General features: G+C 67.0%; 48 protein-coding genes and 1 pseudogene (2 of these 49 running past the window's edge). 22 read left to right on the top strand and 27 right to left on the bottom strand.

The window, feature by feature from the left end; all coding sequences use genetic code 11:
• The 3 genes from AC1DT6_RS04915 to AC1DT6_RS04925 form a co-directional block, all read right to left on the bottom strand.
• A protein-coding gene (locus AC1DT6_RS04915) for a tripartite tricarboxylate transporter substrate binding protein (protein WP_441628033.1) crosses the window boundary here: on the bottom strand, positions 1-241 show its 5' portion. The gene continues 743 nt to the left of window position 1, outside the view; the window shows 241 of its 984 coding nt (coding positions 1-241); it begins with the start codon at positions 239-241; its stop codon lies beyond the left edge, outside the window.
• A 228-nt stretch (positions 242-469) separates the two neighbouring features.
• Complete coding sequence (locus tag AC1DT6_RS04920) at positions 470-1,093, bottom strand: response regulator transcription factor (protein ID WP_441627978.1); 624 nt, start codon at positions 1,091-1,093, stop codon at positions 470-472.
• Entirely contained in the window at positions 1,090-2,505 is a 1,416-nt protein-coding gene (locus AC1DT6_RS04925) for a sensor histidine kinase (RefSeq protein ID WP_441627980.1), read from the bottom strand. Before AC1DT6_RS04925 ends, AC1DT6_RS04920 begins: the two co-directional genes overlap by 4 nt.
• Before the next feature lie 168 nt (positions 2,506-2,673).
• On the opposite strand from AC1DT6_RS04925, the gene AC1DT6_RS04930 reads away from it, so the two are divergent.
• On the top strand, positions 2,674-5,127 hold the full coding sequence (locus tag AC1DT6_RS04930; protein ID WP_477114530.1) for a TonB-dependent receptor: 2,454 nt from the start codon (positions 2,674-2,676) through the stop codon (positions 5,125-5,127).
• Positions 5,128-5,879: 752 nt separating this feature from the next.
• Here AC1DT6_RS04930 and AC1DT6_RS04935 read toward each other — a convergent pair.
• Positions 5,880-6,731 (bottom strand): LysR substrate-binding domain-containing protein, encoded by an 852-nt coding sequence (locus AC1DT6_RS04935; RefSeq protein ID WP_441627984.1) that lies wholly within the window; start codon positions 6,729-6,731, stop codon positions 5,880-5,882.
• 237 nt (positions 6,732-6,968) lie between these two features.
• Here AC1DT6_RS04935 and AC1DT6_RS04940 point away from each other — a divergent pair, with 237 nt between their 5' ends.
• Both AC1DT6_RS04940 and AC1DT6_RS04945 read left to right on the top strand, forming a co-directional pair.
• Positions 6,969-8,267: a DUF3422 family protein gene (locus AC1DT6_RS04940; protein ID WP_441628035.1), complete on the top strand. Its 1,299-nt coding sequence runs from the start codon at positions 6,969-6,971 to the stop codon at positions 8,265-8,267.
• A gap of 71 nt (positions 8,268-8,338) precedes the next feature.
• Complete coding sequence (locus AC1DT6_RS04945) at positions 8,339-8,953, top strand: DUF1294 domain-containing protein (RefSeq protein WP_441627986.1); 615 nt, start codon at positions 8,339-8,341, stop codon at positions 8,951-8,953.
• Positions 8,954-9,054: 101 nt separating this feature from the next.
• Here AC1DT6_RS04945 and rpoD read toward each other — a convergent pair whose 3' ends face one another.
• The 3 genes from rpoD to AC1DT6_RS04960 form a co-directional block, all read right to left on the bottom strand.
• A complete protein-coding gene (gene rpoD, locus AC1DT6_RS04950; RefSeq protein WP_441627988.1) occupies positions 9,055-11,013 on the bottom strand; it encodes an RNA polymerase sigma factor RpoD in 1,959 nt (652 codons plus the stop codon).
• A 341-nt stretch (positions 11,014-11,354) separates the two neighbouring features.
• Complete coding sequence (locus AC1DT6_RS04955; protein ID WP_477111162.1) at positions 11,355-12,668, bottom strand: type II toxin-antitoxin system HipA family toxin; 1,314 nt, start codon at positions 12,666-12,668, stop codon at positions 11,355-11,357.
• An 11-nt stretch (positions 12,669-12,679) separates the two neighbouring features.
• The gene (locus tag AC1DT6_RS04960; protein WP_441627992.1) at positions 12,680-13,060 is read right to left on the bottom strand and encodes a helix-turn-helix domain-containing protein; all 381 of its coding nucleotides are present in this window, start codon (positions 13,058-13,060) and stop codon (positions 12,680-12,682) included.
• Positions 13,061-13,270: 210 nt separating this feature from the next.
• On the opposite strand from AC1DT6_RS04960, the gene AC1DT6_RS04965 reads away from it, so the two are divergent.
• Positions 13,271-14,056 carry a TatD family hydrolase gene (locus tag AC1DT6_RS04965; RefSeq protein ID WP_477114531.1) on the top strand — a complete coding sequence of 262 codons (786 nt, stop codon included), beginning with the start codon at positions 13,271-13,273 and terminating at the stop codon, positions 14,054-14,056.
• A 178-nt stretch (positions 14,057-14,234) separates the two neighbouring features.
• On the top strand, positions 14,235-14,777 hold the full coding sequence (gene speG, locus AC1DT6_RS04970; protein ID WP_441627996.1) for a spermidine N1-acetyltransferase: 543 nt from the start codon (positions 14,235-14,237) through the stop codon (positions 14,775-14,777).
• 21 nt (positions 14,778-14,798) lie between these two features.
• Here speG and AC1DT6_RS04975 read toward each other — a convergent pair whose 3' ends face one another.
• The 3 genes from AC1DT6_RS04975 to AC1DT6_RS04985 form a co-directional block, all read right to left on the bottom strand.
• On the bottom strand, positions 14,799-16,634 hold the full coding sequence (locus AC1DT6_RS04975) for a flavin monoamine oxidase family protein (protein ID WP_441627998.1): 1,836 nt from the start codon (positions 16,632-16,634) through the stop codon (positions 14,799-14,801).
• Positions 16,635-16,669: 35 nt separating this feature from the next.
• Positions 16,670-18,031 carry a cytochrome c gene (locus tag AC1DT6_RS04980; RefSeq protein WP_441628000.1) on the bottom strand — a complete coding sequence of 454 codons (1,362 nt, stop codon included), beginning with the start codon at positions 18,029-18,031 and terminating at the stop codon, positions 16,670-16,672.
• Positions 18,032-18,168: 137 nt separating this feature from the next.
• On the bottom strand, positions 18,169-18,354 hold the full coding sequence (locus tag AC1DT6_RS04985; protein ID WP_441628002.1) for a DUF2970 domain-containing protein: 186 nt from the start codon (positions 18,352-18,354) through the stop codon (positions 18,169-18,171).
• Positions 18,355-18,550: 196 nt separating this feature from the next.
• Between AC1DT6_RS04985 and AC1DT6_RS04990 the strand changes: the two genes are divergently transcribed.
• The gene (locus tag AC1DT6_RS04990; protein WP_441628004.1) at positions 18,551-19,963 is read left to right on the top strand and encodes an aminotransferase-like domain-containing protein; all 1,413 of its coding nucleotides are present in this window, start codon (positions 18,551-18,553) and stop codon (positions 19,961-19,963) included.
• A gap of 20 nt (positions 19,964-19,983) precedes the next feature.
• Here the strand turns inward: AC1DT6_RS04990 and AC1DT6_RS04995 are convergent, their stop codons facing one another.
• On the bottom strand, positions 19,984-21,510 hold the full coding sequence (locus tag AC1DT6_RS04995) for an ABC transporter permease/substrate-binding protein (RefSeq protein ID WP_441628037.1): 1,527 nt from the start codon (positions 21,508-21,510) through the stop codon (positions 19,984-19,986).
• 348 nt (positions 21,511-21,858) lie between these two features.
• Between AC1DT6_RS04995 and AC1DT6_RS05000 the strand changes: the two genes are divergently transcribed.
• The 9 genes and pseudogenes from AC1DT6_RS05000 to AC1DT6_RS05040 all read left to right on the top strand — a co-directional run bounded on the left by AC1DT6_RS05000 (position 21,859) and on the right by AC1DT6_RS05040 (position 32,472).
• On the top strand, positions 21,859-22,884 hold the full coding sequence (locus AC1DT6_RS05000) for a LysR family transcriptional regulator (protein ID WP_441628006.1): 1,026 nt from the start codon (positions 21,859-21,861) through the stop codon (positions 22,882-22,884).
• Positions 22,881-24,392, top strand: a complete 1,512-nt coding sequence (locus AC1DT6_RS05005) for an NAD(P)-binding domain-containing protein (RefSeq protein ID WP_441628008.1) — start codon at positions 22,881-22,883, stop codon at positions 24,390-24,392. Before AC1DT6_RS05000 ends, AC1DT6_RS05005 begins: the two co-directional genes overlap by 4 nt.
• The gene (locus AC1DT6_RS05010) at positions 24,389-25,375 is read left to right on the top strand and encodes an ABC transporter permease (RefSeq protein WP_441628010.1); all 987 of its coding nucleotides are present in this window, start codon (positions 24,389-24,391) and stop codon (positions 25,373-25,375) included. The genes AC1DT6_RS05005 and AC1DT6_RS05010 overlap by 4 nt, the downstream gene beginning before the upstream one ends.
• Positions 25,372-26,304 (top strand): ABC transporter permease, encoded by a 933-nt coding sequence (locus tag AC1DT6_RS05015; protein WP_441628012.1) that lies wholly within the window; start codon positions 25,372-25,374, stop codon positions 26,302-26,304. Before AC1DT6_RS05010 ends, AC1DT6_RS05015 begins: the two co-directional genes overlap by 4 nt.
• A complete protein-coding gene (locus tag AC1DT6_RS05020) occupies positions 26,301-27,311 on the top strand; it encodes an ABC transporter ATP-binding protein (protein ID WP_477114532.1) in 1,011 nt (336 codons plus the stop codon). Before AC1DT6_RS05015 ends, AC1DT6_RS05020 begins: the two co-directional genes overlap by 4 nt.
• The gene (locus tag AC1DT6_RS05025; protein ID WP_477114533.1) at positions 27,308-28,354 is read left to right on the top strand and encodes an ABC transporter ATP-binding protein; all 1,047 of its coding nucleotides are present in this window, start codon (positions 27,308-27,310) and stop codon (positions 28,352-28,354) included. The genes AC1DT6_RS05020 and AC1DT6_RS05025 overlap by 4 nt, the downstream gene beginning before the upstream one ends.
• 58 nt (positions 28,355-28,412) lie before the next feature.
• On the top strand, positions 28,413-29,987 hold the full coding sequence (locus tag AC1DT6_RS05030) for an ABC transporter substrate-binding protein (RefSeq protein WP_477114534.1): 1,575 nt from the start codon (positions 28,413-28,415) through the stop codon (positions 29,985-29,987).
• 12 nt (positions 29,988-29,999) lie between these two features.
• Positions 30,000-31,331, top strand: a complete 1,332-nt coding sequence (locus AC1DT6_RS05035) for an acyl-CoA thioester hydrolase/BAAT C-terminal domain-containing protein (RefSeq protein ID WP_441628020.1) — start codon at positions 30,000-30,002, stop codon at positions 31,329-31,331.
• Positions 31,332-31,351: 20 nt separating this feature from the next.
• Positions 31,352-32,472: pseudogene (locus AC1DT6_RS05040) on the top strand (CMD domain protein).
• Positions 32,473-32,567: 95 nt separating this feature from the next.
• Here the strand turns inward: AC1DT6_RS05040 and AC1DT6_RS05045 are convergent.
• Together AC1DT6_RS05045 and AC1DT6_RS05050 are read right to left on the bottom strand one after the other, a co-directional pair.
• Positions 32,568-32,933, bottom strand: a complete 366-nt coding sequence (locus tag AC1DT6_RS05045; protein ID WP_441628022.1) for a cupin domain-containing protein — start codon at positions 32,931-32,933, stop codon at positions 32,568-32,570.
• A gap of 36 nt (positions 32,934-32,969) precedes the next feature.
• Positions 32,970-36,881, bottom strand: a complete 3,912-nt coding sequence (locus AC1DT6_RS05050) for a DNA translocase FtsK (protein ID WP_477114535.1) — start codon at positions 36,879-36,881, stop codon at positions 32,970-32,972.
• Positions 36,882-37,169: 288 nt separating this feature from the next.
• Between AC1DT6_RS05050 and AC1DT6_RS05055 the strand changes: the two genes are divergently transcribed.
• The gene (locus AC1DT6_RS05055) at positions 37,170-38,384 is read left to right on the top strand and encodes an EAL domain-containing response regulator (protein WP_441628565.1); all 1,215 of its coding nucleotides are present in this window, start codon (positions 37,170-37,172) and stop codon (positions 38,382-38,384) included.
• Between the two features lie 43 nt (positions 38,385-38,427).
• On the opposite strand, the gene AC1DT6_RS05060 is transcribed toward AC1DT6_RS05055, so the two are convergent.
• Together AC1DT6_RS05060 and AC1DT6_RS05065 are read right to left on the bottom strand one after the other, a co-directional pair.
• Entirely contained in the window at positions 38,428-38,841 is a 414-nt protein-coding gene (locus tag AC1DT6_RS05060) for a DoxX family protein (protein WP_045236369.1), read from the bottom strand.
• 177 nt (positions 38,842-39,018) lie between these two features.
• Positions 39,019-39,975, bottom strand: coding sequence for a LysR family transcriptional regulator (locus tag AC1DT6_RS05065; RefSeq protein WP_441628568.1), 957 nt, complete (start codon positions 39,973-39,975; stop codon positions 39,019-39,021).
• A 148-nt stretch (positions 39,976-40,123) separates the two neighbouring features.
• Between AC1DT6_RS05065 and AC1DT6_RS05070 the strand changes: the two genes are divergently transcribed.
• Together AC1DT6_RS05070 and egtB are read left to right on the top strand one after the other, a co-directional pair.
• Positions 40,124-40,726, top strand: coding sequence for an FMN-dependent NADH-azoreductase (locus AC1DT6_RS05070; RefSeq protein ID WP_441628569.1), 603 nt, complete (start codon positions 40,124-40,126; stop codon positions 40,724-40,726).
• Between the two features lie 365 nt (positions 40,727-41,091).
• Positions 41,092-42,381, top strand: a complete 1,290-nt coding sequence (egtB, locus tag AC1DT6_RS05075; protein WP_441628571.1) for an ergothioneine biosynthesis protein EgtB — start codon at positions 41,092-41,094, stop codon at positions 42,379-42,381.
• Positions 42,382-42,427: 46 nt separating this feature from the next.
• Here the strand turns inward: egtB and AC1DT6_RS05080 are convergent, their stop codons facing one another.
• The 5 genes from AC1DT6_RS05080 to AC1DT6_RS05100 all read right to left on the bottom strand — a co-directional run bounded on the left by AC1DT6_RS05080 (position 42,428) and on the right by AC1DT6_RS05100 (position 48,164).
• Positions 42,428-43,117, bottom strand: coding sequence for an ankyrin repeat domain-containing protein (locus AC1DT6_RS05080; protein ID WP_441628700.1), 690 nt, complete (start codon positions 43,115-43,117; stop codon positions 42,428-42,430).
• A 1-nt stretch (position 43,118) separates the two neighbouring features.
• Positions 43,119-43,913, bottom strand: a complete 795-nt coding sequence (locus tag AC1DT6_RS05085; protein WP_276288844.1) for a TatD family hydrolase — start codon at positions 43,911-43,913, stop codon at positions 43,119-43,121.
• A gap of 135 nt (positions 43,914-44,048) precedes the next feature.
• A complete protein-coding gene (locus AC1DT6_RS05090; RefSeq protein ID WP_441628573.1) occupies positions 44,049-45,869 on the bottom strand; it encodes an acyl-CoA dehydrogenase family protein in 1,821 nt (606 codons plus the stop codon).
• Positions 45,870-45,911: 42 nt separating this feature from the next.
• Entirely contained in the window at positions 45,912-47,147 is a 1,236-nt protein-coding gene (locus AC1DT6_RS05095; RefSeq protein ID WP_441628575.1) for a CaiB/BaiF CoA transferase family protein, read from the bottom strand.
• A 39-nt stretch (positions 47,148-47,186) separates the two neighbouring features.
• Complete coding sequence (locus AC1DT6_RS05100) at positions 47,187-48,164, bottom strand: Bug family tripartite tricarboxylate transporter substrate binding protein (protein ID WP_477111164.1); 978 nt, start codon at positions 48,162-48,164, stop codon at positions 47,187-47,189.
• Between the two features lie 156 nt (positions 48,165-48,320).
• Here AC1DT6_RS05100 and AC1DT6_RS05105 point away from each other — a divergent pair, with 156 nt between their 5' ends.
• Positions 48,321-49,217 carry a LysR family transcriptional regulator gene (locus AC1DT6_RS05105; RefSeq protein ID WP_441628579.1) on the top strand — a complete coding sequence of 299 codons (897 nt, stop codon included), beginning with the start codon at positions 48,321-48,323 and terminating at the stop codon, positions 49,215-49,217.
• A gap of 15 nt (positions 49,218-49,232) precedes the next feature.
• Here AC1DT6_RS05105 and AC1DT6_RS05110 read toward each other — a convergent pair whose 3' ends face one another.
• The 5 genes from AC1DT6_RS05110 to mltG form a co-directional block, all read right to left on the bottom strand.
• Positions 49,233-49,754, bottom strand: a complete 522-nt coding sequence (locus AC1DT6_RS05110) for a GNAT family N-acetyltransferase (RefSeq protein WP_441628581.1) — start codon at positions 49,752-49,754, stop codon at positions 49,233-49,235.
• 48 nt (positions 49,755-49,802) lie between these two features.
• Positions 49,803-50,225, bottom strand: a complete 423-nt coding sequence (locus AC1DT6_RS05115; protein WP_441628583.1) for a PilZ domain-containing protein — start codon at positions 50,223-50,225, stop codon at positions 49,803-49,805.
• Between the two features lie 84 nt (positions 50,226-50,309).
• On the bottom strand, positions 50,310-51,317 hold the full coding sequence (locus AC1DT6_RS05120) for a DNA polymerase III subunit delta' (RefSeq protein WP_441628585.1): 1,008 nt from the start codon (positions 51,315-51,317) through the stop codon (positions 50,310-50,312).
• Positions 51,318-51,434: 117 nt separating this feature from the next.
• Positions 51,435-52,049, bottom strand: a complete 615-nt coding sequence (tmk, locus tag AC1DT6_RS05125; protein ID WP_477101693.1) for a dTMP kinase — start codon at positions 52,047-52,049, stop codon at positions 51,435-51,437.
• Between the two features lie 8 nt (positions 52,050-52,057).
• The gene (mltG, locus tag AC1DT6_RS05130) at positions 52,058-53,053 is read right to left on the bottom strand and encodes an endolytic transglycosylase MltG (protein WP_441628702.1); all 996 of its coding nucleotides are present in this window, start codon (positions 53,051-53,053) and stop codon (positions 52,058-52,060) included.
• Positions 53,054-53,405: 352 nt separating this feature from the next.
• On the opposite strand from mltG, the gene ygfZ reads away from it, so the two are divergent.
• The 3 genes from ygfZ (at position 53,406) to AC1DT6_RS05145 (ending at position 55,656) form a co-directional block, all read left to right on the top strand.
• Complete coding sequence (ygfZ, locus tag AC1DT6_RS05135) at positions 53,406-54,401, top strand: CAF17-like 4Fe-4S cluster assembly/insertion protein YgfZ (protein WP_441628589.1); 996 nt, start codon at positions 53,406-53,408, stop codon at positions 54,399-54,401.
• Positions 54,402-54,428: 27 nt separating this feature from the next.
• Entirely contained in the window at positions 54,429-54,719 is a 291-nt protein-coding gene (locus AC1DT6_RS05140) for a DUF4936 family protein (RefSeq protein ID WP_035867655.1), read from the top strand.
• Positions 54,720-54,828: 109 nt separating this feature from the next.
• Positions 54,829-55,656, top strand: coding sequence for an NRDE family protein (locus AC1DT6_RS05145; RefSeq protein ID WP_441628596.1), 828 nt, complete (start codon positions 54,829-54,831; stop codon positions 55,654-55,656).
• A 31-nt stretch (positions 55,657-55,687) separates the two neighbouring features.
• On the opposite strand, the gene AC1DT6_RS05150 is transcribed toward AC1DT6_RS05145, so the two are convergent.
• Together AC1DT6_RS05150 and AC1DT6_RS05155 are read right to left on the bottom strand one after the other, a co-directional pair.
• Positions 55,688-56,170, bottom strand: a complete 483-nt coding sequence (locus AC1DT6_RS05150) for a hypothetical protein (protein WP_441628598.1) — start codon at positions 56,168-56,170, stop codon at positions 55,688-55,690.
• 86 nt (positions 56,171-56,256) lie between these two features.
• On the bottom strand, positions 56,257-57,019 hold the 3' portion of the coding sequence (locus tag AC1DT6_RS05155) for a LysR substrate-binding domain-containing protein (RefSeq protein WP_441628599.1). 137 nt of this gene lie beyond the right edge of the window; 763 of the gene's 900 nt are visible here — the last part of the coding sequence; its start codon lies beyond the right edge, outside the window; its stop codon occupies positions 56,257-56,259.

Consider the following 57,019-nt stretch of genomic DNA (forward strand, 5'->3'; position numbering starts at 1 on the left):
CGCCGCCCACCAGCGTGCCGCCGGCGCCCGGCCTGTTCTCCACCACGATGGGCTGACCGAGCTCCCGCCCGGCCAGTTCCGCCAGCACGCGCATCGAGATATCGGTGGCACCGCCCGCCGGCCACGGCACGATCAACGTGATCGGGCGCACCGGAAAGCGCGGCGCCCCCTCCGCTGGCGCGGCCAGCGCATGCGCCAGGCCAAAGCCGAGCAGCAGCGCGAAAGCGAGGCGACGAAGCATGGCATGGCAGAAGGTGGAAGTGTTCATGCTGATTAGAAGAGCAAGGCCGATACCATGTGCGGCGCAACATGCGGGCTGTCGGGCGCCTGGCCTTCTCCGGCGTCATCCTGGAGGCCGCCAGGCATCGCTGTAAGGCTGCGCGTTGTGCAGTGCGCTATTGATGGTTGTCCCGCCGTGGAACACGCCACCAGCGCCCGGGCCAGACCTGTCCCGTTTTGAAACAGAGGCTCAGCCGAAGCCGTGCTCCACCGCATAGCGATGCATTTCCACCCGGTTGGCCAGGCCCATCTTCTTGCGGATCAGCGTCTGGTAGTTCGCCACGGTCTTGGTACTGAGATAGAGCTGCGCTGCCACTTCCTCGATCGCCGTGCCGCGCGCGAACAGGCGGAACAGGTCGAACTCGCGCGGCGACAAGGCCAGGTGCGGCAGCGGCCTGCTGCCGGCATCGACCAGGCCCGCGACATCGTCGGACAGCGCCTGCCCCCCGTTGGCCACCTTGCGCACGGCGTCCACCAGTGCCTCCGGCGCACTGCTCTTGGTCAGGTAGCCGGCGGCGCCGGCCCGCATGGCCTGGCTCACGATGGCGGCGCTGTCGTGCATGCTGAACACCAGGATCCGCAATGCGGGGACCCGCGCGCCCAGCCGCTGCAGCACCTCCATGCCGCCGCGTCCGGGCATCGACAGGTCCAGGATCAGTACGTCGGCCGGATGCTGCGTCAGCCAGGCGTAGGCGGCATCGCTATCGCCGAACTCGGCCACCACGCGCACCCCCTCCTCCAGTTCCAGCAGCCGCCGGTACCCGGTGCGCACTACCGCGTGATCATCGGCAATGACTACGTCGATCGTTTTCATTTGCTCTGGCTCCCATGCGGTTGAACCGGCTCGGCGAACGCCTGCTGCGCAAGCGGAAAGCTGGCGCTCAGGCGGCAGCCGGGCGTGGCAAGGACCGCAGCAGAGGCGGGTTCGATGTGCAGCGTGCCCAGATGGGCCCACGCGCGCTCCTGCATCCCTCGCAGGCCATGACTGCGCTGCAGGGCCGCGGCGACGTCGGCAATGCCCTGGCCGTCGTCCTCCACGCTCCAGCGCACCGCCTCCCCTGCGGCCGTGGCGGCGATGCGGATCGCCACGCGGCGCGCGCCGGCATGGCGCATCACGTTGGTCAGCGCCTCCTGCGTCATCCGGTACAGCGTCAGGACCAGGTCCGCGCCCGGCGCCACACCACCAAGCGCCACCTCATAGTCCACCTGCGTCTGCTGGCCCGGCTGGTCGCGCCAGGCTCGCACCAGGTCTTGCAGCAGACGCTCCACCGAGGCGAGGCGGCCGTCGGGCTGCACGCCGTGCGGCCGAAGCCGGTGCAGCAAATGACGTACCTCGTGCTGAATCCTGGCGCAATGCCCGGCCAGGTCGTTGGCCACGAGTTGCAGCACGGGCTCATGGACACTCTTGCGAACCAGATAGGCGGCATCGGCGCGCATTGCGGTGAGCACCTGGCCGAACTCGTCGTGCAGCTCCCGCGCCAGGCGCGCGCGCTCGCTTTCCTGGGCAGTCAGCAGCTTGCGGCTCAGGGCGCGTCGCTCCGCCTGGGCATCGTCCAGCGCACCAGCCAGGTGGTTGAGCGCACGGCCGACCTGGTCCATCTCGCGCGTGCGCATGGGCGGCAGGCGCACGCTGTAGTCCTTGTCTTCGTAGCGCCGGATCGCCTCCAGGATCTGTTGCAGGGGAGCTAGCGCCCGTCCCAGGGCCCAGTGGATGCCAAACAGTAGCAGCGCGCCATAGACGGCTAGCACGGCGAGGTTGCCGGCCATGTCGTCGCTGGCTTCCTGGATTTCGCTCTCCGGATTCCAGCGCAAGGCGGCGCGGTAGGTAGCGCCGTCGCGGGTGTGGATCTCCCAGCGGCTTTCCAGCCGCGCCGCATTGGCGCTCAGGCCCGGCAGGGCTAGCAGGCCGCCCCAGGCGGAGCTGTCCCGTGGCTGCGGCGCGCTTACCAGCACCTGGCCCGCGGCATCCTCCAGATGCAGCCACAAGTGGCGCATTTGCGCCGATGCATTGATGGCGCGCAGGGCGGCAAGATGCGCCTCGCGTTCGGCCGGCGCCGCCATTTGCAATGCCGAGAGGCGCGGAATCAGTTGCGCCATGGCGTCCGCGCCATGGCGCTCGTCGCCGATGGCGCGCACCGCGAGCCATAGCGCGACCACCAGCGCGCAGCACAGGCAGGCCGCGGAGATCCAGATGGCACGGCTTAACAGATAGCGAGACATCGTCATGGCAATGACGCCCCCCGGAAGGTTGCGGTGGCCGGTGGAATTCGCCCGCGGATCGGGAGGTTTTCCCGAAGCCCGAGGTATGGAACCTGCTCCCTGTCCCTCGAGTTGTTTCCGCCAGGCCGGCACCCAACGCAGGTGCCCCGGCCAATCATTCCGAGGAGATGCAAGATGCCAGCCAACCTACCCCCGCCCAGACGCAGAGCCAAGCCGGGAGGCGCCGCCCTGCGCCCGGCGCCCCGCCTCGGCGCGCCACGGCGCGGCGCGGTCACCGCCATCGCACTGGCCGTGGCACTGCTGGCCGCCCTGCCCGCTGTTGCACAACAGGACAATGGTGTGCAAATCGGGGACAGTGCCACGCTGCCCGAGGTCCTGGTGGTGGCGGCGGCTCCGCTGCCCGGCATCGGCGTGGACCGCGATGTCGTGCCCTACACGGTGCAGACGGTCAGCGGCGACAAGCTGAACGGCACGCGCACCGGCACCCTCGCCGAATACCTGGCGCGTAACTTCACCGGCGTCAACGTCAACGACATCCAGGGCAGCCCCTTCCAGACCGACCTCACCTACCGCGGCTTTCGCGCCTCGTCGATCCCGGGCGTGTCGCAAGGGCTGTCTGTCTACCTGGACGGCATCCGCGTCAACGAGCCCTTCGGCGATGTGGTTAGCTGGGACATGATTCCCGAGTCCGCCCTGGAAAGCGTCTCGCTGGTCTCCAGCGCCAACCCCGCTTATGGCCTCAACACGCTCGGCGGCGCGCTTGCCATGACCACCCGCTCGGGCCTGACCTCACCTGGCTTCACCGCCGATCTCTCTTATGGCAGCGGCAACCGCAAGCGCGCCGACCTGTCGGGCGGCATCCGCAGCGACAGCGGCTGGCACGCCTTCGCCGCCGGCACCCTGTTCCAGGAGCACGGCTGGCGCGATCATTCCGAGGGCCGGYTCGGCAACCTGTTCATCAAGGCCGGGCACGAGGGCGAGACCGACAGCTGGGATGTGTCCGTGCTGCATGGGCGCAGCACCCTGATCGGCAACGGCCTGGTGCCCAGCTACCGCGCTAGCGGCAATGCCATGCTGCCCGGGCTCTACGAGAGCAATCGCGGTGCCGTCTATACCTATCCCGACAAAACCGAGAACATGGTCACCCAGGCCGCCCTCAACGGCCGGCACTGGTTCGACGAGAAGACCAGCGCCGCCATGCTCGCCTATGTGCGCACCAGCCGCCGCGACACCACCAACGGAGATGTGAACCCGGTCTACGCTGCTTATACGGAAGACTGCGAAGATGGCTTCAATGCCGCCGGCAGCCCGCGCAAGTCCCGCTGCGGCTACACCCGGGACGACGGCGCGGCGCTGGATCCGGCGGTGCTGAACACGACGCACATGTGGCAGCAGTCCATCGGCATGGCGTTCAGCTTCGCCAAGGAGACGGAAAAGCACCTGATCAACGCCGGGCTGACGTTCGACCGCAGCCGCCTCACCTATTCGCAGTACGAGCAGCTAGGCACCTTTACCGACGACCGCGGCGTGATCGCGGACCCGGATGCGCCGAACGAACTGTTCTCCGGCGTCAGCGGCACCTCGCGCGCGATTGGCCTGTACCTGTCGGACACCTGGGCCGTGACGCCCAGCACCTTCGTGACTGGTTCGGCCCGGTGGAACCACGTGACCGTGAGCAACACGCTGCGCAACAGCGACGGCAGCGAGCAGCCGAACGAGAGCTTCACCTACCGCAGGCTCAACCCCGCGCTTGGCATTACGCAGAAGCTGGGCGCCGGGGTCTCGGTATTTGGCGGCTACGCCCAGAACAACCGCGTGCCGACGGCGCTCGAACTGGGCTGCGCCGATCCGGCCCAGCCCTGCCGCCTGCCTGCCGGCCTGCAGGCCGACCCTTACCTCAAGCAGGTCGTCTCGCACTCCTATGAAGTGGGCGCGCGCTGGCGGCCCTCGAAGGACACGGAAGTGTCCGGCTCACTCTACCGCGTTGATAACCACGACGACATCCTCTTCCTGCGCGCCCCCAACACGCAGCAGGGCTACTTCGCCAATTTCGACCGGACCCGCAACCAGGGCTTCGACCTGTCCGCCCGGCAGCGCTTGGGCAACGTCACCCTGCGCCTCGGCTACAGCTATCTCGACGCCACCTATCAGGCCACCGGTCAGCTCGCGGTGGGCGAACGCACCATCGACGTCAAGCCGGGCATGCGCCTGGCCGGCCTGCCGCGCCACACCATCAAGCTGGGTGTGGACTGGCAGGCGCTGCCCGAACTGACCCTGGGCGCCGACCTGGTTGGCGTGTCCAGCAGCGTCACCAGTGGCAACGAAGAYGGCCTGCGCGCCGACCCGCAGCCCGGCAAGGCGCCGAAGTCCGTGAACTGGAGTACGCCGGGGTATGCCACGGTCAACCTGCGCGCCTCGTATCGCGTGAGCAAAGGCTTCGAAGTCTACTTGCGTGTGGCCAACCTGTTCGACCGCCGCTACGAGACCTACGGGCAGATCGCCAATGACGTCTTTCCCAACGGCAATCTGCTACGTCCGCAGAATACGCCGGGAGACAACGCCAGCGCGCTGTTTGTCGCCCCTGGCGCTCCCCGCAGCGTCTGGGCCGGCGTGATTTACCGCATGTGATCCGACAATGGGAGCGCGCCTGGCTACGAGCGCTTGCGAGGCATGGCAAGCATGGCGATCGCTATCTGCGCACTTTGCTGATTCAGCAATGCGATTCTCCCTACTGCACCAACGGTGTGTCCGAACCGAGCAGCCCGGCGCGCTGGGCCGCCTGACGCAAGGCGCGCAGGCATGATCTCGCTTTCCGAAGGCTTCAACGTGTCGTACCGGAGGGGAATAGAGCGTCAACGCCGGGAGTGTCCCCTGCAGAAATGCCGCCTATGGCAAATGCCTGCCAGGAAGTAAAGGCACCTTTGCACGCGTACCGGCGGCGTGCACTGCCTGTCGGCCACCGGCTCGCGTGCGTGCCCCGTTCCGGCCGGCCGTATCGAGCCCATGCTTGTCGGGCAGGACGCGGCCGCCCAAGCGATTGTCCGCGTGGCCACCAAAGGCGCCGATCCTGACATCCTCGCCCATCCCCCCGACAACATGCTGCGCCCGGGCGGCTCCCGCGGTGGCCGCCAACATGGCAATGGCCACCAGGGGAATCGAACAGATCTTGATCATGCGACGCTTCTTCCATGTAGCACGGCATGCCACTGTACCTGGCTACCGCAGTTTTTGAGCACGGGGGAGCATAGTTCGGCCCGACCACCCCGGTTGTAATCAATTGTTAGCGCCCGTCAGGCGTGAGGGCGAAATGCAACAGTGCGCGCGCCATGAGCGCGAATGGAAGGCGGCTGGTTGAACCGCTGTGACGTCGCATGACTGCCCTATCGCCGCAACTCGGAAACGATCTGTTCGGCAAGGAAATCGCACGGCGGTCGCCTGGAACCTGCACTTCGCGCCAGGATGACTTCCAGCGCTGCAATCTCCGGAAGGCCCTGAGCCTGGCCAAGCAAGGTGAAGTGAGGCGGAACCGCGCAGCGCGCAAGGGGAGCCACGGCGAGGCCGGCTTCGACCATGCTGAGCAGGCCGAGCAAACTGGGGCTCTCGTACGAGGTCCGATAGGTAATCTTCGCGCGCTCAAGGCTGCGAATAGCGTTTTCCCGCGCGACGCTGCCCGGCAGGAACACAGCGATCGGAAGCGGTCTCTCGCGCCATATCCCATCGGCGCTTGGCGCAGCCGCCCAGACCATCGGCTCGTGTCGGATGAACTCGCCGGACAACCCCTTTACGCGTGTTGCGCATACGAGGTCGACCGATCCATCCCTGACCATCGGCGCCAGCGCCACGCTCGGCAGTCCGATGACCTGGATCTCGACCTTAGGGTAAGTCGCCGAAAACTTCTTGAGGATCGCGGGCAACAGCGAAGAAGCATAGTCGTCGGGCACGCCAATGACGACCCTGCCCGTCACGTCCGGGCGAACCACCGCCGCCCAGGCCTCGTCACGCAGGGCAAGCATGCGCCGCGCAAACCCCAACAGGACTTCGCCATCCTGCGTCGGGGCAACGCTTCTTGCTCTTCGCACGAACAGGGGCTTGCCGAGCGCCAGCTCCAGCGCTTTGATCTGCATGCTGACCGCAGACTGGGAACGATGCACCACCTGCGCCGCACGGCTGAAGCTGCTGGTATCGGCAACAGCCACAAGCATCGTCAGCACGTCGAGGTCAAGCGCTTTCATAAATATCAGAAAATCTGATGCGAACGATCAATTTTACCCGTTTTTCTTAATCATGCGCCAAGGGCATACTCACACGCAAGCAACGCTGAAGCGCAGGCCGCGCGGGTGTGCGGCGGGTCGCGCCGACGAAAGGCGGATTGAAGGTGCCCTCGGTTGCAACCCGACACGCCGCGATCGGAGTCAATGCGGTTAATTAGTTAATTAGCGGATTAACAAACAGGCATCAAGCTATGGACCCTGCGCGCCAGCCTTTCGCGCGAATTGCATGCACGGCCGTTTCTCAGGATTGGCGGCTCGGTGTCACTGGTGCACTTTGCCATCTATGCCGATGACGACACGGCAATTCACCAGACGCTCCTGAGAGCGCTGTGCCGTCTCACTGGCCTGGACGCCCCCGCCGACGGCACAAAGCACTATTCGGCGCGGTGGGGAGCGGAAAAAGAGTTGAAGTGGGAACGGCACACGGAGTTTTCGACCTTCACGTTCGTCGCAAAACGCCATGACACGGACTACTTCTCCGATCTGGCTACGGCGCACGTGCCATCTGAATGGTTCCATGCGTTTGAAGGCAAGCGGTTTGTCGCGGCCCGAATGGAGCTCGTGTCGGGCGAAGGCGCAAACCGGGCGCGCCGGGACCTGCGGGAGTGGATCGATGGTCCGATTCTTGTCGGCAGCCATGTACTGGGAGGTGGGCAGGTATTCTGCGACTGGACCATCCAGCCGGACGGCTTCTCGCGATTTCTCGTGATCGACGATGGCTTTCGTGAAGAGCAAGGTGGCCGCCTCCTGCAGCGTCTCTACGAGATCGAGACATACAGAATGATGGCATTGCTGGCATTGCCGGTCGCTCGCGACCTGGGCGGAAGCCTGGACGAACTGCAGCGGGCGCTCGGGCCATTGATGCACAGCATGGATGCAAGTCCCGGACCGCAACATGATGCCGAATTGCTGGTCCGGCTGACCCATCTGGCGGTGCGGATCGAGGCGCTGGCCGAATCCGGTGGGCGCTTCAGTGCATCTCGCGCCTATGAAAAGCTCGTGCTCGCACGGATTCATGAACTGCGGGAAGAGCGCATCGAAGGCGTGCCAACGATCGCCGAATTCATGGAGCGTCGATTTGCCCCCGCAATGGAAACGTGCAAGGCGGTCTGGGCGCGCCACGAACAATTTGCGGGACGTGTGGCAAGAGCTGTCGACCTGCTGCGTACGCGCGTCAACCTTGCGCAGGAGCAGGACACCACTCGCCTGCTGGAGGGAATGGACCAAACGGCCCGCAGCCAGCTGGGACTTCAGCACGCAGTCGAGGGCTTATCCGTTGCGGCCATCTCGTATTACGTGCTGTCCCTGACCGGCGCCGGACTCAAAGCCCTCCACGCGGTGCATCTTCCGCTCGATCCCGAACTGCTTGAGGGGATATTGATCATCCCGGTTGTCCTRCTGGTATTGCGCGCTACCAGGCGCAGCAAGCGGACCGGACCGAAGCGGAACATGGTCGTCTCCAAGCAAGCCGTTCCGGGCGGAGAGAGGACAGTCTGAGGCCAGCTTAAGACGCGCCACCCTTCCCCTTCCTCAGGCTTCGGCTGCCGCTCGTTGTGCGAAAGGGGGATTTGTGCGACGCTCCCGGTCTATTTCCACGCCGAACAAAAATGAAAAAAGCAGGCCGCGTAACATCCTGGAATGCCGACAAGGGCTATGGCTTTATCGATGTACATGCCGACGTGAAGGACATTTTCTTTCACATCACCGCGCTGCAGAACCGTTCAGTCCGGCCGAAGCCTGGCGACCGCGTCATGTTTGAACTGGGCAAGGGCAAGGACGGCCGCATGCAAGCCAGCAACGTCTCGATGCTGGGCGCACCGAAACCGCAAAACCAGGCAAGCGTGCTGCCGGTTTTCCTGGCCGCGATCGCCCTGGCGGCGATTTTCGCCGGCGCCCTCGGTGGGTTTCTCCCGCGGCTTGCCGGCGCGATCAGTCTAGTGATGAGTATCGTTGCATTCCTTGCGTACAACGCCGACAAGGCCCGCGCCAACCGCAAGGAATGGCGCACGCCCGAGGCCCACCTGCACTTCCTCGCCCTGTGTGGTGGCTGGCCGGGCGCACTTGCCGCGCAACATCTGCTGCGCCACAAAAACCGGAAGCAGGCGTTTCAGGCGGCTTTCTGGGGCACCGTGGTCCTGAACATCGGCGCCATGGTGCTCTGGAAGACCCTTGTGCCGGCCTGAAACGAAGAAGGGGGTCACGGCCTCAACCTGGCCGCAACCCCCTTCGTCGCTGCATCGCTTCGTCGCGCGTTGGCGCCAGGACTTGCCCCGGCGCCCCGCTATCAGCCTTCCTTCAGGAACGCCTTCAGATGGTCCGCGCGGCTCGGATGCCGCATCTTCTTCATCGCCTTGCTTTCGATCTGGCGAATCCGTTCGCGGGTCACATCGAACTGCTTGCCGACTTCTTCCAGCGTGTAGTCGGTGGACATGTCGATACCGAAACGCATCCGCAGCACCTTGGCCTCGCGGGGCGTCAGGTCGTCCAGCATTTCCCGCACGGTCGCCCGCAGGCTCGCATGCAGTGCGGCTTCCGCCGGGGACGCGGTATCCGAGTCGGCAATCATGTCGCCCAGGCTCGTATCGCCGTCCTCGCCAACCGGCGTTTCCATGGAGACGGGCTCCTTGGCGATCTTCATGATCGAGCGGACCTTCTCTTCAGGCATCTCCATGCGCTCGGCAAGCGCCGCGGGATCCGCGGCCTTGCCGGTGCGCTGCATGATTTCGCGCGAGATGCGGTTGAGCTTGTTGATCGTCTCGATCATATGCACCGGCACCCGGATGGTCCGGGCCTGGTCGGCGATCGCCCGCGTCACTGCCTGGCGGACCCACCACGTTGCATAGGTGGAGAATTTCCAGCCGCGGCGGTACTCGAACTTGTCGACCGCCTTCATCAGGCCGATATTGCCTTCCTGGATCAGGTCCAGGAACTGCATGCCGCGATTCACGTACTTCTTGGCGATCGAGATCACCAGACGCAGGTTGGCTTGCGTCATCTCGTGCTTGGCCTGGCGCATCTGGCGCTCGGCGGTCAGCATCTGGCGGTTCACCAGCTTCAGCTCCGACAGCGGCAACACCGCGCGTGCGTGAATATCAACCAGCTTTTGCTGATGCGATTCGAGGTCCGGCAGGCTACGGCCGACCGAGTCGCTGTACGAGCGCGATTCGGCAGCAAGCGAGCGGCCCCAGGCAAGATTGGTCTCGTTGCCGGGGAAGCGTTCGATGAACTCTTCCCTGGGCATGCCGCACCGCTCCACCATCAGCTGCAGGATCTGGCGCTCGACGACACGCACTTCTTCCACCACGGCCTGGACATCGGCGCACAGGCGCTCAATGGTCTTGGCGGTAAAGCGGATCGAACTCAGCTCTTCGCGGACCGCGAGCTGAGCCATGAGGAATCCTTCCGACTCCACGCCATGCGCGGTGTAGGCCTTGCGCATGGCCTCGAAATGATCGGCCACGCGGGCGAACCGCGTCAGGCAATCGTCCCGCAGCTTGGAAAGCGCGGCGGATTCGTTGGCTTGCGCGCTCGCACCTTCGTCGCTGTCGTCGTCGCTCTCGTCATCGGCGGCGACTTCATCGCGGCTGGTGTCGTCGTCGGCTTCGGCGGCCACCTCGGCTTCCCCTTCGATCAGCCCGTCGACCAGTTCATCGATGCGGATTTCATCGCGCTCCACGCGCTGCGAGAGTTCGAGGATCGTCGCAATGGTGGACGGGCAGGCAGCGATGGCGTGAACCATGCGGTTCAGGCCGTCTTCGATGCGCTTGGCGATCTCCACTTCCTGCTTGCGGGTCAGCAAGGTTGCCGAGCTCATTTCCCGCATGTACATCCGCACCGGGTCGGTGGTCCGGCCGAACTCGGAGTCGACGGTCGACAGCGCGACTTCCGCCTCTTCGTCGGCCTGGTCGTCCGAGGCCGCGACCGCGCTATCGCGCAGCAGGAGCGCTTCGGCGTCCGGCGTCTGCTCGTAGATCGTCACGCCCATTTCAGCGAACGTGCTGACGATGCTTTCCATCGCAGCCGTGTCGGTGAAATTGCCCTGCAAATGGTCGCTGATATCCGCGTGCGTCAGGTAGCCGCGTTCCCTGCCCAGCTGGATCAGTGCGCGCAGCTGCTGGCTGCGCTCCGTAGCTTCGGTTGCGGGATCAGCTTGAGCCGTGGACGCCGCACCCCTACCGGCCGGCTTCTTGCCGGCCAATGCTGTTTTCGATTCTGCCAACGTCCGTTGTGCGCCACTCGCCATTAACTGCTGCTCCCTTGCTGAATTACTACTTGATTACTTCTTGACTGTTGCCCATACGAGGGTACACCCATCGCACCTGCGGCTGTCAAAGCCCTCGCAGCATTGCTAGCTGCCGAGAGACGGACATCTGCCGCAATCCGCTGGGACTCCCAGTCCGGCATTGCGTGTCCGTTCAAGCCAAAGGGCGATATTCTACATTCGTTGTTGCAACGCATCACGCGAAAAAACCGACTGCCATGTTGCCAATGCCCCGCTTCCGTGTGGTTCCCCCTATGCAGGGAAGCACCGGAGTTAGGTATCAGACCCATCGAGGCGTCTTCCAATGCGCCGAACCTTCTGGTCTAGCGGGCTTTGTGACCGAAAGCACCATCCGGATCGACGTACACATTTGTTTTTTTCCTGCTCACCAAATCGTTCTGCCCGGACAGGCCGGCCTGTTCCCGTAGCGGCGCAGGCTCCGGCTTGCCCAACCTGGCATCCGGCTTGATGTCCTCGGCGCCTTGCGCCCACGCGTCCAGCATGCGCTTGGCGATTTCCCTGAACTCCGGGTAGCGGTCGGCGTACTCGCTTACCAGCGGCACTACCTTCCGGATCGCCTGCGTCACCTGGCCCATACATGCGGCCATATCGGCGCTAGACAAGTTCAGTCTTGCGCCGCCGTACTGCGCCAGCAACTTCCCGGATGCCCAGGTCCGCTTGCCAGCCAGCGGCAAACCTGGAATATCCGCCCGATACTCCGGGTAGGCGGTCACCGTGACAATGTCATACACCGGCGCCAGCCTGACGTCATCGATGCTGGTGTACACCACAGCGAAGTTCTTCAGGTGTGCATCGGCATTGCGCAATGCGTAGTTCAAAAGCAACAACGTAAACAGGCGCCGCGCACTTTCCTTCCGATGCGGGGCGCTGACGTAAATCGCCAACAGCTTTGCCAGATCCTCAAGACTGCCCTTGTATTTATTGACAGGGTCCAGTCCTCTCAGCGCACAAAAATCCTCAACTGCAAGCCGGCTGCCGTCCGCCAGGCGATCGAAACGGCGGATTGCCAGCACCTGCCCGTCGTCAGAAAGTTCTGTTTCCGGCACTTCCAGGCCCGCCAGCCGCGCCACTTCGAGGCACAGGAACTCGTTCACGGACAGGCCGGGCAAATCCACYGGACCCGTCTTCAGGATGAACTCGTCGGTCCAGACCGTGGCTTTGTCCTCGGGCCTGGCAAGCACCTTGGGCATGACGCCCGATACACCTTCGGCAATGCCCGCTTCCAGATGGCGCAGCAGGTTGTCCCGCGATCCAGTCGATGCGAGCAGGCTCGCCATGTCCAGGTTCGAGGCAGCCAACGTCGGCGGCGCCCCGTGAGGCACCACCCGGACCCTGCCGATCCCGTTCGCGCCGGTCAGCGCCAGCAGGCCCAGGTCGCTCACGTCGGCATGGGCCCCAAGCTTGCGCCGGATCAGGTCCTTCTTGTACCCCTCGGGCAAGTTCATCTGAAAAAACGGCAGCAGCCCGGCTGCCCATTTATACGACTCTGCCCGAACTGGCAGCAGAAGCGACACGAAGTCGTGCGCCGGCACATCTGGCAGGTAGGTGAATACGCTCGCGCGCGCTTCTTCGGCCAGCGTGCCGACGGGCGTTGCATTCACATAGACGTCCAGCATCTGTGCGCCGTTCACTTCGAACCCTCGTCGTGGGCCTTTTCCGGTGCCTTGTCGCCGGACTGGGACGCGTCAAGGTCCGCGGCTGGCTGCGGCCGGCGGTGAAAGTGCCGGACACGCCGGCGCGCTTCCTCGGAGGTGGCATCGACTTCCTCCGTCTCTGCCAGCACGTCGTCCAGCGTCCTTCGGTGGCCGGCAGGCCTTGCGAGCAGCTCAAGCCCGACGGCCTCGAACAAACTCAACAACTTCACCGCGCCCATCTCCGGCAATCCGCCCGTCTCAAACCGGCTGATCCGGGCCCGCGGCACCCCGCTGTACTCGGCGACTTCCTGTTGGGTCTTGTTCGCAAGGATCCTGGCACGCTTAAAGGCCTCTCCCAGCTCAGCAAGATTCATGTGCTACCTGTATAACATTATGCTCAAATAAACGTCTAACGTACTGTATACGAAACAACAGCACCAGTCAAGATAACGTGCCATAAACGAAACACTAAGCGGTTAATTCTTCGTAGTGTTTGATATAGAGAACATTATGAGCGCAGCAAGCCGATTAGCCCGAGGTTAGACTGCATGCTGCGAACGATCCGCCTCTCATCCCAGCCAGACATGCACCTAATCGACATTGGCGTAAACTTTCATTCCTCCCAGATTGCCCCGCACACAGACGCCATCCTTGCGCGCGCCGTGGCGGCCGGGGTGGTGGCCATACTCGCGACGGGCACATCGCTGGACGCGAGCAGGAAGGCTAGTGACCTGGCCAGGCTGCATCCCCGCCTCCTATTCGCAACGGCGGGCACGCACCCTCACACGGCCAGGGATTGGTCGCCATCGGTCCGGCAATCGCTTGAGTCCCTCTGGGAACGCCCCGAGGTGGTGGCGATCGGGGAGTGCGGGCTGGACTACAACCGAAATTTCTCGACGCCTGCCGACCAGCGCAGGGCCTTCGCGGACCAGCTCGAAGCGGCTGTCCTCTGGAAGAAGCCCCTGTTTCTCCATTGCCGCGACGCCTTCGAGGACTTCTACGCGATGGTGGAACCCGCGGTCCGTGCCGGCGCCCACGGTGTGGTGCACTGCTTTACCGGCGCTGCCGACGAGGCGGCCGCTTTCGTCGAACTGGGCCTGGACATCGGTATCACGGGCTGGGTAACGGATCTCAAGCGAGGCCAGGCGCTGCGCGAGGCCGTGCAAGCCATACCGCTCGACCGCCTGCACCTGGAGACCGATGCGCCCTACCTCGGCCCGAAGAACCACAAGAACCGGCGGCCTTACAACGAGCCCGCCAACCTGCCCTGGATTGCGCAGGCAGTCGCCGAACTGAAAGCGTYGACGGTGGCCGAGGTTGCCAGCCAGTGCACCCGCAATAGCCGCCGCCTGTTCGGCATCCCGGCCTGAGGTGCGCCCTGCCCGCTCGTGACAAGCGGTGATTGTGAACAAATGTGCCTACAATCGGAACCCGACTAAGCCGCCGGGGGTCGAACCAGGCTTCGCCCGGAGCCGCTGGACCTCATTTGCTTGTGTTGCCCGCCGGCTCCGGACAGACCCGTAAATAACAATCAAGAAAGGCCCGCCCATGGTGACCGAAACCGGCCCAAACCTGATCCTGCGCCCGCTGGAGCGCAGCCACCTGCATTTCGTACACAGCCTGAACAACGACGCGAAGATCATGCGTTACTGGTTCGAGGAACCCTACGAAACCTTCGCCGAGCTGACTCAGCTCTATGACCGCCATGTGCACGACCAGCGCGAGCGCCGCTTCGTCTGCGAGAACCTGGATGGCGAAGCCGTTGGCCTGGTCGAGTTGATGGAGTTGAACCATATCCACCGGCGCGGCGAGTTCCAGATCATCGTGGCGCCAGCCAGCCAGGGCCGCGGCTACGCCGGCACGGCCACCCGGCTCGCCATGGACTACGCCTTCATGGTGCTGAACCTGCACAAGCTTTTCCTGATCGTGGACGTGCAGAACGCCAAGGCGATCCATATCTACGAGAAATGCGGCTTCCAGCGCGAGGGCGAACTGCTGGAAGAGTTCTTCAGCTATGGCGCCTATCACAATGCATTGCGCATGTGCGCCTTCCAGCGCGACTACCTCGCCGCGCGCAACGCCCGGCTCTGAGCGCCCCGCCCAGGCCCGAAATCAGCCCGCCAGCTCCCCGACCGCCTTCCACGCCTGGTCGATGGCGGCTGTCAGCGAAGGGCTGCCCGCGCTATCGCTGTTAGCGATCACCACATTGCCCGCGCTGGCGCGCGAGTGATCCAGCACGGCCTGCGCTGCCGCCTCCTCCTCGAACAGGCTGTTGGGCATATAGCTGTAGCCGTGCGCCCAGCGGTTGACGGTGATGCCGCGAATCACATCCTTGCCGGCGAAGCCGCCGGGCGCCAGCATGCGGTCTAGCTGGCTGCGGATACCCTTCTCCAGTTCGCCGAACGGCGTACCAAGCAGGAAAGCCCGCCCGGCGCGGAAGCGTTCGCGCGCCTGCATCCCGCTGTCCGGCACGGTGGGCACATAGAGCATGTGCAGCACCACCGGGTCCGCCGGGCGCGCGCCGGCCGGCTTCTCCAGCCACAGGTCGGTGTAGGCCATGGCCGGCGCATGGATGCGGCTGGTCTTGAGCGCCTCGAAGGCGCGCCAGTTGTCCAGCGCCACCTTGGTGTAGACCACCGGGGCCTTCACGTCGGAGCGCAGGGCCTGCTTTTGGGGCGCCGGCAGGCCGGGCATGATGAACGGGATCATCATGTTGTAGCCGGCCAGCACCACGTGCGCGGCTTCGACCCGGTGCAGGTTGCCGCTCCAGCCATAGGTCACGCGCGTGATGCGCTGGTCCGGCTCGATGGCGATGGCCGTGCTGTTCAGGCGTACCCGTACCTTGGAATCGTCGGTATCGAGCCGGCTGTAGTCGAAACCGGCCGCGCCGATGTCATCGGGGCTGCCGGACTTCGTCACGCCCGGGATCATGTTCCGCACCAGCAGCCGCGCCAGCGTGGCATTGCCATCGGCAAACCAGAGCTTCGATGCGGGCGACTTGCCAAGGCGTGGATTGAGGCTGGGCGGCGGCATGTTCTTGCCGCCCGGCAAGCCGATGGCCAGCGCGTCGAACAGCGATACGCCGTCGGCGTCCAGGGCATAGGCATCGTTGCTGCGGCTGCGGAAAAAGCGCTGGCCGTCGAGACCCACGCCGGCCTTCTCGCGCAGGAAGGCCGCGTAACTGGTGCGCTTCAGGTAAGCCAGCCGCTCGCCCTCGCCCATGCCCGCCAGGTAATCCGTGCCGCCATCGGCCAGGCGCGCCAACGCGTCGCGGTCCTGCTGCGGCAGCGGCGTCTTGTCCAGGAAGGCTTTGAACGCCGCGGCACTGGCCGGCTGCGCCCCGGTATTGCGGGCATCGATCTGGCTGGCAAACGGATCGCCGGCAAGCAACTGGTCACGGCCAAAGTGTTCCGCGTCGAAGAAGACCGAGCGGCCCATGCCCAGCTCGCGATACAGGTCGCGTTCGGCGGCCTGATGGCGCTTGGGATCCACGCCGAGCCCGGCCAGCAGCGTGGCTACCGCGCGGCTGTCGAGCGCGGTCGGCGGCATCTCGGCGCTGCCGCCGTACGTCACCAGTTTCTGTCCGCGTACCGTGAACTCGTTGCGCTTGGCATGGCCACCGAAATCGTCGTGGTTGTCGAGGATCAGGATGCGTTTGCCGGCGCCGAAGCGGCGCTGGTAGAACCACGCCGCCGCCAGCCCGCTGAGGCCACCGCCCACCACCACCAGGTCGAAGACTTCGCGCGCCATCACGGCAGGGTATTTGGCGCCTTCGCGGGCCAGGCTGTGCGCAAGCGTGTAGGTGCCCGCATGGTTGCCGCGCAGCCCGGTCAGCGCCGGGGGATAGCCGGCGCTGCGTTCAGCGGCCTGCAAGAGCTGGGACGGCGCCAGCCCCGCGGCGATGGTGAGTGCGGCGCCGTTGAGAAAGTCTCTGCGCGTGATGGTCATGGCAATATCGTTCGCTTGGTTTGGGTGGCGCGGGCTCAACGGCGCTCAGCGGTGTCGCGCTGACGGCCCAGTTCGGCGCGGCGCGCGGCTACCGCCCCTTCCGCTACAGGGCTGGCGCGATTGCCCCAGCCGGTGCGGATAAAGGTCAGCACGTTCGCCAGCTCCTGGTTGTCCAGCGTCCAGCCATAGCCGGGCATGTGGTAATCGGTGGCCGCCGTGCCCACGTGCGCGGTCACGGCGCCGTCGAGCAGCAGGTTGGCCAGCGAGGACGGATCAGGATCCACCACGGTCGGATTGCCCGCCAATGGCGGGAAGACGCGGGCAAAGCCCTTGCCGTTGGCGCCATGGCAAGGCATGCAGAATTCGGCGTACTGGCGCGCGCCGGTGGCGTCGAAGCGGCCCTGCGCGAGCATGTCGGCGGTGCCGGCATCATAGACGTAGGGTGTCTCGTCGCTGCGCGTGCCGGGCACCGACTTGAGATACACGGCAACGGCATCCAGATCCGGGCGGCTCATGAACTGCGTGGACGATGCGATCACCTCGGACATCGGCCCGAACGAAGTCGCATGCGCATTGCGCCCGGTGTGCAGATATTCGGCAATGTCTTCGCGCGACCAGCTGCCCAGCCCCGTACGCGGGTCGCCCCGCAGGTTGGTGGAAGCCCAGCCTTCCACGCTGGCGCCGGCCAGGAAATGCCGGCTGCGTTCATCCAGCCCCTTCTCGGCCATCAGCGCGCCGCGCGGCGTATGGCAGGCGCCGCAGTGGGCCACCGCTTGTACCAGGTAGGCGCCGCGATTCCACGCTGCACTCTGGCTGGCATCGTTGCGCACCGGCCCGGTTTCGAGGAACAGCCAGTTCCAGACGCGCAGCAGCCAGCGCATGCCGAACGGCCAGCGCATCTCGGGTTCGGCGGTTTCCTGCCGCACGGCTTTTACTTCGGTGCGCAAGTAGGCATAGAGCGCCTGCACGTCCGGTTCGGCGAGGCGGGCATACGACGGGTAAGGCATGGCGGGATAAAGCCGCTTGCCGTGTTTCGCCACGCCCTCACGCAGCGCGCGGTCGAACTCCTCGAACGTGTAGGCGCCGATGCCGCTCTCGGCATCCGGCGTAATGTTGGTGGAATAGACGGTGCCCACGCCGGTCTTCAACGGCAATCCGCCGGCAAAGGGCGCGCCACCGGGGCTGGTGTGGCAGGCGGCGCAGTTGGCCACCTTGGCCAGGTAGCGGCCACGCTCGATCTGCGCCGCGCCGGGGGCGTCCGCCGCAGCCGCGAGGCATGGCGCCAGCAGCAAGGCGGCGAAGGCGGCGGCAGCGCTGCGCAAGTGCCTGCGCGCAAGGGCGGAAATGGTGCCGGCGACGGCGGCGGTAGCGGAGAACCGCCTTGTGGCAAGGCTCATGGGGCTGATTGTCGTTTTAAGCGCCGCGATGGCGTTCCGTGCGGCAAGCGTGCGCAGCCCGCGCGCGGCGGGCAGAGCATCATGGTTGCAGACCTGGGCGGCCCTGCGGATGCGGGATGAACTGGCGCGCCCGCGCTTCAGGCGTGGGACACCGCCCAGTGCGCCAGCGACACAAGCAGCAGCACGAGGCCCGCCGCCAGCGCCACGCCGGTCAGGATCAGCGGCACCGGCCGCACCGCCTGCAGGTCGCGCATATGTTCCTGGCCCTTGCGCAGGCCAAAAAATCCCCACAACACCGTAATCACCAATCTCAAGGGGTTCATTTCCGTCTTCCTTGCATGCTTGCCACACATCGCATGACCGTACGTCCGGGGGGCGGCCGACCGTGCAACGGCATGGCTTTTACTAGTTACGGCGCATTATGGCCGTGGCTGGCAAGTAATAACAGAATCAGATCTGCGATAATTTTGCGTATCAGTTTGACGATCAGGCATTTGTAGACCCCTGCCCCCCTGCCCCATGAAGCGCTACGAAGAGCTGGCGGAAACGCTGGCCAAGGACATCCGCAGCGGCAACCTGCCGCCCGGCACCAAGATGCCGTCGATCCGCAAGACGGTGGCGCAGTATGGCGTGAGCCCTTCCACCGCGTTCCAGGCGTACTACCGGCTGGAGGAACGCGGGCTGGTACGGGCGCGCGAGCGCTCCGGCTACTACGTGACGGGACCGGTGGGGCGGCCGCTGCCGCAGCCGGCGGTGCGCCGCTCGCACCAGGTCTCGACCGACGTCGATATCTCCAAGCTGGTGTTCTCCGTGCTCGATGCCGCGCGCGATCCTCAGCTTGTCCAGCTCGGCTCGGCCTTCCCTTCGCCCGAGCTGTTTCCCTGGGAGCGTCTGGGCAAGTCGCTGGCCCGCGCCGGGCGCGAACTCGATCCCTGGTATTCCGTGAACGACATGCCGGCCGGGCATCTGGCCCTGCGCCAGCAGATCGGCTTGCGCTACCTTGGCGCGGGAGCCCCGCAACCCACCGAGGAAATCGTCGTCACCAACGGTGCGCTCGAAGCGCTCAACCTGTGCCTGATGGCCGTGACCCAGCCTGGCGACGTGGTGGCCATCGAGTCGCCCGGTTTCTATGCTGCCCTGCAGGCGCTGGAGCGGCTACGTTTGCGGGCCGTGGAGATCCCGGTGGATCCGCGCGAAGGCATCGACCTGGACGCGCTGGATGCCGCCCTGAAGCGCCACCCGATCAAGGCTTGCTGGTTCATGACGCAGTTCCAGAACCCGCTCGGCGCCAGCATGTCCGAGGGCAGGAAGCAGCGGCTGGTGGCTTTGCTGGCTCGCCACCGCGTACCGCTGATCGAGGACGATGTGTACGGCGAGCTGTACTTCGGCAACCGCTGCCCGCTGCCCGCCAAGGCCTTCGACCAGGAGGGCCTGGTCATGCATTGCAGTTCGTTTTCCAAGACACTGGCGCCGGGCTTCCGGGTGGGCTGGGTGGCGCCCGGGCGGTTCGGCGAAGCGATCCAGCGGCTGCGGCTGATGACCACGCTGTCGGCAGGCGTGCCGACGCAGGTGGCTCTGGCGGAATACCTGCAGAACGGCGGCTACGACAAGCACCTGAGGCGCCTGCGCCATCTGCTGGAGATGCAGCAGGGCCAACTGATCGCCGCCATTGGCCGGCATTTCCCCGAATCGGTACGCGTCTCCCAGCCCGCGGGCGGGTATTTCCTGTGGGTGGAGTTTGCCGAAGGCTTCGATGCGCTGGCCCTGCACCGCGCCGCGCTCGAGCATGGCATTGGCATTGCGCCGGGCCCGATCTTCTCGGCACGGCAAGGCTATCGCAATTGCATCCGCCTGAACTACGGCCACCTTTGGAGCGACGCCGTGGAAGCGGCCGTGGCCAGACTGGGCGAGCTGGCGAAGGCGCAATCATGAGCAGGCAGGGGCCCACCCGCTCAAGCGGCTGTCCCGCCCCGGCCATGCCTGCCCAGGTACCATTCCCCAAGTTCGAATCCCGCCTGCACAAGGAGCGCAAGCACCGCGGACGGGATGGCGCCCGCCATCAGCAGGACGTGATCATTCAGCGCGAGCCCGGTCGCGATGCGTTCCCCGTAGCCGCCGGCGCCGACGAAGGCGGCTATGGTGGCCGTGCCCACGCTGATGATGGCTGCTGTCTTGATACCGGCCAGCAGCACCGGCATCGATAGCGGGAGCTCTACGTAGCGCAGCACCTGGCCAGGCCTGAAACCCAGGGCGCGCGCGGCCTCGCACATCCCCCTGGGCACTTGCTGCAGCCCCGTCAGCGTATTGCGCACGATCGGCAGCAGCGCATAGAGGAACAGCGCCACCATGGCGGGCCATACCCCAATGCGCCCCAGCAGCGGAATCAGCAGGGCCAGCAAGGCCAGCGAGGGCACCGTCTGCAGCACGCTCACCGCCGCCATCAAGGCCTGGCCCAGCCGGGGACGGCGTGCGGCCACGATGGCCAGCGGCACACCCAGCACGGTGGCGGCGCCCACGGCGCCAAGCACCAGGGCCAGGTGCCGCCTGGTCAGGCGCAAGGTATCGCGGCCGAACAAGGTGGCTGCGAGTCCGGCGCGGGCGTCTGGCCGGGCTCCCGCTTCGGCGGAAGTCGCCGCGGCGCCGCCATTCGCCAGGAAGGCGTGCGCTACCGTGGCGAAGGATTGCCCGTCCAGTTCAGCCGCCGCGTTCATCGCGATCATGTCTTGCGCGTGTATCTTTCCCTCCAGGCGATTCAAGGCCTGCCAGGCCGCCGGAAAGCGCTGTGGCAGGTCGCGCCGGTACAGCACCACGGCGTCGTAGCGCGGGAAGTAGTGCCGGTCGTCGGTCAGCACGCGCAGCCCGTACTTGCGAATCTTGGCGTCGGTCGAGTAGATGTCGATGGCATCGACCTGCCCGTTGGCCAGGGCTTCGTAGGCAATGCCGTGATCCAGCCCCATGGGGCGCTGGCGCAGGCCATAGCGTTGCGCCAGCCCGGGCCAGCCATCCGCCCGGCCGAGAAATTCATGCGACAACCCCAGGCGCAGTTGCGGCTGCGCGGCCAGGTCTTCCAGCGCCGCCAGGCCAAGCTGGCTCGCCTTGGCCTCGCTCACCGCCAGTGCGTAAGTGTTCTCGAACCCGAGTGGAATGCCAGCCGCCAGGTCAAACGGCGCCAGCGCCCGGTTGATCTGTTCCAGGCTCGCGCCTGGGGGCAGCTTGAGGATTTCGCTGGAAACGGTGCCGGTGTAATCCGGATACAGGTCGATGCTACCGGCCTTGAGGGCTTCGAACACGATGGCCGTGTTGCCAAGGCCGGGCGTGTGTTGGGCACTGACCTGGACCGCAGCCGTCTGGGTAAGGATTTCCCCGAGGATATAGGACTCGGTAAAGCGCTTTGAGCCAACCCGGAGCGTGTCGGCGTACACCGTGGCAGCCGCGGCGAGCAGCGCTAGCCCGACCAGCACATGGCCGAGCACCGCCATGGTTCCCGGAAGCCCGAACCGATCGCCATGCGTGGCGCCCCGCGTGCAGCTTTGAAGGGGATTCAAATGATGCGCTCTCCTGTTGCATCGCCAGGCAGGCCCCGTGGCCTCCCGTGCCGACATGGTTCCCATCATACGTGCCTGGCGCGGCGCAGGGCACACTCCCCGGTTCCGCACCGATTGCCGGCATCGACACCCGTCCCGCCGTGCCGGGGCGACGGCGCGCCAGCCGCTCCTCTTCCCCCATGCAACCGCATGAGCACATATGAAAATAGTATTTGCAATCCGAATGCTGGCGGGGCGAGAATCCAGAAAACACATACATAGCATCAACGACATCTCGCCCCCATGGAAATCCGGCAACTGGAAGCCTTCGCGGCAGTCATGACCAGCGGCAGCGTCACCGCCGCGGGGCGCTTGCTGGGCCGTTCCCAGCCGGCGATCACACGCCTGATCCAGGAACTGGAGAGCGAGATCGGCTTTGCGCTGTTCGCCCGCAGCGGGCCGCGCGTCAGCCCCACCGAGCGGGGCTTCCTGCTGTACGAGGAGGTGGAGCACGCGCTGGTCGGCTTGCAGCAGATCCGGGCCCGTGCCGCTGAAATCGCCCGCGAGGAAAACCGCTCGCTGCAGATCGCCGCCACGCCGGCCCTGGCGGCGGGCCTGTTGCCCCTGGCGCTGGCCGGCAACCGGCCGGACCATGCCACCGCGGGCACCGGCACCGTCAGCCACATCCATATCAACAGCGCCTCCCCGGAAAAAGTCGTGCACTCGGTGCTGACCGGCGCGGCCGAGATCGGCCTGACCAGCCTGCCCCTGGAGCATCGCGGCGTCACCGTGCACTGGATCGGGCAGGCTGCCTGCGTGGCTGCGGTACGCGCCGACGATCCGCTGGCGGCGCTCGCCACCATCCCGCTCTCGGCCTGCAGCGGGCGGCGCATCGTCACCATGCAGAACCCCTACCGGCTACGCCGCCGCCTGGACGAGGCGTTTGCCCGTGCCGGGGTGGAGCCGGCCGCGCTGATCGACACCAATTCCTCGCTCAATGCGCTCACCGCCGTACGTGCCGGACTGGGGATCGCCGTGCTGGAGCCGGTGACAGCGCGCGGCGTGCCGCTGGCGGATATCGTGGTACGCCCGATTGATGCCGATATTCCTTTCTACTTTGGCGTGATCACCCCCCAGACCAGGCCCGCCAGCGCCGCCGTGCTGGCGCTGATCAACACGCTGGCCACCGCGGCACGCCACTTGCTGCCCGATTTCACCCAGCGCGGCCCGGAACAGCACGGCGCGCTGCTGCAAGCGCTTTATGGCGACGCCGCGGCCACCGAGGCCGCCAACGGCGCCTCCCACGACACCGAACACATCGACCTATGAACTTGCCTGCCGAAGCCATCCCGGCCATATCCGCTGCCACCGCCGCCACCGCCGCAGAAGGCCTCGCCGCGCTGGAAGCGCGCTTGCGTCAGGACCTGTCCTGGCTGGAACTGCCCGCCAGGAACTGGACCGTTGCGCGCGCGCACGATGGCGAGCCGGTGCTGGATGTTGCGGTGATCGGCGGCGGCATGGCCGGCATGGCGGCAGCGGCTACGCTCAAGCACCTGGGCATCAACGCACGGATATTCGACCGCTCCCCGGCCGGCTTCGAGGGTCCCTGGGCCACCACGGCGCGCATGGAGACGCTGCGCTCGCCGAAGCAACTGACCGGCCCGGCGCTGGGCCTGCCCGCCCTGACTTTCCGCGCCTGGTTCGAGGCCCAGTTCGGTACCGCCGCCTGGGACGCGCTGGACAAGATCCCGCGCCTGCAGTGGATGGATTACCTGCGCTGGTATCGCCAGGTGCTGGAACTGGACGTGCGCAACGACCACGTGGTCGAGCGGGTGCTGCCGCGCCCCGATGGCCTGGTGGCGCTGGAAATCCGCTCGCCCGCCGGCGCGCAGACCGTGCTGGCGCGCCGCGTGGTGCTGGCCACCGGCCGCGACGGCCTGGGCGGCGCGCATGTGCCGCCCTTTGTCCAGACCTTGCCGCGCGAGCGCTGGGTGCATTCGAGCGATGTGTTCGACTACGGCACCCTGCGCGGCAAGCGCGTGGGCGTGGTCGGCGCCGGCGCCTCCGCCATGGACAGCGCCGCTACCGCGCTGGAAGCGGGCGCCGCCAGCGTCGACCTGCTGATCCGCCGCGCCGATATCCCGCGCATCAACAAGGGCAAGGGCGCGGGCAACCCCGGCCTCACCCACGGCCACCCCGGCCTGCCGGACGACTGGAAATGGCGCATCCGCCATTACATCAACGAGCAGCAGGTGCCGCCGCCGCGCGGCAGCACGCTGCGGGTGTCGCGGCATGAGAACGCGCGCTTCAACCTGGGCTGCCCGATCGAGCGCATCGAGCAGTCCGGCGACGCGCTGCTGGCGCATACGCCAAAGGGCGCCTTCGAGCTGGATTTCCTGATTGTCTCGACCGGTTTCCGCATCGCGCTGGAAACGCGCGAGGAATTCGCCGCGTTTGCCGGCCAGATCCGCTACTGGCGCGACCGCTACGCACCGCGGGAGGGGCAGGAAGACCAGGAGCTGTCGGACTCTCCGGACCTTGGCCCGGCCTTCGAATTCCTCGAGAAAGTGCCGGGCGCGTGCCCGGGCCTGTCGCGCATCCACTGCTTCTGCTATCCGGCAGCGTTGTCGCACGGCACGGTCTCGGGCGACATTCCCGCCATCAGCGACGGCGCCAGGCGCCTGGGCCAGGGCATCGCAGCCCTGCTCTACCAGGAGGACGTGGCGCTGCACTACGCCAATATGGAAGCCTTCGCCGAACCTGAGGTCTTCGGGGACGAGTGGGTGCCGGCCGGCCCGCCGCCGGCGATTCCTTCCGACGCGGCGAACGCATCATGAGCCGCTGGCCGCTCCGATGGCTGGCGCGCCGGCTGGCGCAGTCGCTGCTGGTCGTGCTGGCGATGACGGTGATCGTGTTCGCCGGGCTGCACGCGATCGGCAACCCCGTCGACATCCTGATCGGACAGGACGTGGACCAGGTCGAGCGCGCGCGCATCATTGCGCGGCTGGGGCTGGACCAGCCGCTCTGGCGCCAGTACCTGGCCTTCCTGCACGGCGCCCTGCGCGGCGACCTGGGCAACAGCCTGGTCTATAACGTACCGGCCATCCAGCTCATCCTGCAGCGGCTGCCGGCCACGCTGGAGCTGGCGGTGGCGGCGCTGTTGCTGGCCGTGCTGGTGGGCGTGCCGCTCGGGCTGTTCGCCGGCCTGTACCCGGAGCATCCACTGTCGCGCGTGCTGATGACCGGCAGCATCGTCGGCTTTTCGCTACCTACGTTCTGGGTGGGACTGATGCTGATCATGGCCTTCAGCGTGCGGCTTGGCTGGCTGCCTTCGGGCGGACGCGGCGCCACGGCCGAATGGCTGGGCGTGCCGTGGTCGTGGCTCACCGCCGACGGCCTGCGCCACCTGATCCTGCCGGCCATCAACCTGTCGCTGTTCAAGGTCTCGCTGGTGCTGCGGCTCACGCGCGCCGGCGTGCGCGAGGTGCTGCCGCAGGACTGGGTCAAGTTCGCCCGCGCCAAGGGCCTGTCGCCGCGGCGCGTGGTCCTCGGCCATGTGCTGCGCAATACGATGATTCCGCTGGTGACGGTGCTGGGACTGGAGTTCGGCTCGACCATCGCCTTCGCGGTGGTGACCGAGAACATCTTCGCCTGGCCCGGCGCCGGCAAGCTGATCCTGGACAGCATCAACGCGCTGGACCGGCCGGTGATCGTTTCCTACCTGATCGTGGTGGTGTGCCTGTTCGTCACGCTGAACCTGATCGTGGATGTTCTGTACAAGCTGCTCGACCCGCGCGTGCGGCTGGAGGCTGCCGCATGAGCGCCATCGACAACGCCGCCTCCACGGCGCAAGCCGATCCGCGGGCGCTGCGCCGGGAATCGCCCTGGCGCCGGGTGGCGGCGGACTTCTTTTCCTCGCGTACCGCCGTATTCGGCCTGGTGCTGCTGGCGATCCTGGTGCTGGCGGCGGTCTTCGCGCCGCTGGTGACGCCGCAGAATCCCTACGACCTGATGCAGCTCGACGTCATGGACGCACGCCTCGCGCCCGGCGCCGCGAGCGGCACCGGCACCTATAGCTACTGGCTCGGCACCGACGGCCAGGGGCGCGATATCTTCTCCGGCATCCTCTACGGCCTGCGCATCAGCCTGACAGTGGGCGTGGGTTCGGCGCTGATCGCCGGGATCGCCGGCACCCTGCTCGGCTTGCTGGCCGCCTATGCCGGCGGCCGCGTCGACAGCGTGATCATGCGCACGGTGGACCTGCTGCTGTCCTTCCCGTCGATCCTGGTGGCGATGATGATCCTGGCCTTCCTGGGCAAGGGCGTGCTCAATGTGGTGCTGACCCTGGTGATCCTGGAGTGGGCCTACTATGCGCGCGCCGCGCGCGGCCAGGCGCTGGTGGAGAGCCGGCGCGAATACGTGGAAGCGGCGCGCGGCCAGGGCATCTCCAACTGGCGCATCGTGGTCGGCCATATCCTGCCGAACTGCCTGCCGCCGCTGATCGTGATCGGCTCGCTGCAGGTGGCCCGCGCCATCACGCTGGAGGCCACGCTGTCCTTCCTGGGCCTGGGCGTGCCGGTGACGGAGCCCTCGCTTGGCCTGCTGATCGCCAACGGCTACCAGTTCATGCTGTCCGACGAATACTGGATCAGCTTTTTCCCCGGCATCGCGCTGCTGGTCACGGTGGTGGCCATCAACCTGGTGGGCGACCGCCTGCGCGACGTGCTCAACCCGAGATTGCAGAAATGACGGTGGCAAGCCGCGACAACACCGTGCCGACGCTGGAAGTCCGCCATCTGCGCACGCACTTCGAAACCCGCGCCGGCGTGCTGCCGGCGGTGGACGACGTCTCCTTCACCGTGCCGCGCGGCCGCATCCTCGGGCTGGTGGGGGAATCCGGCTCCGGCAAGTCCGTGACGGGCTTTTCCATCATGGGCCTGGTGGACGCGCCGGGGCGCATCGTCGGCGGCGAGATCCTGTTCCAGGGCCGTGAGCTCACCGGCATGCGGCCGGCCGAACTGCGCCAGCTGCAGGGCAACCGCATCGCCATGATCTTCCAGGACCCGATGATGACGCTCAACCCGRTGATGCGGGTGGACGCGCAGATGATCGAGGCGGTACGTGCCCATAGCCCCGCGAGCCACAAGCAGGCGCGCGAGCTGGCGCGCGACACGCTGGGGATGATGGGCATCCCCAGCCCGGAGGAACGCCTGCGCGCCTACCCGCACCAGCTTTCCGGCGGCATGCGCCAGCGTGTGGCGATCGCCATCGCCATGCTCCACCGGCCCGACCTGATCATTGCCGACGAGCCCACCACCGCGCTGGATGTCACCATCCAGGCGCAGATCCTGTCCGAAGTGCAGAAGCTGGCGCGCCAGCACGGTACCGCGCTGATCTGGATCACGCACGACCTGTCCGTCGTGGCTGGCCTGGCCGACGAGGTGGCGGTGATGTACGCCGGCCGCATCGTCGAGCAAGGGCCGGTCGATGCGGTGCTGGACCATCCGCTGCACCCCTACACCGCCGGCCTGATCGGCAGCTTGCCGAGCTTGAACAAGCGCGGCCAGCGGCTGCGCCAGATCCCCGGCATGACGCCCAACCTGCTGACGATGCCGCCCGGCTGCGCCTTCGCGGCGCGCTGCCAGCGTGTCTCCGAGGCCTGCCGGCAGGCACCGGCAATCACTTCGCCGGACGCATTGCGCCAGGTGCGCTGCTTCCACCCGGGCCAGCCGGCCGTCACCGCGGAGTTCGCATGAAGCCGACTGAACACGCTGCCGGCGAGCCGCCGCAATTGCCCGCCCTGGTCGAGGCCAGCAATCTCGCCAAGCGCTTTGGCGAGCAGGCATCCGGCCGCTTCGACTATCTCGGCCGCGCGCTGCGGCGGCTGGGCTGGTCGGAACCGGCACCGGTCACGCACGCCGTGGATGGCGTCGACCTGCGGATCCGCCGCGGCGAGGTGGTGGGACTGGTCGGCGAATCCGGCTGCGGCAAGTCCACGCTCGGCCGCATGGTGGCCGGCCTGCTGCAGCCATCGGCAGGCGAGATTCGCGTGGACGGACAAGCGGTCGAAGGCCTTGATGCCAGCGCCCACCGTGCATTGCGGCTCAAGATCCAGATGGTGTTCCAGGATCCCTACGCCAGCCTGAACCCGCGCTTGCGCGTGGACCGCATCGTCGGCGAGGGCGCGCGCCTGCACGGCCTGGTGGACGYGGCCGGCTTCGACGACTATGTCAGCGCGCAGCTTGAACGCGCCGGGCTGGACCCGGCCCTGCGCCAGCGCTACCCGCACCAGTTCAGCGGCGGCCAGCGCCAGCGCATCGGCATTGCCCGCGCGCTGGCCGTGCAACCGGAGCTGCTGGTGTGCGACGAGGCCGTGGCCGCGCTGGACGTTTCTATCCAGGCACAGGTGCTCAACCTGTTCATGGACCTGCGCGAGCAACTCGGCCTGACCTACCTGTTTATCAGCCACGACCTTGGCGTGGTGGAGCATGTGTCGGACCGCGTGGTCATCATGTACCTGGGCCGGGTCGTCGAGAGCGCACCCACGGAAGAGATCTTCCGCCAGGCCAGTCACCCGTACACGCAGGCGCTGCTGGCCGAAATCCCCCGGCTGGACTCGCGCCACAAGACCTTCACCGCCATCAAGGGCGAGATTCCCAGCCCGCTGGCGCCGCCGCCGGGCTGCCACTTCCATCCGCGCTGCCCGCATGCCATGGCGCGCTGCCGGACCGAGGTGCCACGCCTGCGCGGTATCGCAGTGAACCACTTCAGCGCCTGCCACCTGAACGACGGCGGCTGACACCAGCCTTGCTGCCAACGCATTTCCATTGTTCCCATCGCCCCGAGGAAATTCGCTTATGAAACGCCTGCTGTCCCTCTCGATCAGCACCACCATCGCGGCCATGCTGTGTGCCGGTGCCGCCTCCGCCCAGTCGCTGTCGATCGGCTTCGCCGATCCGCTGTCCTCGCTGGACCCGCAGCTCAACAACCACGCCGGCGACCGCTCCGTGGACCTGCACTTCTGGGACCTGCTGATCGAGAACAAGGACAACAAGCTGCAGCCGGGGCTGGCGCAATCCTGGAAGCCGCTGGACGACAAGACTTGGGAGTTCAGGCTGCGCCGCGACGTGAAGTGGCAGGACGGCAAGCCCTTCGGCGCGGAGGACGTGATCTTCTCCTACCAGCGCGCGCGCAACGTGCCGGGCAGCGTGGCTTCGTTCTCGGGGTATCTGCGCACCGTGGAATCGGTGACCGCCAAGGACCCGTACACGCTCGTCATCAAGACCAATATCCCGAACCCGGACCTGCCGCTGAACCTGGCCTCGATCCATATCGTCAGCAAGCATGTGGGCGAAAAGGCCAGCACCGAGGATTACAACAGCGGCCGCGCCGTGGTCGGTACCGGCCCGTACAAGTTCATCTCCTACACGCCGGGCGACCGCGTGATGATGGCGCGCAATGACGGCTACTGGGGCGGCAAGCCTGGCTGGCAACAGGTCAACTACCGCTATATCAACAACGGCCCGGCCCGCACCGCCGCGCTGCTGTCCGGCGACGTCGATGTCATCGACAAGGTCTCGGTGTCCGACCTGGCCAAGCTCAAGCAGTCGCCCAACGTCAGCGTCTTTCCCTATGCCGGCCTGCGTGTCATGCTGCTGCAGCCGAGCTTCAAGCCCGGCCCCAACCCGTACATCACGGACAACGCAGGCAAGCCGCTGGACAAGAACCCGCTGCTGGACGTGCGCGTGCGGCGTGCGCTGTCGCTGGCGATCAACCGCCAGGCCGTGGTGGGCCGCATCCTGCAAAACACCGCCAGCGTGGCCAGCCAGTGGATGCCCAAGAACACCTTCGGCTACAACCCGGAAGTCAAGGAGATTGCCTACGATCCCGAGCAAGCCAAAAAGCTGCTGGCCGAGGCGAGCTTCAAGGACGGCTTCAAGCTGACCATSCACGYGCCKAACGACCGCTAYCCGCAAGGCCCCGARACSGCSCAGGCSGTGGCGCAGTTCTGGACCCGYRTSGGCGTSAAGACCCARGTGGAAGTSGTGCCCTGGTCCGTCTATGCAGGCCGCGCCAACAAGAACGAGTACGCGGTCAGCATGCTGGCCTGGGGCAACGGCACCGGCGAGGCCAGCTATGCGCTGGTCAACGTCCTGGCCACCGTGGACGCCAAGAAGGGCCTGGGCGCCTCCAACTGGGGCCATTACAGCAATCCGGCGGTGGACAAGGCGCTGGACGAATCGACCGCGGAGTTCGACGCGCCCAAGCGAGAGGCCATCCTGCGCCGCTCGGTCAAGCTGGTGTCGGACGACGTGGGTGTGCTGCCGCTGTTCCACTACCAGAATATCTGGGCCGCCAGGAAGGGCCTGAAGGTGGCGCCGATGACCAGCGACCGCACCGCGGCGATGATGGTCACGCGCGACGCCAAGTAAGGCGGAGCGGATATGGCATTGCTTACCATCACGCCAGCCGACGGCCTGATCGACGTTCCCCGCCGGATCGCCGTGTCGGGCCTGTGCCCCGGCGAAATCGCCGCCATCTCCACACGCACGCTGCGCGGCCGGGAGATTCCCTGGGCAAGCGAGGCGGTGTTCGTGGCGGACGCCGCCGGCACGGTCGACCTGGAACGCGACGCGCCATCGTCCGGGAGCTACGCGGGCGTCAGCCCGATGGGCCTGCTTTGGTCGCAGCGCCCGGTCGACAGCGACAGCCGGGAGTCATTCCATGCGGATGCCACCCGCCCGCTCGTCACCGAGATCACTGTGCGTACCGGCGGCGGCGAGATGTGCGAGACGCGCGGCGAGCTGGTGCAGCGCCTGGCGGCCGCGGGCGTGACCCGCACGGATGTGCGCGAGGACGGCCTGGTCGGCACGCTCTACCTGCCACCCGGTCCGGGCCCGCATCCGGCGGTGATGGTGCTCAACGGGTCGGGCGGCGGCATCAACGAACCGCGCGCCGCGCTCTACGCCTCGCGTGGTTACGCGGCGCTGGCACTGGCGTACTTCAAGGCGCCCGGCCTGTCCGACTATATCTCCGGCACGCCGCTGGAATATTTCGAGCGCGGCCTGCGCTGGATTCGCGCGCGGGTCCGGCCGGCGCGCGATTTCATCGCGCTGTCAGGCCAGTCCCGCGGCGGCGAACTGGTGCTGCTGCTGGGCGCGACGTTCCCCGAGCTGGTCTCCGCGGTGATCGGCTATGTGCCCGGCGCCGTGGTGCACAGCGCGCAAAATGCCGCCGACCCCGCCATCGGCCGCGAAGGCCCGGCCTGGCTGCACCACGGCAAGCCGCTGCCGCATGTGTGGGAGAACAACCGTACCGCGAGCTGGGCGCCCTTCGACGAAGGCCCGGCGCCGCACCGGCACGAACGCGCCATCCTGACCGCGCTGCAGGATCCCGACGCGGTGGCGCGCGCCCGCATCCGCGTGGAGGACATCCGCGGACCGGTGATGCTGCTGTCCGGCACCGACGATGGCTCCTGGCCCTCCAGCCTGTATTCGCGCATGGTGGCGGACAAGCTGGCCGAGGTCGGGCATCCGCATAACGTCGAGCATCTGGATTTCGAAGAAGCCGGCCATGCCATCCTGTTCCCCTATGTGCCGACTACGCAAATGGTCTATGCCCATCCGGTTTCCAGGCGGATCAGCACCACCGGCGGCACGCCGGCGGCCAACGCGATAGCGGATGAGGAGTCCTGGACCGGCGTGCGCGAATTCCTGGCCCGCGCGGTCGCCAGCCACGCCGGCCGTGCCAGCGTCACCGAACGACTAAACCCCTGAGTCAAGACAGAGAGCCCATCATGACCCAAACCAACACAGCCACCGCCGACCTGGTGGACCGCGTGGCCGGCCTTGCCGCCGGCTCCGCCACCCACGCGCTGCGCCACCAGCGCGACAAGGTCGCCGTCTCCACGCAGGGCAGCTACGACGCCCTGTTCGATCCCGCCCTGCCTGGCCTGGTGCTCACCGAGCGCCTGCTGGTGGCGCTGTACGCCGCGCGCCTGACGCCGGCGCCGGAGCTGGCCGCGCACTATCGCGAACGGCTCGGCGAGGCCGGCGCCGATGCCGCGCTGGTCGCGATCGCCGGGCAAGGCGATCCCGCGTCGCTGGCCGATCCGCGCCTGCGCGCCATGCTCGCCTTTACCCGCACGCTGATCGAAAACCCCGTGGCCGGCGACGAAGCTGCCCTCAAGACGCTGCCCGCCGCTGGCCTGGCCACGCCCGACGTAGTGACCCTTGCGCAGCTGATCGCATTCCTCTCCTACCAGGTGCGCCTGGTGGCCGGCCTGAAGGCTCTGAAGGCACTGCAATCCGAGGAGGCCGCAGCATGAGCGCACCGATCAAGATCCAGGGCTTCACCAACGAAGTGCTCGACTGGAAGGCCTGGCTGGATGTGGTCCAGGTGGACCAGGCCACGCCCGGGCAGGTCGCGGTGCTGGAGGAAAGCCATCCCAAGGCCAAGGTTTCGGACTACTACCTGTTCCTGGTGCATCAGCCCGAGATCCTGCGCCAGCGCTCCACCGCCTTCAACGCCATCATGTATGCGCCGGGCGGCATGGCGCGCGCCGAGCGGGAACTGGCCAGCACGGTGGTTTCGCGGGTGAATGGCTGCGTGTACTGCGCGTCGGTGCACGCGCAGCGTTTCGAGCAGCTGGCCAAGCGTAACGACGTCATCACCCAGGTCTTCGAAGACCCGCACACGGCGGGCACCACCGCGCGCGAACAGGCGATTTCGCAGTTTTCCATCGAGCTGACCGAGCGGCCTGACGCGGTCAGTGCCGATAGCCTGCGCGCGTTGCGCGAGGTAGGGGTGAGCGATGCGGAGATCCTCGACCTGATTCACTCGATTGCGATCTTTGCGTGGGCGAACCGGTTGATGCTGAATCTGGGAGAACCGGTATTTCCGGTTGAGGGCGGCTGAGTCCGCGTTTCAGGCCGGCAGTGGGCCAGGAAGCTGGGCGGCGATGAGACCAGCTGGCTTCGGCCAGCGCTCCATTTGACGAAGCGCCCGGCGTCTCAGCCTTGCCCGGCCGGCTCGCAATGCACCGCGAGCCAGACCGTGGGCCGATCCGCGTCGGTCCACGCCACCCGATGCCGGCAATGCGCCGGCAGATGCAGCCAGTCGCCGGGCGCAAGCGCGCGCGCCGCGGCTTCGCCGTCGATATGCAGCCCCGCGCTGCCGCTCAGCAGCAACACCCATTCATCCTGCGCGCTGTCGTACCAGAAATCCGGCGGGCTGGCCTGACCGTTCGAGACGATCCGTTCGATCTTGAGGCCGGGCCGTTCCAGCAAGGCATCGAAGCGCTCGGCCGCGCGGTCGACCGGCACCTGCGCCAGCAGGTTGCCCTGCGGCACAGGCGGCGGGCTGGTCGTGGAATCCATCGCTGTCTCCCCTTGCACGTTGCGCGTTGCGTGCTTTCAATCGCCCGCGCCCGGCGCGAGCACATCGCGCGCGCCGTTGCGGCCCATCGGCGAAACCAGCCCGGCTACTTCCATCTGCTCGATCAGCCGGGCGGCGCGGTTATAGCCGATGCGCAACTGGCGCTGCACGGCCGAAATCGAGGCCCGGCGGCTGGTGAGCACGAAGGAGGCGGCTTCGTCGTACAACGGGTCCGCTTCCACGTCGCCGCCGCCTTCGCCGAACAGATCCGCGGCGGCGGCCTCGCCTGGGTCGCCCGCGAGGATGGCTTCATCGTAGTCGGGCTCGCCGAACTGCTTCCAGTGCTCGACCACGCGGTGCACTTCGTCGTCGGCCACAAAGGCGCCGTGCACTCGCTGCGGATAGCCGGTACCCGGCGGCAGGAACAGCATGTCGCCCTGCCCCAGCAGGCTTTCCGCGCCCATCTGGTCGAGAATGGTGCGCGAGTCGATCTTGGACGAGACCTGGAAGGCCACCCGGGTCGGGATATTGGCCTTGATCAGGCCGGTGATCACGTCCACCGACGGCCGCTGCGTGGCCAGGATCAGGTGGATGCCGGCCGCGCGCGCTTTCTGCGCCAGCCGCGCGATCAGCTCTTCGATCTTCTTGCCGGCCACCATCATCAGGTCGGCCAGTTCGTCGATCACCACCACGATCAGCGGCAGCGTGCGCAGGGGCTCGGGCGCGTCGGGCGTCAGCGAGAACGGATTGGACACGTGCTCGCCCACGGCCTCGGCGGCACGGATCTTCTGGTTGAAGCCGGCCAGGTTGCGCACGCCCAGCGCCGACATCAGGCGATAGCGCTTCTCCATTTCGCCCACGCACCAGTTGAGCGCGTGCGCGGCCTGCTTCATATCGGTCACCACCGGCGCGAGCAGGTGGGGAATGCCCTCGTAGACCGACAGTTCCAGCATCTTGGGGTCGATCATGATCAGCCGCACATCGTCCGGCGTGGCCTTGTACAGCAGGGACAGGATCATGGCGTTGACCGCCACGGACTTGCCCGAGCCGGTGGTGCCAGCCACCAGCAAGTGCGGCGCGCGCGCGAGATCGGTCACCACCGGGTTGCCGGTGATGTCCTTCCCCATAGCCAGCACCAGGTTCGAGTTGTGTCCGAGGAAGGATGACGCGGCCACGATCTCCGACAGGCGGATCATCTGCCGCCGCGCGTTGGGCAGCTCCAGCCCCATGCAGGTCTTGCCGGGGATGGTTTCCACCACGCGGATCGAGGTCACGCCCAGCGCGCGCGCCAGGTCCTTCATCAGCCCCACCACCTGCGCGCCGCGCACGCCCATGGCGGGATCCACCTCGAAGCGCGTGATCACCGGAYCGGCCGATGCGCCTACCACCGAGACCGGCACCTTGAACTCCGCCAGACGCTGCGCGATCAGGTTGCCGGTTTCCTGCAGGCGTTCCTCGGTAACCTGCTCGACATCGGCCGTGGCGGCTTCCAGCAGGGCGAGGTCCGGCAGGCGGTAGTCCGAGATGCGCGCGGGCGCCGGCGTGACGGCGATGGCCAGGGATGCCGGCATTGCCGTTGCCACGGGAGCCGCCGCCGCTGCGCCCGGCACGGGGTCAAGGGCCACGACTTTACCGACCACGGCCTGCAGCACGATGCGCGGCTTGGGCGCTGGCGCGGCGGGGGCCGCTTCCGGCAATAGCGGTGGCTCCGAGGCGGTGGCACCGTCCGCCACCGGAGCGGGGACGTTGTCCTCGCCGCGGGGCTCGATCAGCAGGTTGGCGTCGAGAACGCTATCGGCGATCTCTTCCAGTGGGGCATCGGCTTCGGGCTGGGCCGCGGCGCTGGTTTGCGGCTCGGCTTCGACCGCGACCTCTGCCTGAGCTTCGGCTACGGGCTCGGCTCCGGCTTCAGGCTGGATTGCGACCATGGCTGCGGCATCGGCCTGCGGCTCGGCTTCGACAGCAACTTCTGCCTGGGCTTCGGCTACAGGCTCGGCTTCGGCTACAGGCTGGACTGCGACCACGGCTGTGGCATCGGCTTGCGGCTCGGCTTCGACCGCAGGTTCTGCCTGAGCTTCGGCTTCAGGCTCGGCTCCGGCTTCAGGCTGGACTGCGACCACGGCTGCGGCATCGATTTGCGGATCGGCTTCGATCGCAGCTTCTGCCCGGGCCTCGGCTACAGGCTCGGCTCCGGCTTCAGGCTGGACTGCGATCACGGCTGCGGCATCGGTTTGCGGATCGGCTTCGATCGCAGCTTCTGCCCGGGCCTCGGCTACAGGTTCGGCTCCGGCTTCAGGCTGGACCGCGACCACGGCTGCGGTATCGGTTTGCGGATCAGCCTCGACTGCAACTTCTGCCTGGGCTTCGGGCTGAACTGCGGCTACGACCACGGAATTGGTTCGCGGCTCGGCTTCGACAGCCACTTCCGCCTGGGCTTCAGCAACAGCGACAGCATGTCCGGCATCCCCGGCAACCGGCTCGGTGACGATTCCGGCGGAGGCTTCGTGCAACTCGTTGGACGGTACCTCGGCAGCGGCCAAGGCCGCTTCGGTGGCCACCGGATTGCTCACCGCGTCGATTGGCGCCTCGGCGGGGGCATCGATGGCGGCATCCGGCAATGGCGCGGATGCCGCCTGCGCCTCGGCCACAGCCTCCTGCGGCGACGACGCCGGCACGGCAGGCAACGCCGGCCGACGGCCACCAGCCAGTGCTTTCAGCTCCGCCATCAGCGCCTCGGCTTCCAGGCGGATCTCCTCCAGCGTCACGGATGGCGCATCGCCTTGCCTCGCGGCGTTCGCAAGCAGTTTGGCGGGCTCGGGAGTCTCGCCGGGCACGGTGGCGGCAAGTCCGGAGACCGGCATGGCGACGTCCTCGGGGGTCAGCACGGCTACCGTCTGCGGCTCCTCGGCGAGTACTGCGATGGCTTCCCCGGTTTCCAGCACGCCGGTATCCAGCGTGCCCGCCGACTCGGGCTGCGCGGCCGGCGCGTGCGCTGGCCGCGCCTGGGCGTCCGCGGGCGGCGGTGCCACGGCAGCGGTTGTCACGGTCGTTGCGGCAACGGGCTGGACGGGCCGCGCGTTGGCTTCGGGCAGCGTCGTAATCGTCGAGCGCGAGCCCATCTGCGGCTGGCGGAAGGGGCTGCTGACCACGGTCGCGCGCGCAGGCGTCGCCGCGGCCGGGCTGGTTGTGGCGCGGGCCTGCGTGGCCACAGCCGCCGCCGCGCTGGCTGCGGCAGCCGCGGACGCCGTCCGTGCGGCAGCCTGGGGCTGGGTGGCTGCCCGCGCCGGCGCGGGCCTGGCGGGGGAAGGCCTGGCCGCGGCGGGCGCGGACACCGGCGCGGGCGCTTCCGGCTTGACGGCTCCCGGCGGCCCGGCTTGCTGCAGCCAGATCTCGCCTGGCTGCGGCGGCGAATTACGGGTGCGCGCCGGCGGCTGCCAGACGGGCTGGCGCCGCGCCGAAACAGCTTCAATGCCCTTGTGGCGCGGTACATGGTCGGCCGTGCCCGGCGCCGCGGCGTGCATCGCGCCCAGGTGCGTGGTCTCCCAGTTGTCCGGCTCGCGCGCGGTACGGGCGGGGGTGCGCAACGGCGCGGGATCCGCCTCTTCCGGCTCCGCCATGACGGGCTTGCGCAGGAACAGGCTGCGCCAGGTTTCCCCGAACACCATCGGCGCGGCCAGCGCCAGCACGCCCAGCATCAGCAGCAGGCTTGCGCTCCAGCCGAACATGCCGGAAACCAGGCCGCCCAGCGCACGGCCGGCGCTGCCGCCGGACGTGCTGCCCGCCATGCCGGCCTCGCCCGCGGCCCCCGTCAGCGCTTCGAGCGAAGCGCTCGCGCACAGCACGATCAGCGTGCCGAGCCAGACCCGCAGCGTGCCGCGTCCGCTAAAGAAACGGCGCTCACCGGCAAGCAGGCGCGCCACCTGTCGCCACACCAGCGGCACAAGCCACAAGGTCGAAAATCCGAACCAGCCAAAACCCATTATCGAAACGCCATCATCTAATACCTCGGGCAGCGATTGTAGCGGGTCTGGGCGCGGCGTTTCCGCGCAAGATGGCTGCGAGGACGGAATATCGCGCGATTTCCGTGAAGAAACGCCCTCCCCCGCCGTGCGGACCGCCATCGCCGAAGCCCGCGGCCCCCATGCCAGGACACGCGCGGCGCGCATCATGTGCGCTACTATGGCGCGACGCCCCTCTCACTTCATCGACCGTGCGGTCGATACATTCCCCAGCCAACCATGCAGACACGCTACGCCGGACTGTCCGCCCTGGTGGTCGATGACCACCCTTTCCAGTTGCTGGCGGCAGAGCAGTTGCTGACCCAGCTCGGCGTCAGCGAGGTGCAGTGCGCCGCCGACGGCCACGCCGCGCTGGACCTGCTGGCGGCACGCAAGTTCGACCTCGTGCTCTGCGATATCGAGATGCCGGGGCTCAACGGGCCGGGCATGATGGACGAACTGACCCGGCGCAAGAACGCGTTCGCGGGCGCCCAGCCGCTGTGGGTCTGGGTGTCGGCGCTGCAGGACGACATCATCGAGTCCCATGTGAGCCTGGCCGATTCGGTCGGCCTGTCCGATGTGCGGGCGATTCGCAAGCCGATCTCGGCAGTGGTGCTGGAGGAAATCCTGCAGGATGTGCTGAGGCGCGACCTCACCACGGAAGTACCCGCGGCGGCACCGAGCCAGCCGGAAGACCACGACTTGCTGGCCGCGATGCAAACGCCTGGCGCCATCTTCATCATGCTGCAACCCCAGTTCCGGATCGGCAGCGGCGCGCTGGCGGGCGCCGAAGCGCTCTGCCGCTGGCGCCATCCGGAGCAGGGCCTGATCCGGCCCGACCTGTTCATTCCCAGGCTGGAGGCGCTGGGCGAGGCCGATGCGATCTTCCAGCTGGCGGGCCAGCAATGCCTGGCGGTGCAACGGCAATTGCTGGCGCGCGGCGTGCGCATCCCGCTCAGCATCAACGCATCCGCCCAGACACTATGCCGGCCCGGCGTACTGGACGCCTTCGATGCCATGGTGGAAGCCAGCGGCATGCCACGCCAGTTGTTGATCATCGAGCTGACCGAAGGCTATCCGGTGCACGACACCCGTGCCCTGTCGATCGCACTGAACCGCTTGCGCCTGCTCGGCTACGGCGTGGCGATCGACGATTTCGGGATCGGCATCGCGACCCTCAAGCTCCTGGCCGACCTGCCATTCACCCAGATCAAGCTGGACCGCTCCTTCGTGGTCGCCGTGCCGGGCAACGGCCAGCGCGCGGCGATCTGCCGCAACGTCATCAACCTCGCGCGCGACCTCAAGCTGGAGTGCGTGGCCGAGGGCATCGAAACGCCCGTGCAGCGCGATGCGCTGCAAGCCCTGGGCTGCGATCTTGGACAGGGCTACCTGTGGTCGCCCGCGCTGCCGCCCGATATGTTCGTGGCCGAGGCGCTGGGTCGCTGGACGCCCTGAGGACGCAGGCGGAGGGCGGACCGGAAAGCCATGGGCGGCTACGCTAGTTCCACTTGCCGCTGATGCCGCCCACGCTCAGGCGCCCCGCGCCAAGCAGCGCAACCGCAAGCGCCGCGGCCAGGAACATGGCCTGCAACTCCAGCGCCCAGCCGCCGGTGTTAGCCAGCGTGCCGATCTGCTTCATGTGCACCAGGCCGACCGCGACCAGCATGTTGCCGGCCACGATCAGTGCGCCGAGCCGGGCCCAGAGGCCCAGGATCAGCAGGACGGGCGCCACGATCTCGCCGATATAGACAAGGTACGCAATAGCCGGAGGCAACCCGGCCTGCGCCACCACCTGCGTCACGAACCCTGGCCCCTCGATGAGCTTGGAAATCCCATGCAACAGGATCAGCACGCCGAGCACGATGCGCAGTATCGCCTTGCCCAAGTCCTGGGATGCCTGAGAACCACTCATGGTTGTCACTCCTTTCCGGTCCGAAAACGAAAGCGCCGCAAGYAGGCAAGTCCAGCCGGGCAGCACTGACGAAGCGCCTTTAGCTCCACGCGAGGCACGCACATGTACCTTAGTGCGCCGCGCCGTGAAGGTAAAGCCACAAGTTGCACCGGCTCGTCATTGTCCGCATGCCTGTCCTCAAATCTGGCCAATCGGCCGGTGCATGCCGGGATGGCGCGGCGGCTGCATGCCGGCTTTGCGGGCCGTTTCGGGCAGGATGTCTGCAAGAAAATCGAGAAAGCGCCGCAGCGCCGGCGGCATCCCCTTGCGCGAGGGAAATACCGCATGCAGGGTGCCGACCGGCATGATCCACTGAGGCAGCAGCACTTCCAGTTCGCCGTTTTCGATGGCGTCGCGGCAGAACATGCGCGGCAGCATCGCCACGCCCACGCCCGCGATGGCGGCCTCGCGCAGCAGGGCGAATTCGTCGGTGATCAGGCGTGGCTCGTAGGCAATGTGGATGGACTGGCCGGTATTGCAGCTCAGCGTCCAGACATGCTTGCCATCGTGCGGCTTCTGGTTGACGCCGGGCATGCCGTCCAGCGCCTCGGGCGTACGCGGGCGGCCGATGCTGTCGAGCAGCGCCGGACTGGCAACCAGCATGAGCGGGCTTTCGCCGTAAGTGCGCACCACGAGCGAGGAATCGTCCATCACATCGCGCACGCGCAGCGCCAGGTCGAATCCTTCGGCGATGACGTCGACACGGCGGTTGGTAGCCTCCACCTCGATCCGAATCCCGGGATTGGCTTGCATGAAATGCCCGATCGCCGGGGCCAGCAGGCTTTGGGCGATCGCTACCGGACAACTGATCCGCAAATTGCCACCCGGCTGGTCGCGTGCCTGCTCGATCACTTCGCGCGCCGCTTCCGCCTCCGCGAGCATGGCGCGGCAGCGCTCGTAGTACGCCTCGCCAATCGGCGTCACGCGTACCTGCCGGGTAGTCCGGCGCAGCAATTGCACGCCCAGGTCGCGCTCCAGCTGCGCAATGCGCCGGCTCAGGCGGGACTTTGGCACGCCGCTGGCACGGCTGGCGGCGGAAAAACTGCCATGCTGGACCACCTGGGCAAACAGCGAGAGATCGTTCAGGTCTTGCATCGGACTTCCTCGGCGGGGGAGCGCGCCAGGGTAGCAGCCGGCTGGCGTTCTGCCCCTGGAACAATAAGTTCCATTTTGCCCCACTACCGGCATCAATGGCAGACCGCTATCTTTGCTTCATCCAACCCGAACCCCTGTGGAGATGAACATGAAGATCTTGCAAATCGACTCGAGCGTACTTGGCGGCCACTCCGCTTCCCGCACCCTGACCGCCAAGGTCGTGTCCGACCTGCGCGCCAGGCACCCGGAAGCCACCCTGACCGTGCGCGACCTCGACCAGGACGCTCCGGCACACCTGTCGAACGCACTGCTGCCCGTGCTGGGCGGCCCGAAGGACGGCCTGAACGCGCTGCAAGAAAGCGAACTGCAACGCACCGAAGCCTTCCTGAAGGAATTCCTTGAAGCCGACGTGCTGGTCGTGGGCGTGCCGCAATACAACTTCAGCATCCCGAGCCAGCTCAAGTCCTGGATCGACCGCATCGCCCAGGCCGGCCGCACCTTCAAGTACACCGAGACCGGCCCGGTTGGCCTGGCCGGCGGCAAGCGCGTGATCGTGGTGTCGTCGCGCGGCGGCGTGCGCCAGGACGCCAACGCCCTGGACCTGCATGAGCAGACCGTCGACGTGGTGTTCCGCTTCCTGGGCATCACCGATATCACGTATGTGCGCGCGCATGGCCTCGCCATGGGCCCGGAAGCCCGCGAAGCCAGCCTGGCCTCCGCCAACAGCGCCGTGGCAGCCCTGGCCGCGTGATCGCCTGACCGCCAGGCGGCGGCACGCCGCCGCGCCGCCAGGCAAAACGCCCGCCCGCATTCATGCCGGCGGGCGTTTTGCGCTCTGGCAAGCCGTTTCCCACCTCGTTGGCCGGCCCGCCCGGTGAGAGCATTGCCCCCGGTTTTGCAGGCGAGAGCCTGCTATGCCCCGTGCATGATCGGGTCTATGATGGTTCGGAACGCCCGAGCGGTTTCGGTGCACGTCCATCCAGGGGGAAGCCCGCGCGGCCTTGTTGCGAGGGCCTGGGTCGGAACCTGTCCGCAATCCACACGCCACGGCCAGCCGCCCTTCGCGCGGCATCCGCGGCAGATGCCAAGTCCGCAAGGTTCGATAAGGGAGCCCGCATGTCCTCTGCCCTGCTGCCTGCCAGCGCCGTGCATCCTCCGCACGAGCCGGCCCTGCTTGCCCGGTACCGCCACATCCGCTCGGCCACCGAGGCCATGGTCGCCGACCTGACCGACGCCGACGCCACGGTGCAGTCGATGGACGACGCAAGCCCGGCCAAATGGCACCTGGCCCATACCACCTGGTTCTTCGAGGAGTTCGTGCTGACGGCCCGCATCCCGGACTACGAGCCAGTCGACCCCCAATACCGCTACCTCTTCAACTCCTATTACGAGTCGGTCGGGGCCCGCCACCCGCGCCCGCGCCGGGGATTGCTCTCGCGGCCCTCGCTGGACGAGATCCTGGCTTACCGTGAAGCGGTCGACGAAACCATGCTCGGGCTGCTCACGAGCGCGCAGACGGATGCCGAGGCAGCGCTGATCGAGCTTGGCCTGAACCACGAGCAGCAGCACCAGGAATTGCTGCTGACCGACATCCTGCACTTGTTCGCGCAAAACCCGCTGAAGCCGGCTTTCGCGCCGGAGTTGCTGGCGCCCGTCATCGCCGACCCGCGCCCGGCCCCCGAATGGATCCGCTTTGCCGGCGGCGTGGTCGCCATCGGCCACGACCGCGACGGCTTCGCCTTCGATTGCGAAGGCCCGCGCCACAATGTGCTGCTGCAGCCGTACCAGCTCTGCTCGCACCCCATCAGCAACCGCCAGTGGTTTGAATTCATCGAGGACGGCGCCTACCGTACCGCCGGCCTTTGGCTGTCGGATGGATGGCGCTGGGTCTGCGAACAGGGCATCGAAGCGCCGCTGTACTGGGAGGAACGCGAGGGCACCTGGTGGCAGATGAGTTTGCGCGGGATGCAGCCGGTCGATCCCGATAGCCCGGTCACCCATGTCAGCTTCTACGAGGCCGATGCCTTCGCCCGCTGGGCCGAGCGCCGCCTGCCAACCGAGGCGGAATGGGAGCATGCGGCGCGCAACCTGCCGGCCACCGGGAATTTTGTCGAAGGACGGATTCTGCGGCCGCTGCCCGACCGGCAGAATACCTCGGGCGCGCTGCGGCAGATGTTTGGCGACGTGTGGGAATGGACCGCCAGCCCCTTCCAGCCCTACCCGGGCTTCCGGCCGGGCGCCGGCGCGGTGGGGGAATACAACGGCAAGTTCATGTGCAGCCAGCTGGTGCTGCGTGGCGGTTCCTGCGTGACGCCGGAATCGCATATCCGCGCCAGCTACCGCAACTTCTTCTATCCGCACCAGCGTTGGCAGTTCACCGGCGTGCGCCTCGCGGACGACGCGTAGCCGGGGCGGGAACACGCCGGGCAAGACCGGCGTGCTTCCCGCAAATTCAGTTCCAGCCCTTTTGCGGGGACTGCGAACTTAGCGGCGTCTGCGGATACAGCTTCTGCCAGCGCGATTTCAGCCCGTCCGCGATTTCCTTCTGGTGGTAGCGCTCGGCAAAGTCGATTGCCGTCATGCCCTGCTGGTTCTTCAGCCGCATGTCCGCGCCCTCGTCCAGCAGCAGCTTGACCGTCTCGATATGGCCGCCGCGCGCTGCCATCATCAGCGGCGTGGTGCCGTTGGGGCTTTCGGCGTCGATATAGGCAGCGTGATCAACCAGGAACTTGACGATCTCGTTGTTGCCGTTGGTCGCCGCGTAGTGCAGCGGCGTCCAGCCCGTCTTGTTGATCTCGACCTCCATCTGGTCGACCATCAGCTTGACCATATCGAGTTCGTTCTGCAGGCTGGCCATCATCAGCGGCGTCTCGCCGGCCGCATTGGTCTTGTCGAAATCGATATTCTTGGCGCGGATCAGTGCCCCTGCCACCTTCAGCGACTTCTCGCGCAATGCCACCACCAGCATGGGATTGCCCTTGGCATCGACAAGGTTGGGATCGACGCCGCGCGCCAGCATCTTCTGGACGGCGTTGATGTCATCGAACTCCACCGCCTTGCGCATATCGTCGGCGGGCGTCGCCCAGGCAACGGTGCCGCAAAGCAGCGCCGCGACAGCGGCGAGACGCCGTACAGCCTTCATGTTAAACATGAGTATTCCTATCTATATGCTTGAAAAGACGGAAGAAATTGTCGGAAGTCTGCTCCGCCAATTCCTCGACCGGAATGCCGCGCAGATTGGCGATGAATTCGCCCACATGGCGCACCCAGGCTGGCTGGTTGGTCTTGCCGCGGTAAGGCACGGGCGCCAGGTAAGGTGAATCGGTCTCGATCAGCATGCGCTCCAGCGGTATCTTGCGCGCGGTTTCCTGCAGCTCCACCGCGTTCTTGAATGTCACGATGCCGGAAAACGAGATGTGGAAGCCTTCATCCAGCGACTGCCGGGCGATCTCCCAGCTCTCGGTGAAGCAATGCATCACCCCGCCGGCGGCGCGCGCGTCTTCCTCGCGCATCAGGCGCAGGGTGTCGTCGGCGGACGAGCGGGTATGGATGATGAGCGGCTTGCCGGTCTGCCGCGCGGCGCGGATATGGGTGCGGAAACGCTCCCGCTGCCACTCCATGTCGGCGATGCTGCGGCCGTTCAGCCGGTAGTAGTCGAGCCCGGTCTCGCCGGTGCCGACCACCCGCGGATGCGCCGAAAGCGCCAGCAGGCGCTCCAGCGTGGGCTCCTCGCCCTCCTCGTAGTCGGGATGCACACCGACCGAAGCGTAGAGATGCGGAAACTGCTCGGCGAGTGCCAGCACGCGCGGGAAATCTTCCAGCGTGACCGAGATGCACAGCGCATGCGTTACCTGGCTGGCACGCATGTTCTCCAGCAATTCGGGCAAGCGTTCGGCCAGTTCGGGGAAATCTAGATGGCAGTGGGAATCGACAAACATTGGGGCGGTTTCCGTATAGAGACGCCGCCGCGGGCGGCGCCACCCGCCATTGTATCCGGTCGTGCCCGCGCGCCCGCCCACGGCGGATCAGCGGGCGCGGCCCGCCGCCGGATACGCCACTTGCGCCAGCCCGGATCAGGCCGGGGCGATCGCCGCGCAGGCCTGCTCCAGCGTGAGCGGCGCCGGGTCCAGCAGCAGCCGGCACGCCGCGGATTCGCCCTCCTCATCCGGGCTCGCCAGCGGATCGGATGGCAGCAGGCGATGCCGCAGCAGCGCGTCGGCCAGTAGCAGCCGGCGGGCGTCGACGCCAGGCCGGGTAGCCTCCCAGGCCATCAGGATGGCGGCACTGGCGTGGTAGAGGGCGCTGGCGGCACGGCGGCTCTCCGCCTCGTGCCGCGCGCCGCCGGCCACGGCCTCGGCGAGCGAAGCGGCACGTTGCCACCCTTGCCACAAGGCCTGCCGCAGTGGCGCCGGCAGGTTCCCGGATTGCTCCAGCCGACCCGCCAGCAAGCTCCCCAGGGCACGGTGAGCCCCTTCCTTTCCCACCGCCCGCTGGATGGCATCCAGCGCATTGATATTGCTGGTGCCCTCCCACAGCACGCCGATGTGGGCGTCGCGGACCAGCCGCGCGTTGACGAAATCCTCGATATAGCCGTTGCCGCCCCGCACTTCCATGGCGCCGGTCGCCACGGCGATATTGTCCCGGCAGGCGCGCAGCTTGATCAGCGGCGTCAGCAGGCGCAAGGCTTGCCGTGCGCTACCGTCGCCCTCGCCCTCGCCCTCGCCCCCGCCCTCTTCCTCGCCGGCCCGCCGCATGGCGTCCGCCGTGGCCATGACCATCGACAAGGCCGCCTCGGTGGGGACCATGATCTTCAGCAATTGCCGCCGCAGCAGCGCATGGCCAATGACCTCGCGCCCAAAGGCAGAGCGGTGCCGCGCGGCCTGCAGCGCTTCGTTCAGGCAACGGCGCATCATGGCGGCAGCGCGCACCGCGTGCGACAGGCGCGACAGGTTGACCTGCTCCATCATCTGCTTGAGGCCCTGGTCGAGCGCGCCCACCGGATAGGCCACCGCCCCTTCGAGCCGGACTTCGCCGCTGGCCATCGACCGCGTGCCCAGCTTGTCCTTCAGCCGGACGATGCGGTATGTGTTGCGGCTGCCATCGTCCAGCCGGCGCGGCAGCGCGAACAGCGCGAGCCCTCGGGTGCCCGACGGCGCGCCTTCGGGGCGGGCCAGCAGCAGGACAACGTCCGCGTCGGCATGCGAGCAGAACCACTTCTCGCCGTACAGGCGCCACTGGCCACCTTCCTCGCGCGCCACGGTCTCGATGGCACCCACGTCCGAGCCGCCGGCCTTCTCGGTCATGAACTGGGTGCCCTTCCAGAGCGACGCCAGGTCGGCGGACAGCATGCTGGGCAGCAATTTTTGCTGCAAGGCCTGGCTGCCGAACTTGCGGATCAGGTGGATCGAGGTATCCGTCACGCTGATCGGGCACATCTGGCCGAACTCCGACTGCACGAACAGGTACTGGAAGGCGTATTTCGCCGCCGGCGCCAGCGGCGCGGCGCACCCCAGCACGCCGGCGCGGTGGCCCATCGCATGGAACTGGAAATCGGCGAAGGCGATGTGTTCCATCTCCTGGTAGGCCGGGTGGTATTCGATCCAGTCGTCGTCCTCGCCCCAGCGGGTGCGCGCGTGAAGCACCGGGGCGTATTTGTCGGCCACCGCCGCCAGCGCATTCAGACGGCCGCCGGCCAACTGGCCCATGCGCTGGAAATGCGGCAGCAGGTGCTGGTGTTCCTGCGCCGGCAGGTACAGCGCCAGCAGGTCCCGCAGGCCCCGGTCGAGCGCGAAGAAATCCAGGCCGGCGCAATCCGGCGCGAGGTGGCGGGAGCTGGTCCCCGCATCACCGGGGCGTGGACTGACGAACTCGGCGTAGCTGGCTTGGAAGGACATGGGAGCGTTCCGGCAAGGAGGATGGAAGGACGAGAGACGTATTCAGATCACGCCGGCAGCGCGCAGGCGGATCAGATCCTCGGGTGCCATGCCCAGGCTGTCGCCCAGCACGGCCTCGGTGTGCTCGCCGAGGACAGGCGGCCCGCTCTGGTAGTCCAGCGGCGTGGCGGAGAACCGCATCGGGCTGGCGATGGCGGGACAGGTCCCGCCGGTGGAAAGCGGCAGGTCCACGCGGATGCCGCGATGCCGGACCTGCGGATCATCGAAGGCCTGGGCAAAGTCATTGATGGGACCGCAAGGCACGCCGGCCGCTTCCAGGCGCGCGCGCCAGGCTGCAGTAGTGTCGGCGCGCATGATATCCGCCAGCACCGGCAACAGCGCGTCGCGGTTGACCAGCCGGCCGCTGACCCTGGCAAAGCGCGCATCGGCGGCAAGATCCGGCCGGCCGATGGCCTCGCAGTACGAGGCAAACAGTCCGTCGTTGCCTACCGCCACGATCAGCTTGCCGTCCTGGGTGGCGAAGACCTGGTACGGCACGGCGTTGGGATGCGCATTGCCGTAGCGGCGCGGGACCTTGCCCGAAGCCAGGTAGCCAACCGCCTGGTTGCTGCCAAGCGCGAGCGCGCAATCGAGCAAGGCCATGTCGATATGCTGGCCCAGGCCGCTGCGCTCGCGCCATGCCAGGGCGGCCGTGATCGCGAGGCTGGCGTACAGGCCGGTGGTCATGTCGGCCACCGCCACGCCGAATTTCTGCGGCCCGCCGCCTTCGCATTCGCCGCAGGCATCGTCGGGCTCGCCGGTCAGGCTCATCAGCCCGCTCATGCCCTGGAAGACGAAGTCGTAGCCGGGACGGTGCCGATAGGGGCCGGTCTGCCCATAGCCGGTGACCGAGCAATAGATCAATCCGGGGTTGGCCGCGCGCAGGTCCTCGTAGCCGAGCCCGAAGCGCGCCAGCGTGCCGACCTTGTAGTTCTCCACGAGCACATCGCAGGTGGCTGCCATGCGCCGGACGATCTCCTGGCCTTCGCTGGTCGCGAAATCGACAGTGACCGATTTCTTGCCCCGGTTGGTTGAGGCGTAGTAGGTGGAGTCCTGCCGTTCCTGTCCGGCGTCGACGGGCATCCAGGGCGGCCCCCAGCCGCGGGTTTCATCGCCCGCGCCGGGCCGCTCGACCTTGATCACCTCCGCGCCCAGGTCGGCCAGGTTCTGGGTGCACCAGGGGCCGGCCAGCACCCTGGTCAGGTCGAGTACGCGGATATGGGAAAGCGGTTTGTTCATGTTGGCATGGTCGTGGCTTGGGTGGCGGGTCGTGCTTGTTCAGTCGGCGCGGATGTGCGCGGCCGTGATCACCTTGCCGTAGCGGGCGGTTTCCTCGCGGATATAGGCACCGAAGGCTTCGCGGTAATAGCCCACCGGCTCGGCCCCGCTGCGCAGCAAGGTTTGTTGCACCGCCGGCTCGGCCACGATGCGCTCGATCTCGCTGGCCAGCCGCTCCACCACGGCGGGCGGCGTGGCGGCGGGCGCCACCAGGCCGACCCAGGCCGACATCTCGACGCCGCCGAAGCCAAGCTCCGCCGTGGTCGGCACATCGGGCATCACCGCCGAGCGCTTCGCGTTCATCACGGCAAGCGCGCGCAGCTTGCCCGCCGTGATCTGCGGCAGGCCGGTGAAGGCGGGCTCGAAGGTCATCGACACCTCGTTGGCCATCACGGCGGCCTTGGCCGGCGCGCTGCCCTTGTACGGCACGTGCAGCACGTCGATCCCGGCGCGCGCCTTCAGCATCTCGCCGGCAAGATGCGCGGTCGAGCCGTTGCCATACGATGCATAGCTCAAGCTGCCTGGCTTGGTGCGGGACAGTTGCACCAGTTCGTCCATGGTCCTGGCGGGCACGGCAGGATTCACCACGATCACGCTCGGCGCTGTGGCAACCAGCGCGATCGGCGCGAAACTCCGGGCGGGGTCGTAAGGCAGCTTCGGGTACAGCCAGGGATTGATGGTCAGCGTAGTATTGGTGGCCGCCAGCAGCGTGTAGCCATCGGCGCTGGCTCCTGCGACCTGCTCCGCGCCGACGATGGTGGCTGCCCCCGGCCGGTTTTCCACCACCACAGGCTGGCCAAGCCGCTCGCCAAGGCGCAGGCCGATCACGCGCGCCACGACGTCCGTCATGCCGCCGGCCGCATAGGGCACGACGATGCGAATGGGCTGGCGCGGATAGGCTTGCGCGGCGGCCTTGGTTGCTGTCATCACGGTCAGCAATGGGGCAATGAGCAAGACGACGAGGGTCTTCGGATTCACGGCTGTCTCCCTGGTTCTTTTTATTGCGCGCCGCTGGCCGCGGAAGGCCGCCGCGGGTGGGTGCGCAAGAACCATTCTCAAACTCGCGAGTTTTCTCGTCCAATATCGTTTTTTGCGCTATTTATATCGGTATTGAATCAATCACCCTGGACTTCCATGGACCTTCGACAGTTGCGCTACTTCGTTGCCGTCGCCGAGGAACTGCATTTCGGCCGGGCGGCCGAGCGCCTTGCCATCACCCAGCCGCCGCTGAGCTTCAACATCCGCCAGTTGGAAGACTCGCTCGGCTTCGCGCTGCTGCGGCGCAGCACGCGCGAGGTTGCGCTAACGCCCGCCGGGCGGGTGATGTACCAGGAAGCGGTGAAGATCCTTGCCCTGGCGCGCGATGCGCAGGGCCTGGCGAGCCGGGCCGCCAAGGGGGAAACCGGCGCGGTGCACGTCGCCTTTGTCGGCTCGGCCATGCTGACGAAGCTGGCCGCGGCGATTCATGCGTTCGCGCAAGAACGGCCGGGGGTGGAGGTGGTGGTGCACGAGCTGAACAGCTTCGAGCAGATCGAGGCGCTGCAGCGCGGCCTGATCGATATCGGCATCGCGCATCCGCGCGTCATCCCGGTCGGCCTGGCGTCCCGCGTGCTCTATGCCGAACGGTTTATCTGCGTGTTGCCGTCGGATCATCCGCTGGCGGCGCAGGCGCAAGTCGATCTGCGGCAATTGCGCCTGGAAGATTTTGTCCTGTTCCCGCGCCATTTCGCGCCGGAGTACTACGACAAGATCGTCGCCCTCTGCATGGGCGCCGGCTTTACGCCCAGCATCCGCCATGAAGTGCGCCATATGCTGACGATCGCTACGCTGGTATCGCAGAACTTCGGCGTTTCGCTGGTGCCCGCGTCGGTTGCGCTGGTGCAGTTGCCCAACCTGGCCTGCCGGCCACTGGCAAGGCCGGGCCGGGCCTCCGAACTGCATGGCGTCTGGCGCGCGGACGAGCAGGCGCCGGCCGTGCTGGCATTGCTTGCCGCGCTGGAGGCAAATGGAAATGGGGAGATGCAGGCCTAGGCAACCGCCATCCGGTTACTCCCCGGGCTTCGTCAAATGCCGGCCGAGGATGACCAGGTCGCGCTCCACGCCGTCAAGCACCGCCACGCGCGGCAGGTTACCCCAGCTCTCGAAGCCGAGCGAGGCGAACAGGCCCAGGCTGGGCGCGTTGTGGCCGAAGATGAAGCCCAGCAGGGTGTTGACCCCGATCCGCGGCGCATGCGCGATGGCCTGCTGCAGCAGGAAGCGTCCCAGGCCCTGTCCCCGGCGGCTGGCGTCGAGATAGATCGAGACTTCCGCGGTGGCGCCGTAAGCCGGGCGCCCATAGAAGTCGGAAAAACTGAGCCAGCCGGCCATCTTCCCTTCTCTGTCCTCCGCCACCCACAGCGGCCGCCGCCCGGGCTTGTGTTCATCGAACCAGGCCTGGCGCGATGCCACCGTGACCGGCTCGGTGTCCGCCGTGACCATGCGCGACGCCACGGTGCTGTTGTAGATGGCAACGATGGCAGCGAGGTCGCGCTGCTCCGCGACCCGGACGGAAAAATCGGAATCACTCATTTTGAAATTCTTCTAAAACAATAACTTGGGCAACAAAGTTAAGGTCAACTACAAAGTCTGGGTGGCCTTGGCCGATTCGATCGTCTTGCCCAGGATCTCTTCCACCGTGCGGCGCAGGTTGCGGCCCATATCGTCGTCCGGCAAGTGAATCCCGATGCCCGGTGTCTTGTGCGGCGTGCCGACGGGCGTGATCCATGCCACCTGGCCCGCGATCTGGTACTTCTGCGGCCGGTCGAGCAGCGACAGCACCAGGAATACCTGCTCGCCCAGCCTGAAGGGCCGGTTGCTCGGGACAAAGATCCCGCCGCGCTGCAGGAACGGCATGTAGGCGGCATAGAGCCCTGCCTGGTCCTTGATCGAAAGCGAAAGCACGTTCGGCCGGGAGGATGCGCCGGGAACGGTCGGCGCCCCAATTCCACCTGCGGCGCCGGGAATGCTGGCGCCCCGTGCCCCTGTCACTTCTGTGTTCATGACTGACCCCTTGCTCACTCTATGGCCTTCAGGCCTTATTGGACTTATTGGACTTATTTCAACTACCTATCCGAGCGCCCCGGCTTACTGGAACAACTGCCGGTACTCCAGAAACACGGATTCCATGACCAGCCGCGCCGCCAGCGGGTGATTCTCGCTGCGGCGATGGTTCAGCAGCCGCGCCGAGAAGGCCTGCAGCCGGTGCGCATCGGTGGCCTGCGCGCAGCGTGCCAGGACCGCTTGCTCGCGCGGGAAATAGCGCGGCACCGGGGCGGCCGCCAGGCGCGCCGACAGCAGATCGTACGTCCAGCGCTGCAAGATGCCAAGCACCGACGGCACCGGCATCTTCTGGACCTGTTCGGCTGCCCCCAGGGCATCGAAGCCGGCGCCCGCGCCAAGCTGGCTCACCAGCCAGCGCTGCATCGGCTGCTCCTCCGCTTCGGCCGCGTGCAGCGCGGTCAGCGGCGAGCCGCCGGCCAGCGCCAGCTGGGCCTCGGCATCGCCCACGCCCTGGCTGCCGAGCCAGGCCATGGCGTCGGCGGCGCTGGGCCGCTGCACGGAGAACTGGCGGCAACGCGACAGGATGGTGGGCAGCACGCGGTCCAGGCGGTCGGTCACCAGCAGGAACACGGTCGACGGCGGCGGCTCCTCCAGCGTCTTGAGCAAGGCGTTTGCACCCTCGCTTTGCAACGCATCGAGCGGATAGACAACCACTAGGCGCAGGCCGGCACGGTGCGTGCCGATACCCACGGTATCGATCAGCGCCCGCACCTGTTCCATGCGGATCACCTTGCTGGGCGTCTTCTTCTTGCCGCTCTCGTCGGTCTCGGCGTCGCCCGCGGCCTCCATGGCTTCCGGGCGCACCACGCTGAAATCCGGATGATTGCCCTGGCTGAACCAGTGGCAGGCAGAGCATGTGCCGCAGGGCTGGCCATCGGGCCGCGGTGTTTCGCACAGCAGTCCCTGGGCGAAATGCAGCGCCAGGTCGCGCTTGCCGATGCCTTGCTGGCCGTGAATCAGCAAGGCATGCGGGAGCCGCTCGCGCAGCGCGTTCAGCCGTTGCCAGTCTTCTTTCTGCCAGGGATAAAGCATGCGAATCAGTGAGTTAGGGTTGAAACTTCGAGTGACTACATAAATTGAGAGTGCAATGACGTGCGCCAGCCGCTGCAAGGTCCACCACTATCACAATCTGCGAATAATGATGTCAATTCAAAGTGTTGCCAGAATTGTCTCAAGCTCCACCTGAATTCCGGCAATGGTCCGGGTGGCGTCGATGACCCGGAAGCGCTGCGGGGATTCGGCCGCGCGGCGCAGGTATTCCTGCCGGGTGCGGTCGAAGAAGGCGCGCGACTCGGCCTCGAACTTGTCTGGCTCGCGGGCACCGGCCAGCCGGGCGCTGGCGGTTTCCAGCGGCACGTCGAACAACAGCGTGAGGTCCGGCTGCAAGCCGTCCTGGACCCATGCCTCAAGCACTTCGAGGCGCGCGCGCGGCAAGCCCCGGCCCCCGCCCTGGTAGGCAAAGGTGGCGTCGGTGAAGCGGTCGGATACGACCCAGTCGCCGCGCGCCAGGGCCGGCTCGATGACTTCGGCAATATGTTCGCGGCGAGCGGCGAACATCAGCAAGGCCTCGGTTTCGAGGTGCATCTTGCGGTGCAGCAACAGTTGCCGCAGGTCCTCGCCAAGCGGCGTGCCACCCGGTTCGCGGGTGGTGACAACGGCGACATCGCCGGCCAGGCGGGCGCGCAGGCGCTCCGCCACCCACTCCACGTGGGTGCTCTTGCCGGCACCGTCGATGCCTTCGAATGTGATGAATTTTCCGCGCATGGGGAGACTTATTTGCCGCGCTGGTATTTGTCTACCGCGCGGTTGTGTTCGGGAAGCGAGTTGGAGAAATGGCTGCTGCCGTCGCCGCGCGCCACGAAATACAGCGCATCGGACGGGGCCGGCGCGGTGGCCGCGGCCAGCGAGGCCAACCCGGGCAAGGCGATCGGGGTGGGCGGCAGGCCGTTACGCGTATAGGTATTGTAAGGGGTGTCGGTCTGCAGGTCGCGCTTGCGGATATTGCCGTCGAACCCTTCGCCCAGGCCGTAGATCACGGTTGGGTCGGTCTGCAGCATCATGCCCTTCTTCATCCGGTTGACGAATACGGCGGCGATCAGCGGGCGCTCGGCCGGCTGGCCGGTTTCCTTCTCCACGATGGAAGCCATGATCAACGCTTCATAGGGCGACTTGTATGGCAGGTCGGGCGCCCGGGCGTTCCAGGCATCTGTCAGGCGGCGCTGCATCGCGCGGTAAGCATGGCGGTACAGTTCCAGGTCGCTGCTGTCGCGCGCAAACAGGTAGGTATCGGGGAAGAACATGCCCTCCGGGGCCGGCTCGGGCGCGCCGATCGCCTTCATCAACTCCGCATCCGACAAGCCGCGGCTATCGTGCTTGAGCGCCGGGTGCGCATCCACGGCGGCGCGCATCTTGCGGAATTCCCACCCCTCGATCACGGTCAGCACATAGTGGTTGACCTCGCCCCGGGCGATCTTGCCGATCACCGACAGCGGCGTGGCGCTGCTGTCGAACTCGTAGCCGCCGGCCTTGAGGTCGGCGCTGTGGCCGGTAAGCCGCACCAGCAAGGCAAACAGGCGCGGATCCATGCGCACGCCGCCGCGCTCGATCTGGCGGCCGACGCTGGCCACGCTGGAATTGGGCTTGATCACCACCTCGATCGGCGAGGCCGACAACTGGAGCGGACGATTGGCCCACCAGGCAAAGGCACCGGCGGCGGCAATCGTGAAAACCACGGCGACCAGGGTCAGTCGCAGGAAAATACGTTTCATGTAGGACAGGTAGTGGTGGCGCATCATGCGCCCCGGCAACGCCGGCCGCGCGCTGCATCAATTGCGCAGGGCGCCGGCTGAAATGGCGACAGCCTCATATAATACCGGGAGCCTTGCTCCGCCACGAGCGCGCCCCATATGCCGGAGATCAACCGGACAGCGGCGCCCCGGCCCGGCGGGCTCCGGTTTGCGCCATACACCGTGCCATTTACCGTGCGATTTACCGCGCTTTTTGCTGCCACATTCACTGTCATTCGTCGGCGTTTATAGCTTTGTAGCCTTTGTGCCTTTTGTCGGCGTTTGCGCCTTCCATCCGGCGCTGCCCAGCGCCCTCTTGCTTGCGATACCTGCCATGAATTCCCCTACCCCCGACCTCGCCACCCAGTTCGAAGCCGTGCGCCAGAGCGGAGTCGTCTGCCGGCCCGCGCAGCTGGGCCTGATCCGGGTTGCCGGCGACGACGCCGGCAGTTTCCTGCACACCCAGCTCACCAACGCCGTCGACGATCTCGCCACCGGCACCGCGCGCGTGGCCGGGTATTGCTCGCCCAAGGGCCGGCTGCTCGCCAGTTTCCTGATGTGGCGGGACGAAGAAGGCATTGTGCTGCAACTGTCGGCGGACCTGCAGCCCGCCATCCAGAAGCGCCTGTCGATGTTCGTGCTGCGCGCCAAGGCGCGCCTGTCCGATCTGACGCCTGACCGCGCCGTGCTGGGCGTAGCCGGCGCCGGCGGCGCCGCGGCACTGCAGGCAGCCGGCCTGCCCGCCCCCGCCGAGCCGTGGTCGACGGGGGCAGCAGGTGCCGCTACCGTGATCCGGCTCCCCGATGGCGCCGGCCTGCCGCGCTGGCAGGTGGTGCTTCCGGCCGAACAGGCAACGCAGGTGCAAGCCGCGCTGTCGGCGCAACTGCTGCCGGCGGACGCGGCGGTGTGGGACTGGCTGGAGGTGCAGGCCGGCGTGCCGCGCATCGCGCTTGCCACGCAGGAGCAATTCGTGCCGCAGATGATCAACCTGGAACTGGTCGGCGGCGTGAGTTTTCGCAAGGGCTGCTATCCGGGCCAGGAAATCGTGGCGCGCAGCCAGTACCGGGGTACGCTCAAGCGCCGCATGTGGCTGATCCACGGCGAAGGCGAAGTGCCGGCCGCGGCCACCGAGATCTTCCGCCCCGAGGATCCCGAACAGCCCTGCGGCATGGTGGTCAATGCCGCCGCCGCGCCGCAAGGCGGCTGGGACGGCCTGGCCGAACTCAAGATCGATGCCGCCGGTGGCGCCCTGCACCTGGGTAGCGCCGGCGGCAGCCCGGTGCGCGTGGGCGAACTGCCCTACGCGGTACCCATCGGCGACGCAGCCTGAACCGCCAGCCCCGCGCAGGAGACTGTCATGAGCGACCACCTTTACGTCTATTTCCGGGTGCCGGAAGCCCTGGCCGATGCCGCGCTGCCGCATTGGCATCGCTGGATGGAGACCGTTGCCGAAGCCGGCGGAATTGGTGGTACGCTCTTACGCAGGCCCGAAACGCGCGACGGCATGCAGACCTGGATGGAGGCCTATGCCGACGTGCCGCCTGCCTTCGATCTGCTCCTTGATGGACTTTGGCGGCAGAGCGGGCTGCAGGATTTCATCAGCGGCGAAAGGCAGGTCGAGCGCTTTGTCGACCTGGACCAGCTCTGATGGCGGCAGCGGCAGGATCACCGCCCGGTGGTGCCGCGAAAGATGAAACCGTAGTCGTAGTGATTGCAGTCGATGCGGCAATCGCAGTGAACGCAGGAAAGGAAGCGCTATGTGCCTGATTCTGGTGGCCTGGCAATCGCACCCGGACTATGCCCTGGTGGTGGCCGGCAACCGCGACGAATTCTACGCACGCCCGGCCGCGCCCGTGCATTGGTGGGAAGATGCGCCCAATGTGCTGGCCGGCCGCGACCTGGCGGAAGTGATCGGCGAGCCGGGCACCTGGATGGGCCTGGCCGGCGACGGCCGCTTTGCCGCCCTGACCAACTACCGCGCACCGTCCGAGAAACGCACCGATGCCCGGTCGCGCGGCGAACTGGTGGCCGGCTTCCTGCGTGGCGACGGCGACCCCCAGTCCTACCTGGCCGGACTGCAACCTCGCGCCGGCGTCTATAACGGCTTCAACCTCCTGGCGTGCGACCTGCGCGAACTCTGGTGGTACAGCAACCGCGGCGCGGCGCCGCATCCGCAGCGCCTCAGGCCCGGGCTCTATGGCCTGTCCAATGCCTTGCTGGATACGCCCTGGCCCAAGGTGCGCAGCCGCGTCGGCGCGCTCGCCGAAGCGGTGGCAGCCGACACCGGCCAGCCGGGGGCCAGCGCGGAACCCTATTTCGATCTGCTGGCCAATGATCGCCAGGCACTGGATTTCGAGCTGCCCAGCACCGGCGTGACGCCTGAGTGGGAGAAGCTGCTGTCTTCGGCCTTCATCCGCTCGCCTAGCTATGGGACCCGCGCCAGCACGGTACTGCGCGTGCGCCACGATGGCCGCTTCGAACTCAGCGAGCGCAGCTTCGATACCAACGGCCGTACCGGCGAGGTGTCATATCGCGGCCACCTGCGGGTTGCCCGCGACGCCGACTCGGTGCAGGCGCCCCGTTAGGGCACCCCGTCAAGGCGACTCAGCGCAACACTCAGTATTGACGGGCCACCAGCCCTAGCGGACGCAGCGCCGCATTCAACGCGCGGATGGCGCCGGGGTCGTTGCGCACGGCGAGCAGCCAGGCGTCCTCGAAATGCCCGATCTCCAGCAACTGCATGCCGTGCGGCGCAAGCTCACGATTGACGTGCGCCAGGTAGAGGGCCGCCGGCTCCATATCGAAATCGTTGTCGTCGCCGCCCAGCGGAATCCCGTCCTCGTCGTAGAGATCATCGACATCGATGGCCGACACCCCTGCCGCGCGCAGCGTTGCAAGCCGCGCCACGGCTTGCGCGCCCAGCGTGCTGAACTCCCGCCAGTCGACTTGCACCAGGCAATGTTCCGCCAGCCAGGGTTTTAGCCAGGCCGACAGCAAATCTTCGCCGGCAGGCGGATCTCCGGCGGGCGCAGCGGCCAGATCGAGGGCAGGCGTGGCATCGGCAAGAGACTGCAGCAGGCGGGAACGGATTTCGGACATAAGCGGGATAAAGACAACCGGATAACGGCAAAAACAAAGACCGCGATGGTACCGCGCATACGGCGGGATGCAAGTCCTGCCGGGCTTCAGGCCGCTGCCGCCAGCCTGGCCGGCAGCGCGGAACGAACCGCTTCGCTCACGATCGCCGCCAGCCGGGCGGCGGGCGCCTCCAGCTCGGCGTCCTTGCGGTACAACGCCAGCGCCAGCGAGGGCAGTTCGGGCAGTCCGCCTTCCCCCCGCTCCCAGGCCCTGACCGACGGCGGCAAGCCCATGCCGGTGCGGACAGTCAGGCCCAGACCGGCCGCCGCTCCGGCCCACAAGCCACCCAGGCTTGCGCTGCTGAATGCCACCCGCCAGGCAATACCGGCACGATCAAGCGCGGCGGTGCCGGCCGAACGAAAGCGGCACGGTGCCTCGAACGCCACCAGCGGCAGCGGCTCGCTGCCCTGCCACGGCGCGCGCGCGGCGGCGGGGACGATCCAGCGCATCGGCAACACCGCGACCTGCTCCACATGCGGCATCCGCACCCCATCGTCCCAGGCCAGCGCCAGGTCCAGGCGTCCGCCCGCGACGCTATCCAGCAACTCGGCATTGCGGGCCACGCGCGCCTCGATCCGGACCTTGGGATGCGCGCGGGCGAACCGGCCCAGCACCTCGGGCAGCAGCACCTCGCCGAAGTCCTGCTGCAGGCCAAACCGCACCCAGCCCTCCAGCGCTACGCCATGTACGGCGGAGGCGGCCTCGTCGTTGAGATCCAGCAGCCTGCGCGCATAGGCCAGCATGGTCTCGCCAGCCTCGGTCAGCGCCAGGCCGCGTCCCGCCTTGCGGAAGATCGCCGTGCCGGCCTGC

It is taken from the genome of Cupriavidus sp. 01L45 (assembly GCF_056399885.1).

Excerpts from the sequence above, each read along its gene's own strand:
- AC1DT6_RS04920 (WP_441627978.1), bottom strand. The coding sequence starts at position 1,093 with ATGAAAACGATCGACGTAGTCATTGCCGATGATCACGCGGTAGTGCGC.
- AC1DT6_RS04925 (WP_441627980.1), bottom strand. The coding sequence starts at position 2,505 with ATGACGATGTCTCGCTATCTGTTAAGCCGTGCCATCTGGATCTCCGCG.
- AC1DT6_RS04935 (WP_441627984.1), bottom strand. The coding sequence starts at position 6,731 with ATGAAAGCGCTTGACCTCGACGTGCTGACGATGCTTGTGGCTGTTGCC.
- rpoD (WP_441627988.1), bottom strand. The coding sequence starts at position 11,013 with ATGGCGAGTGGCGCACAACGGACGTTGGCAGAATCGAAAACAGCATTG.
- AC1DT6_RS04960 (WP_441627992.1), bottom strand. The coding sequence starts at position 13,060 with ATGAATCTTGCTGAGCTGGGAGAGGCCTTTAAGCGTGCCAGGATCCTT.
- speG (WP_441627996.1), top strand. The coding sequence starts at position 14,235 with ATGGTGACCGAAACCGGCCCAAACCTGATCCTGCGCCCGCTGGAGCGC.
- AC1DT6_RS04975 (WP_441627998.1), bottom strand. The coding sequence starts at position 16,634 with ATGACCATCACGCGCAGAGACTTTCTCAACGGCGCCGCACTCACCATC.
- AC1DT6_RS04980 (WP_441628000.1), bottom strand. The coding sequence starts at position 18,031 with ATGAGCCTTGCCACAAGGCGGTTCTCCGCTACCGCCGCCGTCGCCGGC.
- AC1DT6_RS04985 (WP_441628002.1), bottom strand. The coding sequence starts at position 18,354 with ATGAACCCCTTGAGATTGGTGATTACGGTGTTGTGGGGATTTTTTGGC.
- AC1DT6_RS04990 (WP_441628004.1), top strand. The coding sequence starts at position 18,551 with ATGAAGCGCTACGAAGAGCTGGCGGAAACGCTGGCCAAGGACATCCGC.
- AC1DT6_RS04995 (WP_441628037.1), bottom strand. The coding sequence starts at position 21,510 with ATGGCGGTGCTCGGCCATGTGCTGGTCGGGCTAGCGCTGCTCGCCGCG.
- AC1DT6_RS05000 (WP_441628006.1), top strand. The coding sequence starts at position 21,859 with ATGGAAATCCGGCAACTGGAAGCCTTCGCGGCAGTCATGACCAGCGGC.
- AC1DT6_RS05005 (WP_441628008.1), top strand. The coding sequence starts at position 22,881 with ATGAACTTGCCTGCCGAAGCCATCCCGGCCATATCCGCTGCCACCGCC.
- AC1DT6_RS05010 (WP_441628010.1), top strand. The coding sequence starts at position 24,389 with ATGAGCCGCTGGCCGCTCCGATGGCTGGCGCGCCGGCTGGCGCAGTCG.
- AC1DT6_RS05015 (WP_441628012.1), top strand. The coding sequence starts at position 25,372 with ATGAGCGCCATCGACAACGCCGCCTCCACGGCGCAAGCCGATCCGCGG.
- AC1DT6_RS05035 (WP_441628020.1), top strand. The coding sequence starts at position 30,000 with ATGGCATTGCTTACCATCACGCCAGCCGACGGCCTGATCGACGTTCCC.
- AC1DT6_RS05045 (WP_441628022.1), bottom strand. The coding sequence starts at position 32,933 with ATGGATTCCACGACCAGCCCGCCGCCTGTGCCGCAGGGCAACCTGCTG.
- AC1DT6_RS05055 (WP_441628565.1), top strand. The coding sequence starts at position 37,170 with ATGCAGACACGCTACGCCGGACTGTCCGCCCTGGTGGTCGATGACCAC.
- AC1DT6_RS05060 (WP_045236369.1), bottom strand. The coding sequence starts at position 38,841 with ATGAGTGGTTCTCAGGCATCCCAGGACTTGGGCAAGGCGATACTGCGC.
- AC1DT6_RS05065 (WP_441628568.1), bottom strand. The coding sequence starts at position 39,975 with ATGCAAGACCTGAACGATCTCTCGCTGTTTGCCCAGGTGGTCCAGCAT.
- AC1DT6_RS05070 (WP_441628569.1), top strand. The coding sequence starts at position 40,124 with ATGAAGATCTTGCAAATCGACTCGAGCGTACTTGGCGGCCACTCCGCT.
- egtB (WP_441628571.1), top strand. The coding sequence starts at position 41,092 with ATGTCCTCTGCCCTGCTGCCTGCCAGCGCCGTGCATCCTCCGCACGAG.
- AC1DT6_RS05080 (WP_441628700.1), bottom strand. The coding sequence starts at position 43,117 with ATGAAGGCTGTACGGCGTCTCGCCGCTGTCGCGGCGCTGCTTTGCGGC.
- AC1DT6_RS05085 (WP_276288844.1), bottom strand. The coding sequence starts at position 43,913 with ATGTTTGTCGATTCCCACTGCCATCTAGATTTCCCCGAACTGGCCGAA.
- AC1DT6_RS05090 (WP_441628573.1), bottom strand. The coding sequence starts at position 45,869 with ATGTCCTTCCAAGCCAGCTACGCCGAGTTCGTCAGTCCACGCCCCGGT.
- AC1DT6_RS05095 (WP_441628575.1), bottom strand. The coding sequence starts at position 47,147 with ATGAACAAACCGCTTTCCCATATCCGCGTACTCGACCTGACCAGGGTG.
- AC1DT6_RS05105 (WP_441628579.1), top strand. The coding sequence starts at position 48,321 with ATGGACCTTCGACAGTTGCGCTACTTCGTTGCCGTCGCCGAGGAACTG.
- AC1DT6_RS05110 (WP_441628581.1), bottom strand. The coding sequence starts at position 49,754 with ATGAGTGATTCCGATTTTTCCGTCCGGGTCGCGGAGCAGCGCGACCTC.
- AC1DT6_RS05115 (WP_441628583.1), bottom strand. The coding sequence starts at position 50,225 with ATGAACACAGAAGTGACAGGGGCACGGGGCGCCAGCATTCCCGGCGCC.
- AC1DT6_RS05120 (WP_441628585.1), bottom strand. The coding sequence starts at position 51,317 with ATGCTTTATCCCTGGCAGAAAGAAGACTGGCAACGGCTGAACGCGCTG.
- tmk (WP_477101693.1), bottom strand. The coding sequence starts at position 52,049 with ATGCGCGGAAAATTCATCACATTCGAAGGCATCGACGGTGCCGGCAAG.
- mltG (WP_441628702.1), bottom strand. The coding sequence starts at position 53,053 with ATGAAACGTATTTTCCTGCGACTGACCCTGGTCGCCGTGGTTTTCACG.
- ygfZ (WP_441628589.1), top strand. The coding sequence starts at position 53,406 with ATGAATTCCCCTACCCCCGACCTCGCCACCCAGTTCGAAGCCGTGCGC.
- AC1DT6_RS05140 (WP_035867655.1), top strand. The coding sequence starts at position 54,429 with ATGAGCGACCACCTTTACGTCTATTTCCGGGTGCCGGAAGCCCTGGCC.
- AC1DT6_RS05145 (WP_441628596.1), top strand. The coding sequence starts at position 54,829 with ATGTGCCTGATTCTGGTGGCCTGGCAATCGCACCCGGACTATGCCCTG.
- AC1DT6_RS05150 (WP_441628598.1), bottom strand. The coding sequence starts at position 56,170 with ATGTCCGAAATCCGTTCCCGCCTGCTGCAGTCTCTTGCCGATGCCACG.